This window comes from Fibrobacter sp. UWB1 (assembly GCF_002210325.1).
GTDB lineage: Bacteria > Fibrobacterota > Fibrobacteria > Fibrobacterales > Fibrobacteraceae > Fibrobacter.
In genome coordinates this window covers 57,246-114,174 of sequence record NZ_MWQL01000008.1, presented here as the reverse complement: position 1 = coordinate 114,174, position 56,929 = coordinate 57,246, and the positions used below count along the sequence as shown (strand labels likewise).

Genomic DNA, 56,929 nt, shown 5'->3' with positions numbered 1-56,929 from the left:
CTTCATGAGCACGTCGTAGTCGGGAATGTCACGGGTGGTGAGGCGCAGGTCCTTGATGCCGGTCTTTTCGGCGACGGCGATCCAGATTTCAGGGGCGAGGACACCTTCAAGGTCCAGGGTAACGACACATTGTTTCGAGAACATGATAGCTTGCTTATGGTTAATGGTTAAAAAATGTGAGGTGTGTGATGTGTGATGAGAAATGATTAATTACACATTTCACATTACACATTACACATTATTTTTTCCGTTCCTTAATAATTTCTCTTAAATCCGCAATCGTAATCTGGTACGGGGTGCGGCAGAAGTCGCAAGTCACTTCGAGGTCCTTGCCTTCTTTTTCGAGGTCCTGCAAGTCCTTGAGCGGGAGTGTTGCAAGCGTTGCCACGGTGCGTTCGCGGCTGCAGGGGCAGTAAGCCTTCGGGTCGATTTCTTTTACGATATCGATTTCGTAGGGGCCGCGCAGCTGGTCCAGGAGCTCGTCCAGGTCAAAGCCTTCGGGCGTATACATGTCCTTGAACTTCGGCAGATTCTGGATGATGACTTCGATCAGGTTAATGTCCTTGTCTTCGAGGTCGGGGAAGGCTTCGATGTAGAAACCGGCGGCGTAGTCGAGCTTGCTCGGGTCTTCTTTGTTGAAGGCAGCTTCGATGCCCACGGCCGAGCGGATCTGTTCGGACTGCAAAAGGTAGGTGGCGAGGTTCTGGCCCATCGATACGGCGGGAGCCTCGATAATGCTTTCGTGGACGCGCTTGCCCTGTTCGTTCAGCTTGATGACGCGCACGCTCTGCGGAATCAGAGCGGGTTCGTTACCGCCCACGGCCTGGAGTTCCGGCTGCGGAATCATGGCGCGCACCAGGCCCTGCGGCGTGGAGTCCGACTGCACCAGCGTGATTTCGCCCGAGAATCGGGTGGTAAAGCTCACGGTGCCCGGGAACTTGAGCGAGGCGCTCAAGAAAATGCTTGCGATGGAGTTTTCGGCCAAGAGCTTGAGGGCGAAACCCTGTGCGTTATGCTTCTTGCCGATTTCGTTCATCGTCGCGGTCAAGTCGACGACAATCAGGCGGAAGGGCGTCTTCTTGCCCGTAGCGCGGATAATGCGGTCCTTGAAATTCATGGCCCAAAGATAGAAAAATAGTAGGCAGTAGGCGGTAGACGGTAGACAGTATTAAATCTGAATAAACCGTAAAACTTTGGCTTGGAATGTGATTCTTAAAAATTTTATTTAAATTTCTTTTAAAAAAAGAGGTAAACAATGCAGATTTTATTTTTGTTGGCTGATGGTTTCGAAGAAACTGAGTTTGTGACCCCGTTTGACTATTTGCAGCGGGCGGGTTTTGAGGTCGCTCTCGCAAGCGTTTCTGGCAAGGCCGAAGTGATTGGGTTGCGCGGCCTTAGAATTCAGACGGACTTTGCTCTTTCGGGTGCCGATACAGCCGCTTTTGACGGCATTCTTTTGCCCGGTGGCGGCATTGGCGTCAAGAATCTGAAGGCTTCTGCTGAAGTGGAAAAAGTTATTCACGAATTCAACGACAAAGGCAAGTGGATTTTTGCCATTTGCGCGGCTCCGCTGGTGCTCAGCAAGGCGGGAATCCTTGCCGATAAGACTGCGACCTGTTTCCCGGGCTGCGAAAGTGAACTTGTCTGTAAAAAGTTCGTCGAAGACCGCGTGGTCGTAGATGGAAACATCGTCACGAGCCGTGGCGCAGGCTCTGCCGAAGAATTTGCTTTTGAATGTATTGCGCAGCTTGGCGGCCGCGAACTTTCAGAGAAAATTAGAAAGCAAGTTGTAGCTAGGTAGTTAATAGCTGCTTCGTTAGTAGATTGTCATTCTGAGCGGAGAACCGAATGGTTCGTAGTCGAAGAATCTCTTTTAGATCCTTCAACTTCGCTACGCTTCGTTCAGGATGACATTCAGTAACGATTACCCGACGCTGTGTTCGAGCTTGAGTGTCAGTAACTGACGGGCTTCCGTGGCGAATTCGCCCGGGAGCTCTTTAAATACGTCCTTGCAGAATCCGCCGACCATCGCCTGAATGGCGTCTTCGCGCTTGATGCCGCGGCTCTCGAAGTAGAAGAGCTGGTCTTCGCTGATGCGGCTGGTGGTCGCCTCGTGTTCGGTGGTGGAGCTCGCGTTTGCGACGGTGATGTAGGGGAAGGTGTGAGCCGCACTCTTGTCGCCCACGAGCATGCTGTCGCATTGCGTGTAGTTGCGGGCTCCCGCGGCCGACTTGCGAATGCTCACTTCGCCGCGGTAGGCGTTGCTCGAGTAGTCGGCGCTGATGCCCTTTGAAATGATAGTGCTCTTGGTGTTCTTGCCGATGTGAATCATCTTGGTGCCGGTGTCGGCCTGCATGTGCCCGTTGGTGAGGGCCACGCTGTAGAATTCTCCGACGGAGTTGTCTCCCAGCAGCACGCAGCTCGGGTACTTCCACGTGATTGCGGAACCGGTTTCGACCTGCGTCCAGCTGATGCGGCTGTTCTTGCCCGCGCATTTGCCGCGCTTCGTGACAAAGTTGTACACGCCGCCAGCGCCCGTCTCGCGGTCGCCCGCGTACCAGTTCTGCACGGTTGAATACTTGATGCTTGCGTTGTCCTTCGCTACAAGTTCTACGATGGCGCTGTGCAACTGCTTGCTGCTGTATTCCGGCGCGGTGCAGCCTTCCAGGTAGCTCACGCTCGCTCCTTCATCAGCGATAATCAAGGTGCGTTCGAACTGGCCTGCTTCCTTGTTGTTGATGCGGAAGTAGGTGGAAAGGTCCATGGGGCACTTGACTCCAGGCGGAATATAGACGAAACTTCCGTCGCCGAATACCGCGCTGTTCAAAGCCGCAAAATAGTTGTCGCCTGCGGGCACCACGCTTCCCAGGTATTCCTCGATGAGTTCGGGGTATTCCTTGATGGCGTCGCTAATGCTGCAGAACAAAATGCCCATTTCCATGAGCTTGCGCTTGTGGCTGGTGTATATGCTCACCGAGTCAAAGACCGCGTCTACGGCCACGTTGGCCAGACGCTTCTGTTCGTCCAGCGGAATGCCGAGCTTTTCGAAGGTGGCGAGCAACTCCGGGTCCACGTCTTCAATCTTTTCGTGGCTCTTCTTGGTCTTCGGGGCGGAGTAATAGACTATGTCCTGCAGATCAACCGGATTAAAGCTCAGCTCGCCCCAATTGGGTTGCTTCATGGTCTGGAGCTTTTCATAGGCTTTTAGTCGGAAATCGAGCATAAACTGCGGTTCGCCGCGGAGCTTGGAGGCTCTTCGGATGATATCTTCGTTCAAGCCCTTCTCGAAGGCCTCGTTTTCGATATCCGTGACAAATCCGTACTTGTAGTTTTCGCTCATATGATGCTCGTTTTCAAATTTCGGTGCAAATATAGAAAAATAAGCCCCTTTCGTCCATTCTAAGTCGTGTGTATGGCTTTGTATTTACATGATTTCAATTTTTCTAAAAATTGACAGTTTTTGTCATTGGTTAAAACCTAATTTTAGGAGCGTAAAAGAGAGGTAAATTATGAATCGCTTTAGCATTGCAAATAACAACATCCTGTTTTCCACGCTCCTGATGCTTGCCCCGGCCGTATTTGGAGTCATGTTCTACGGTTCGGGTAGCGTTGTCGCGTCGGTATCGGCCGCAGTCGCCTATTTGAGCTTGGTCATCGGGGAACGCCTGGATTCCGCTCAAAATTCATAAAAAAAGAAAGCTCCGCGTTTGCAGCGGAGCTTTTCTAGATTCCGGCGGTGGCCGGAATGACGATTTGTCGCATTAGCGCCTTCTTTCGGCCATCTCTTTCTTCAAGATGTCCATGACGGCGCCGAGGTCTGCCGGGGCCTTGAACACGGGGTTCGCGAACTTGGAGCAGATATTCTCGAGCTTCTTTTCGTGGTAGCCCACCTTGAATTCGGTGAACTTGAGGCCGTGTGCCGTGCTGATGACGACCACATTTTCTTCCTTGTCAATCTTGCCTGCGGCCACAAGCTTTTCGAGGGCGCCGAGGGCGACACCCGTATGCGGGCAGCAGTAGAGACCGATGCGGTCACCGCGGTGGGCGGCGTTCGCCAGTTCTTCTTCGGTAACGCTCACCACCATGCCGTTCGTCTTCTGGATGGCGCGTACTGCCTTCGGGTAGCTGACCGGGTTACCGATCTGGATGGCAGAGGCGAGCGTCTTCTTCGCCTGCATCGGAACGAGCTTGTCGAAGCTGCGTTCGTAAGCCTGGTAGAACGGGTTGGCGTTCTCGGCCTGGGCGACGATAATGCGCGGGATGCGGTCGATAAGGCCCATGGCCTTGCAGTCTTCGAAACCCTTGGCGAGAGCACTGACGTTACCGAGGTTTCCACCCGGGATAATCACGGTGTCGGGCACCTTCCAGCCCATTTCCTGGCAGATTTCCGGAGAAATCGTCTTCTGGCCTTCCACGCGGAGGCTGTTCATGGAGTTCGCGAGGTAGATGCGGTTGTCGGCGGTGACCTGCTGCACAATCTTCATGCAACCGTCAAAGTCGGTGTCGAGGGCGAGCACGATGCTGCCGTTAGAAATCGGCTGGATTAGCTGGGCAACGCTGGTCTTCCCGGCGGGGAGGAATACGATGCTCGGGATGCCGGCCTTCGCGCAGTAGGCGCTCAGGGCTGCGGAGGTGTCGCCGGTAGAGGCGCAGGCCACGGCGTCAATTTCGTGAATCTTTTTCTTGATAATGTGGTTCACCTGGCTCACGAGAACCGTCATGCCGAGGTCCTTGAAAGAACCGGTGTGGGAGTTGCCGCAGAGCTTCACCTTCAGGCTCTTGATGCCCATTTCCTTGGCCAGCGGGGCCGCATCAAAGAGCGGGCTCCAGCCTTCGCGCATCGTCACGATGTCTTCGAGGGGCATGTCGGGAAGCACCATTTCGCGCTTGCTCCAAATGCCGCTCATGTCGGCCGGTTCAAAGCTCATGCGGCGTTCGGCGAAGAGCTTCTTCCATTCTTCGGGGCTCTTCTCGGCAAGGGCTGCACGGTCGTGTTCGACTTCGAGCAGGCTTCCGTCCACCTTGCTACGGTAAATGACGTCGGTCAGCGGGTAGGTATCGTCACCGTTGATGTTCCTGAAATGCGCATTAAACTGAGACATAATATCCTCTTGTATTTTCGGGCGTAAATATAGTAAAACTTATGGCTGGCTATCGGTAACTTTTCACATCTAATTTGCTATATTCTCCACGGAATTACAGACTAGACTCGGAGTACTGAGTGAAGAAAACATTGTTTAATAATTTGAAAACGACACAATTGATTGTGGTGACGTTGCTGTGCTCTATGGCGTTGACGTCCTGCTTGTTTGATTCTGACGATAATGGCTTGGAATCTTGGCTCTCTGACCGAGGCCTTCCGAATAACTATCAAGTGCAGACTTTGAGCATTGATAACATCAAGCCGTCATCGGTCGAAGTGAATTTCGATATGCGTCCCAAGTCCGCCGATGTGAATGCTGTGCTTGGTCATGTTTCGAACCTCACGCATGACTTGGTTTTTGATTTGGCCTATTCGGATACGAGTTTCATGAAGAAAATGAGTAAGTCCGATACCGCGGGTGCGTTCCTCATTCTCTCTTGGCTTAAGCCGTTCTACAATGCAAAGCAGTATCCTAGCGATTCCCTGCCGTTTGACGATGAACTCGAAGTGACGGTAAGCTGGAAACTCGAAACGAACAACAAGGATTCTTACAAGTCGTACTTCAACAAGATTACCAAGATTGCAGATTCGACTTGGTATAAGGAACTGAAGGAATGGAAAAGCGACGGTTCGGCCGATACCGTGGTCAACATGAAGCGTGTTAAAAACGACACGACGGCCGCTGTCCGTCTGGATCTTCCCTCTGCCCTGGTGAAGGAACTCAAGAAGGTGAAGGGCTCCGCTCATTTGCAGTTGCGCCTTTCGGCTCCAAATGCACCTCGTCTCTACCGTTTCTATGGTGACGCTTCGACTTCTTATCCGCCGTCTTTGGTGCTCTATTCCGATTCTACGACCTACATGAAGCCGACTCCGACTCCGTTCCGCATGGCAAATATCGTGAAAAACGAGGAGGAATGCCCGGAATGTGCGATTCTGCATGGCGGTGGAGTTTTCGATTCCCTGGTGGTGGAAATTCCGTCCGAACCTATCCTTGAGGCCTTGTCCGAATTCTATGGCGATGAATTTCCGTTCATCAAGGGCGACAGTAACGATGTCCGCCAGACGGTAATCCATGCGCAAATTACAATGGCCCGCGATGACTCCAAGGGCAGCAACGAACTGGGCCTTCCGATCCAGATTGTGGCGGGCTCTTATGTCGATAGTGCCGACATGCGTTATTTGGATACCGCGGATCTCAGATACCGCCGTATGGAAAGGTACCGCCTCGATACCGCGGTAATCTTGAGCGAGGGCCACCAGAACCTGGTGTTCCATGAGGGCGATTCCTTGACACTTCAGCTGTCGTATGGTTTCCGCGATTTCCTCAATAAGGCTAGCGATGGTCGCAGCCTGAAGTTCAGCATGCGTATTGGCTGGCCGTTCTTGCAAGAAAAGATGACTGTTTACAGGGACACGATCATTACCAAAAAGACGAAGGTGGTGTCCGCTAAGGGTGATACGACTTACAAGACGAAGAATGATACCCTTTACAAGTATTTCGGTTACTTTGACTATGCCCGCTACGATTTCTCGACGGCAATGGAGAATCCGATGACCGTCAAACTCTGGCTTGCTTCCAAGCGGGAGGATGAAAAATGAAAAAGTTTTTGCTTGTACTAGGTGTTTTTTCGAGTTTTGCTTTTTCTTCGATGATCGGTTTGGATGCCCTTGGCGAAGAAAACGTCATGGGCGGAACCGCTTCAGCTGCTGGTCGCGGCTTTGCCGGCAATGCCAAGACGGGTGATGCCGAAGGCCTTTCGGTCGTGAACCCGGCTCGCTTGGCTTTTGATGCAAAGGTGGTCTTTAACCTGAACTTCTCGATGGAACTTGATGGCGCCCGTAACGGAGGCTCTCATTATTCCCATTCCAGTTTATCGATGCCGTCTTTCAACCTTTCGTTCCCCATGGGCTCGTTCGGCGCGATGGGGCTTTCTTTGTGGCAGCATTATGCAGCGTCTTTTGAAGACGAATACAAGAACAAGGAAACCCTTGCGAATGCAAAGCTGGAATACAGGGGCAGCGTGTATGAACTCGTTCCGACTTACGCTGTACGCTTGCCGTTCTTCCGTTCGCTTTCGTTGGGAGCTTCCGCTCACGTCGTCATGGGCAATAACTCCAGGAACTTGACTCTTGGTGCCAATAACGAAAACATCGACAAGAGCGATTCCTGGGCGACCGGTGACTACATTCTTTCGGACTATGTCGAAGGCGCTTGGGAAATCAAGGATCATCCGGCGTACTACACGGGTGCTGTCCAGTACCGTGGCAAAAACGCCTCTTATTTCTTCTCGTTTACCACGGGCTACACTTTGCTGAATACGCTGGACTATAACTTTAGATTCAGCGAATTGGATACGCTGGAATCGACCCGTTCAAAGCGAGAAATCGATGTGCCCGCCATGCTTGCGACCGGTATCAACTACCGTTTGGCCAAACGCCACAATGTCATGGTCGACTTGACTTGGCGCGTGTGGGACGATGATATTGAAAACATTGCGGGCGGTTGGAATATGCCCGAGGTGACAGAGACCCAGACGGACTTTATGGTTTCGCTCGGTTACCAGTTTGACGGCAGTCCGCTGTTCTATGAATCTTACTGGAACCGTATCAACTACCGTGCAGGTGCCTGGTACAGAAACTGGTACATCAAGGATGTCTTTGAAGTAGGTGGCTCGATTGGCGGCGGATTTCCGCTGGGTCGTAAGGGGACTACAATCGATGTCGCTTTCCAGGGGGGCAAGCGCTTCTCCGACGCCAAGTCGGAATGGGAAGAAATGTTCATCGGGCTGCGAATCGGTTTGACCGGTATTGCGACTTGGGGACAGGAGCGCAGGTAGGATTTTTAATGAAGGAGGCCTAATATGGCTATAAAAAAAGAGACTGAAATAAAATCCAAGGTTAAGACTGCAAAGTCCACGACCCTCAAGGCGATGAAAGACGCCGAAGAAAAGGCCGTGAAAGCTGTGGCCAAGGTAAAGAAGGCTGCTGCAACGAAGGTTTCCAAACTCTCCGACGAAGTCAAGAAGGTTGCCGCCAAGAAGACGACCGCTAAGACTTCTACCGCCAAAACAGCTGCAACTAAAACGACGGCTGCTAAATCATCTGCAGCGAAAGCAACTGCTGTTAAGGCAGCGGCAACGAAGGTCGCCGCTGTAAAAACGGCTGTAAAGACGGCCGCTAAGACTGCAGTCAAAAAGGTGGCGTCAAAGACCGCTACCAAGGCCAAGGCCTCTGAAAAGGAAGTCGCCAAACTCGCTCAGTCGTTCGATGCCGAATACCTGGTACTCATGCAGAAGGACCCGAACTGGATGCATGCTTTCTGGGAAGTATCTGAAAACAGAATTAATGAAGCAAAGCACGGTAAGGGGAAAATTGTTCTTCGCCTGTTCGACATAGCCGATGACCTCACGGTGCAGCGTAGCAAGAAACGTAAGTTCCGCGACATCGAAGTGCCCGCAAATGCCCGCAGCTGGTATGTCGAAAATACCGCAGGCAAGTCCTGTGTGGCCGTTCTCGGTGCCGTGTCCGGCAAGAACTTCATGCCCATCGTGGAATCGGCTCCGGTCATGACTTTTGACAAGTCCGCTGCCGCTCCTGCCGCAGACGATGCCTTCGCCAAGGCCTCTCTCGGTGGCAACACGCTCGGCAACTTCATGAGTTCCGGATTCTCGAGCCAGACGGCTGAATCCTGGCTCAATAGCCTGGGCGGAAACTTCGGCAGTTCTTCTGAATCCATGTTCTCCGGTGCACTTTCCAGCGCAGCACTTCAGTCTAACAACATCGAAGTCGCCAAGGATTCCGTGAACTACGGTAAGGATTTCTTCCTCTGGGTCAAGACCCGCTTGATCGTTTACGGCGGTACTCGCCCGGATGCACACCTCCAGGTGCGCGGCGAACCGTTCCCGCTGAATCCGGATGGCACCTTCAGCTTTGAAGAAGACCTGCCGGATTCTACCAAGATCATTCCGGTGTTTGCGACCGACAAGGATGGAGATTTTCCGACCACGATCGTTCCGATTGTCGTAAAGCGCACGGAGTAATCCGTTTTAATGGGAGCTCCCGGAAAAATCATTTTCCTGATGCACGCACATTTACCTTTTGTGCGGCATCCGGAATATAAACGCTTTTTCGAAGAGAACTGGCTTTTCGAAGCTATTGCCGAAACATACCTGCCTTTGGTGCAGGCCATGCGCCGTCTCCTGGAAAAGGGTGTTCCCGGGACTCTTAACTTGAGCGTTTCGCCCCCGCTTATCGAAATGCTTTCAGACGAAAGCTTGCTCGATAAGTTTTCGGACCATTTGAAACACCAGCTCAAGCTGATTGAAAAAGAAGTGGCTCGCAATGCGGGTACGGACTTAGAAACTCTTTCACATTTTTACCTGTCTCGCCAGCATACGCTGATTGATTTGTGGGAAAACCGTATTCATCGCAATCTGCTGGCGGAATTCCTGGAGCTTGAAAAAGCCGGAAAGCTGAACTTGCTCACTTGCGTGGGCACGCACCCGTTTTTGCCGGCGTACCAGAGCGATCCGGCATCTATTCGCATGCAGCTGGATGTGACTGTGCGGGCGTTCGAGCGTGCTTTCGGCCGTAAGCCCATGGGCGTGTGGCTCCCGGAATGCGGCTACTTTCCGGGACTCGACAAGTACCTCGCCGAATTCGGCCTGCATTACTTCTTCCTGGAAACCCATGGTGTATTGCTTGCTTCGCCCACGCCCAAGTACGGCGTGTTCACGCCGCTGCGTACCACGCAGGGGCTTTATTGCATGGGCCGCGAACAGAAAAGTTCCATGGAAGTCTGGAGCCGTCGTACAGGTTATCCGGGTCACCCCGAGTACCGCGAATTCTTTACCGACATTTCGAAAAACCGCCCGCGCGATTATTTGGGCGAATACTTCTTTGCCGGCGATACGCCCATTGATTCCGGTTTCAAGTACAACCGCATTACCGGTGGCGAACATAAGGAAATTTACCGCCCGTGGAACGCGATGAAACTCGCCGAAGACCATGCGCGACTTTTCGTGGTGAACCGTGAAGCGACCATTTCGGAATTACTGGTGAACATGGAAGGCCATAAAGCCGCCATGCTTTGCCCTTATGACGCCGAACTCTTTGGACATTGGTGGTTTGAGGGGCCAATCTTCCTCGAAGAAATGCTGATGCGCGCCGCGTCATCGTCGGTGATTGAATTTGCAGGCGCAGACCAGGTGATGACCTGTTCTGCAGACCCCGATGCCCATGAACCGGCCTTCTCTAGCTGGGGCGAAGGCGGTTTCGGCTCTGTTTGGATTAACGGCGAAACGGATAAGTATTACCCGCAATCTTACCGCATGCGCGCCATGATTGACCATTTGATGTCTATCCGCGAAAAGATGGGCGCGGGGACTCCTCGCGTGAAATTGCTCACTCGCTATATCAAGCAAATGGAGCGAGAACTCATGTTGTTCCAGGCTTCGGACTGGGCTTTCATGATCCATAACCATTCGGCAGAGGGGTATGCCCGCCGCCGTCTAGACGACCATTATAAAAATGGTCATGATTTGTTTGCGGAAGCCTGCAAGGCCATTTTGCGTAATACCGATAAGCCTGCAGCCGGTTCCATTTTGCCAAAGCTCGAAGAAACGAACAATATCTTCAGCTGGCTTTAATAAACAACGATAAAGTCTTTCAGTTTGCCGCTATTACCGATTCTAAAGCGGTAGACGCCCGGAACAAGAAGCGACTTGACTTCACGTTCGTCTATGCAATGGGTACTGGAATTGTACTTGATTTTTGTAATCAAGTTGCCGCGACGGTTACGGATTTCAATGTAATCCTTGTTGTACGGGAGCGGAGTAAAGCAAAGCGGTCCCTCTCGCCAAGGGGTGGGGTAGGCGCGCATGGAGGAATCTTTAAATACGGTGGGAACAGGCTCGTCTTCGTAAAAGCGACTGAATACCCAGAGGGTGGAATCGGGTGTGCCCTTGCCGAAAAATTCGGTTTTGGCGGAATCAATGCTGTTCGTTGTCGGCAAGAAACGAATGGCGTAAGAATCCGAATAGATGGCGACAGCGGAGGCCCTGCCCTTGAATTTAGACATATCGGGTGATCCGTTGGATTTGTAATCGTAGGCGATGTAGTCGAGCGTGGGGGCATCAAAGGATTTGGACTGCGCCTCTGCCTTGAATTCCGGCCATCTTGATTGGTCGCTTGCAATCAAGAACGAAGAGTCAACCAACTCGCTTCTCTTTCCTGTAAACGCAAGCCTTGTGGCGAAATCGTGGAACAGGGAATCTGCCGAGAGGTTCTTTTTCTTGGCGACTTGTGTCAACTGGTATTGGAAATTCTTGTTGGGTTCCTTATTGAAGTTTTCCCAAATAAGCCTGTTCACATCGTGGCCCACATGATTGTGCAGGTACATGAACAAGATTCCTGCGCCGTAAGGTTTCGAAAGAGTGGTGTAGGGCTTTCCGGTATTTTCGGCCAAAGATGAAAGGTGCTCAAAGTAATCGTCGACGTCGGGGGCGGCAATTTCTTCAACGCCCGAAGCGGATGCCTCGAACCAGAAATTCACGGAAGTGGTCAGATAGCGAAACTGGATGGCGTGATAAAGTTCGTGGACAGCCGTTACGCGGAGGGCTGCCATAAAGTTCTTGGCGTAGGAGTAATTGTAAATGGGGTGCGTGAATTCTTCGGTAGCGCGGGAGTAAGGGCAAGTCTTGCCGCCAAAGGTAACGGAATCGATAATCGCGCCTCCGCTCGGGACGTGCTTGAAATCGTTCTCGATAAGCAATTCGGTTTCTTCACCATCCATCGGAATCGTGAGGCCGAAACAGTAATAGCAGGGCTCGCTAAAAAACGAGCGGTAATGGCGCAATGTCGACAAGTCAATGACTTCGACCGGATAAAGGCCGTCGTGGGTAGGCCTTTCATAGTGATAGGTTTCGAAATAACCCTTGGGGGTGCGCATTCCCGACTTGTTTACATGAAAGTTCCAGGCGTATTCAAGGGCCTTTTCCAGGGAGTCGATGTAGGCTTTGGTTGTCTTGTGCGGACCTTCGAGCGTATAGAAAATCTCGAAGTGTTTGGTTGTGCGGGTATAGACGCTATCGTACAGATTGCTGGCGGTACACGCCGTGCCTGCGGTGAGTGCGCTTGTTTTGGGAGCAAGCAGCGGCTTGATTGCCTTGTTCCTGTTTTTAAGGTAATCTATCATCTGGGCTGTGCCGCAGACATGGCCTGAATAGGCAAATGAAACAAGACTTAAAAAAAGTGCGGTTATCCAACCCAAACGATTCATTTAAAACCCCCAAAAACTTTTTCTTCCTCTAAAACTTGATGCGCGCGTTTGCGAATTTCTTCGGGAACGATAAGCGCTTTTTGATGGTGTGGCTTGATACGGGCGTCCACCATCAACGGGGCTGCGCAACCCCAGTGTTTTTCGCGAATTTGGGAGCGGTAGCCGAAAACGTCCTTAGCCGGGTCAGAACGGGTAAACGTCGTCCACAAGAAATCGCGAATGTTGCTCATGTCAAGCGAGCCGTCAAGAATCGGCGCCGAATCGACAATCGAAATCCAGGGATAATTCTCGCGGAATTCCCAGCGGGCAAGCGATTCTTCGATTTGGGCTATAAAGGCGTCGCGCTCGCTGCTTTCATAAGCGGGACCTTGCAAAACAATCACGCCTGGCATCGGGATTTTGGCTGCGGTGATTCCCGGAATCTTGAGCGATTGCAAGTCTTCGGGAGAGTTACGCAGTTCGCGCTTCTTTAGGCCTGCGGCGGCAAGCGTCAGCTTGGATCCGTGATTCAGCTTGCTTCCCGTATAGTCGAGCGTATCGATGCTCGTACTCGTTTCAAAATGCAAGTCGCGGCTAAAGTCGATTCGCTCCAGCACGTGGCCGAAGAATCCGGCCACATCGTTGACGTCAATTTTACGGCCTGCCTCTTCGTCTTCGGCGGCGGCAATCAATAGGTATTTAGTTAGGCTCGCCTGATTGAATCCAAGAATCGCGTTTGCGGTTTTCAAAAGCTCAAGAGGTTCGCGGTCTTCGGGCTTGGCAAAGGGCCTAAAGCGTTCGTGGGCAAGCGCCAGGCAAAGCGGGTGCACTCCGGCGTCATCGACGGCATGGAGCGCCACAAGTCCCGGAATCGATGCCGGAACCATGGGCCTTGTAATCTGGTGAATAAAGCTTCCGAATAGGGTGTCTTCTTGCGGCGGGCGCCCTACGACGGTAAAGGGGTAGATGGCGTTCTTCTTGCACAAGACCTTCTTGACTTTCAGGAACGGGAACGGATGCCTGTCGGAATAGTAACCGATGTGGTCGCCGAAGGGGCCTTCGGGCTTCAAATCCGGCTGGAGCTCGCCCAGAATGCAAAAGTCCGCGTCGCTCGAAACCAGGTAACCGTCGTGTTCAAAATACCGGAATCTGCGCCCGCCCAGCATGCCTGCAAACAGGAGCTCGCTCAGGTTCTCGGGCATGGGCATGACGGCAGCGACCGTTTGCGCGGGCGTACCGCCGATAAAGATGCTCACCTTGAGGGGGCGGCCTTCTTCAATGGCCTTCTGGTGGTGTCTAGCGATGTCTCGCTTGATTTGGTAATGCAGCCCGCATTCGTCTTGGGCGTATTCATTGCCTGAAATCTGCACGCGGTACATGCCCACGTTTGTCGTCATGACCGAGGCGTTCTCGGCGGGGCGCGAGGCCACCTGCGGGAGAGTCAGGAATGCGCCTCCGTCATTAGGCCAGCAGACAATTTGCGGCAGGTCCGAAAGTTTGCATTCCTTAAAATCGCGAATGCTTCCGCTCTTTTTCGGGAGCGAATGCAGGCCGGTGCGGGCGGCCCTCAAAAGCTTGGCAGGCGAGGCGTGCTTAAAGAACTCTACCGGATTCGACTTGAAAACTACGGCGGTCTGCGTCCCTTTCAGGGTGTCGCGGAATAAAAAATCAAGCCGCTCTTGAGTGCCGAAAATATTGCAGACGGCCCTAAAGGGGCTTCCCTTGACATGCTCGAATAGAATGGCTGGGCCATTGTTTTCAAAAGCTTGGCGCGCGATTTCGGGCATTTCCAGGTACGGATCCACTTCACGCTGAATGCGTTTGAGCATGCCTGCTCGTTCAAGATCCAGCAGTGCCTGTTCCAAGTTTTTGTACATGGAAATCCCGTTTTATCCGGCGGTAGCGGACTGGTCGATGGCGTTGAACCCTTGGGTCTGTTTCTTGCTTTCGATAGCGGCGAGGGCATCGCGGGTGTCCTTGCGGCTAGCAATCGCATATACAATCGAAGCGCTGTCCATTACTTTAGCGAAGGTTTCTTCCGGAAATTCGTTGAAACCCTGGAACGAGAATTCGTCGTAGCAGGCGGTCAAGTTGCCTTCGTCAGTAAACATGTGGCTCGCGTTAAAACCGCGGAACGGCCCCTTGTCGAGGCGGACCATGATTTTCCCGTTATTGATAGCGCTGATGCGACCGGTCCAGCCGATTTTGTGGAAACCGACCATCACTGTGTAACGGACGATTTCGCCAGCTTCGATAGCCTGGGGCAGAGTGTAATGAATAACGGGAACTTTTCCGATAGTCACGTTCATGGGCGCATAGCGCATGGTCTCCAGCAAATTCGCCAGAGTATATTCCTGCCATGAAGTTTGACTGTATTGAACCATATCTAATAATTTAGCAAAAGAATTTTCAGTTGGAGTGCCGTAAAAAAATAAAATACACTTTTTGTTGCACTTCGTTAAAATTCAAAATCGACTGCGCGACGTTCGGTCACGACCTTCTTGACAAAGGAAACGATTGCCAAATGTTCCGGATGGTTCTGGTAAATGTCGAGGGCAGCCTTTGTATGGAATGTCGTGTCGAGTGCGATATCATATTCCACGTCCCCGTTACCCAGTTCGGCCTTGTTAAAGTTCAAACCCGATTCGATGCTCAAGAGTCCAGGAATCTTGCCAGCCAAGGCGTGGAATGCGTCGACCATCTTCTGGCCGTTTTCTTTTGCAGAAGCACCTTCGGCTTCGCTCTTCAATTTCCAAAAAACAATGTGACGGATCATGCGTTCCTCTTTTGGTTATAAATTTGTTTGTACAGGTCCAATTGCCGCTTGAAGCAATCGTTCCAGCTGAATTTTTCGGCGTAGGTTCGGGCGTTCGTCTTCTTCTGGCTTAAATCCGAACGGTACAGTTCTACAATGGCGCTTGCCAAGGCTTCGGGCGTGCGCTTTCTCAAGATGACGCCTGCGCCGGAGTTCTGCACATGCTCGGCGGCGGCACCGGTGCTTGCGCCAATCAGGGCGTTTCCGCAGGCCATGCTTTCCAGAATCGAAAGCCCGAAGGTTTCCCAGCCCGAAAGGGCGAGCCCCAGGTCTACGCTGGCGTAATGCCTTGCCATTTCATCGATAGACGAAATAAAGCCTGCATACTGAATATGTGTGTACTTCTGGGCGGCTTCTTCTACCTGCGGCAGGTACGGGCCTGTGCCTGCAAAGACAAGTGCCGGCTCGCAGCCCAGTTTTTCTGCAATCAGCGGGTAGGCGCCCAGCAAAAGTTCAATTCCCTTTTCTTCGCAAAAACGGTGCGGGAAAAATATGGTGAGGCGTTCAGGTCTTCCGGCCTTTAGCTGCTGAACCAGTTTCTCGTCTCGCTTTTCGGGCGAAAACATCTGGATGTCGCAACCCAGCGGAATCCAGTGGGATTTCGGCAGGTGATTCTTTTCGAGTCGCTTCAGGACTTCGTCGCAAGAAACCTGGATGCCGTCAAAATGCTTGAATTCTTGCCTCGCATACCAGAAGGCAACCTTCTTGGCCAGAATGCCTAACGTGCGGCCAAACTTGTTCGTGACAGGGCGCTGCACATAGGTAATAGGGAAGTCTGCATGCCAAAAGCTCAAGAGGATCGCTTCGGGAACCACCTGCTTAGCCACATGGCGCACCACTGTGGGCAAAATATAGGGCGAACCGACTTCGATTACTTGGGGCTTGTATTTTTCAAGTACGGGCCTAATCTGCGAAGGCCGCCACATAAAGCGGTATTCCCACTTGCCCGGGAACCGGTACGCGTCCACGTGCTCGATGATGAGCCCTTTGCTCTTTTGTTCGGTGTAGGTCTTGGAATCGGGCATCACGAAAACGGACAAGACGTCTTCCTGACTTTCGTAGAAGGCCATCTTTTGCAAATGGTAGCGACGGACACCACCGCCTGAGGGACTCCAGAAATTGTTAAAGTCGACAATCGTGAACATTATTCGAGCTCGGCTTCTTCTTGCATGCGGTTCGAAGCCGGGTCAATCGAAAGCGTCCCTTGGTACAGCTGGTTGTTGCCGAGGCGCTTGGAATCGACTGTCAGGAACATGTTGCCACCCTTGGATTCGAGCCAGTAAATAGCGTCGGAATCGCGCAGGTAGGCGCGCGGGCCCACGAGTCCCTTTTCGGAATCGATGAGTTCGCCGCCCAAGAACATCGGAATGTCCAGTGCCTTGTACAGGTCGAGAATTACCGAGGACCGTCTTTCGTGAATATCCGAAAGGTCGAAATGGTCAGCGACCTTCAAGTGGTCGATACCGTCAATGATGACGACCAGGTTCCGGTGTTCCCTGATTTCTTCTTTCAGGTTCTGGAGAAGTACGATGTTGTCAAAGCCATTTTGGTCGTCCCAAATTTCAAGGCGGTTGTTGCGCACGAACGCCATCAAGTCGCGAGTCGCTTCTAGGATCTTCTGGTTCACGGCTTCGTCTTCGCTCTGCTTGCGAACGGTCAGCACCGATTCGCCAATGAGCATGGCTACGAGCCTGTCAAAAATCTGGCGGCGGGGCGTTTCGAGGGCGATGTAGATCAGCTTGAGATTGGGGTTGCTTTGGATCAAGTCCAAGGCGAGGCTCGAAAGGAGCGTGGTCTTGAGGCCGAAAGGTTTCGAAGACACATAGAAACAGCCGGACTGGATGCCGTCAATTTCCTGGGTCAGTTTCGGGAAGGTGTTGAGCGCATAGCCGACGCTTACATCGGGAGGGCAACCCATGGCCGTATCGAAGTTCTCCTTGATGTCCTGCAACAGCATGGAACGACGGTGGGTGTGCACGGTGTCTGTTTCCGTTTTCTCGACAAGCGAAAGCAACTGGTCTGCACCGTTTTTGCGTACCACCAGGTCGACCGTTTCTTCTTTCGGGAGGACAATCGATTTGAATTTCAGGTTGAGACGGTCCGCCATCTTCAGGTATTTCTGAATGCGGTATTCCTGTTCGCGACGGTCTGCCTCGCGCCTAAGGATTACTGTAACCGATTCGGCGCCGCAGGCTTTAAGCTTGTACAAGTGACTCAGGGTGAGTTCCTGGTACATGGTCGAAACCACGCCTGGAATGCCGGCGAGGTCAGCGGTCAAGGCGTCAAAGAATCCTTCGACGACAATCGGTTTTGTTACGTCGGACTGGATATTGAACGGAATGTCGCTCGGGCCCGAGGCGTAAGAAACGTATGTGTGCGGACTGTCGTTTTCGTTAATCAGGCGTCCGTAAACAGAATGAATCAGGCCCTTGGAATTTCGGGCGGGAATTGTAATGCGGGGTTCGTGGTAGGCATCCAGGTTGTCCAGATAGAAACTGATCTGGTGGCGTTCGATGCCCGACATCATGCAAAAACTCACGAACGGTTCCGGATCGCCGCTATAATAGCCAATACCGTAAAGCTGGGCCTGTCCAATGCTCCATCCGCGTGCGGCCAGGAATTCGGCAGAAGACGGACTCTTGCAAGCGGCCCAGTGGCAGTAGCGCACAAAGTTTTCAAGAACCTTGGATTTTTCGCCACCGATTTCCTTGATCCACGGGTGTTCTTCTTGCAGGTCGTGTTCCGGCTCGAGATTTCCTAAAAAGTTAACCGCTTCCGCTCGGGCTGCAGGCTCGTCCATGCCGTTAAAACGGCTTCGCATAACAAATTCAACGAGATCGCCCTCGCTTCCGCACTGCAGGCAGCGGTAGCGCCAGTAACCCAGGGCGTCATAAAAGAACAATGACGTTTCTTCGGGAGAATGAAACGGGCAGCATGCAATCAGGTTTCGGCCCCAGCGACTTAAAGGGATTCCCAACTGTCGCGGATGGGTCTTGGCTCGCATGACAATTCCTGCATGTTCTTGGTCAATAATCATAGGAGTCCTCTTTTATACACTAGAAATCTAGTTATTTCTAGTGCGATAGGGTAGTAAATCTTTTTAATTTTTAGGGTATGATTGTCCTTGGAATAGATCCCGGCACCATTACGACCGGATATGCATTTATCGAGTCTAGCGGGCAGAAAGTAAAGATTCTGGAATACGGAACTTTGCATGCTCCGGCAAGCCATGCGCTTGAAGACCGCCTGTTGCATATCGTGTCCGGGCTCGAAGAATTGTTGGACAAGTACAAGCCAGAATCTTTCGGGATGGAAGGAATCTTTTTTGCTAAGAATGCGAAGAGCGCTCTGGTGCTTGGACACATTCGCGGGGCCGTTCTTGTAGCCTGCCGCAAGCGTGGCATGACTTATAGCGAATATAGTCCACGTGTGGTCAAGCAAGCCGTTACAGGCGATGGCGGTGCATCCAAGGAACAGGTGGCCAACATGATTTTTGCGCGTCTTGGCATTCAAGGCGGCGATCTTCCGCTCGATGCTTCTGACGCTCTTGCAATTGCCTGGACTCATGCCAACCCTTCGCCGTTAAGCGATGCTGTCTCGAGGGTTCTTGGTAAAAAGAAAGTCGTGCGCAAAAAGAAGGCCACGACCAAGCAGTGGTTAGACTTGATAGAAAAGATGGGAGGGCATGTCTGATGGACTCCAAGATTTGTTACGGCCTTCGTCCGGTTGATTCCGCCGATTTTGTAGAGGTCGACGGCTACATCGTAGACAAACAGGTTCTCGGCGATTACAACAAATTAAAAAAGACTTTCGCAAAGTCCGGCTTTGCACTCCGCATTGAATCGGCCTACCGCCCATTTGAACGTCAACTTTCGATTTGGAATCGTAAGGCAAGCGGTGAATTGAAACTTCTTTCCGCCGAAGGACTCCCCATGGAGCGCCCGGACGACGATGAAGAATTGATGTATGCAATTTTAACTTGGTCGGCGCTCCCTGGCGCAAGCCGTCACCATTTGGGGACCGATTTAGACGTGGTCGATGGCAATGCGTGCCCCGCCGGCTACGAGGTGGAACTCACGCCTGCCGAATGTGACGGCATGTTCCGCCCCTTTCATGAAAAACTCTCGGAACTGATCGGGGCGGGTGAGTCCTTCGGCTTCGAGCGCGTGTTCGTACCTGGCCGCGGTAAAATCCAGCCCGAAAAGTGGCACATCGCGCACCTGCCGACCTCGCGCAAGTACCTTGAAAATTTCTCGTTGAAAGACCTCCGCGCCCTTTACGAAAAGACCGATATTGCCTGTAAGTCCGCCTTGCTCGACAATCTCGAATCGCTTGCCGAAAACTATATCTACCCGTATTTTGTTTAGAACTTAGAACCTTCTTTTCTCTCTAAGCTCACCCCATTCAATTCCACATTTCACATTTTTTATGCGCTCAATTCTCGCTCTTCCATTTGCTACTTACGGACGCTCCGCCCTTGGCGCATCCTTGCGTTACATTCCGTGCTCCGGTAAGTGCCGCTTGCTGGTTGTTGCGGGTATCCACGGCGAAGAACCAGAAACCACGTTCTTGCTGAGTCGCGTGCTTCGGGCGTTTGAAAAGCCTTTTGAATCGGTCGCCTTTGTCCTTTGCGCCAATCCCGATGGCATGGCTTTTGGCACCCGTGGAAACGCCAATGGGGTAGACCTCAACCGCAATTTCCCGACCTCCAATTGGAGCAAGGATCCTGTAGGCACCCGTTCGATTCTGGAGGCTCCGCGCGACACGTTTCTTTCAACGGGGATCGCTCCTGGAAGCGAGCCTGAGACCGTCGCTCTTGTCACTCTTATCCAAAAGCTTTCTCCCGAGGCGATCCTTTCGATGCATGCGCCTATGGCCTGCGTCGAAGCTCCCGTATGCACGCCCATGGTTGAATCGCTGTGCGAAGCCTTCGGGGTCCCTTGGCACGCCGACATTGGATACCCTACGCCGGGTAGCCTCGGCACTTGGTGTAAACAACAAAAAAGTCCAGAGTGTATCACCCTGGAACTTCCGAGAATGTCTTTAGAGGCTTTGTTTGACCGCTACGCGCTTTCGTTTGCGCTGTGGCTTGAATCCGTTTAGCGGCGTTCCTCGATCTTGTTCTTTTCAGCGTTTTCGATAATCTTTTTACGCTGGACAAGGCCGACCGTAAATCCGATCACCAGGTAGCTGGAGCAAAGAATCAGCAGGTATTCCAGAATGAACGGGACCTTTTCCGAAATGAACAGGAATCCGCAGATATAGGTAATTACAATAAGGATAGCCTGGCCGATGTTGAACAGCTGGTTCCTGCGCGGCTGGAGCTTGGGCAAGAAGAGCGGGCTCACCATCAAAAGTCCGGTCACGAGCATCACCAGAACGGGGACGAACATCATGGGGCTTTCGGAATTTTCGAACAGGCCGTTTGCCTTCAGGTACACGATCAGGATTGCGTTGATTGCTCCTGCAAAGGTGGACGGAAGTCCCGAGAAGTGGTGGTGGTAGGTGTCGCTATCGCAGGCGTTGTACTTGGCGAGGCGCATGGCGGCACAGAGCACGTAAATCGAGAAGGTGACAATCAGGAGTGCGCCGTTGGCCTGGAACCATTCCGGGGACAGGGTCTTATAGGCAAAGAAAATCGTAAAGGCCGGAGCAAGGCCAAAAGCAATCAGGTCGGCAAGGCTGTCGAACTGGGCGCCGAACTCGGAACTTGCATTCACGAGACGGGCGGCAAAGCCATCCAGTTTGTCCAGGAGGACGCTCAAGATAATGAAATAGGCACCGGTGCGAATAGGGTCAGAAGTTGTAAAGGAACTGAATGCGCCGGTCACCCAACAGATGGCAAAAACGCCCAGAAGAAAATTCATGCTGGTAAACGCATTCGGCAAAATAAAACGAGATTTACCCATAGGGGCCTCCATTAAGAAGTATCGAATTAAAAATAGTTTTTTTGTGGGCTGAAAACAGAAAAACGCCCTGTAAACGGGCGTTTTCAAAAGCTGTAAATCCGGATTTTTTACTTCGCATTTGGTTGCGGTACAATTTTCCAGAGACCCTTCACGCCAGCGGCAACCACAAGGCTCTGTGGCGGAGCGTACGGGTTTTCTTCGGTCGGGAAATTCGTCCAGTGCTTGGTAGAGAACTGGTAGAACTGCGTGGGGCGGTACATGATCGGAAGTACCGGAATCGTTTCCATGAAGATACGGTTCAAAGCACGGTAGGCTTCGGTGAGTTCCTTTTCGTCGGTGAGAGCAGGAATCTTTTCCAGCAGCTTGTCCGCGTCTTCGTTCTTGTAGCGGCCTTGGTTGGCGAATGCTTCTTCGCCAATAGGTCTGTAAGAGACGGAGCCCATCACCTGGTCAAAACGGTTCCATGGAGATGCAGCCGAAAGTTCGGCCGTCTGGGTCTTCATGGCAAGGTCGAATGTACCGAGGCGCAGGTTCTTGTCCCACACGCTGTAGTCCACGAACTTTTCTTCGGCGGCAAGACCGATTTCATTGAGGGATTCGACGATGACCTTGATGGCATCCTCCCAGTCGGTCCAACCCTGCGGGCATTCAATGGTGAAACTACGGACGGGCTGTTTCTTCTTGTCGATCAGCCTACCGTTATCGTCCCAGCTGTAGCCGGCCTTCGTAAGGATTTCCTTGGCCTTTTCGACATCGTAGGAATATCCGTACTTGTCTGCATCTTCCTTGTTGAAATACTTGGATTCGGTTCCGAAGGGCAAGATAAACCCAGGCTGAATCACCGGCGTGTAGTTCGAAATGGCGCGAGCCTTGATCTTTTCGAAGTTGATGGCGTGCATCATGGCACGACGGAGTTCCACATCATCAAAAGGAGTGCGGGTGTGCGCAATGAAAAGTGTCGTGATGGAACCGGGCAGGTGGTACGGCTCGTTGCGGCTCCAGGCGCGAATGCTGTCTCTGGCCTTTTCCCAAATACGGGGCAGGAACACAGACGAAATGTCCAAGTTACCCTTGGTCATGGCGCTGTTGAACTGGTTGTTGCTGTTGTACAGGGAATGGATGATATACTTGGGAGAGGGCTTCTTTCCGCTGAACTTATAGTTGCCCCAGTACTTGTCGTTACGTTCCAGGACAATCTGGTCGGGGGAATAAGTCTTGAGGTTGTACGGTCCCGAAACCACCGGCATAGAATCGTTCTTGAATTCGGCAATGCGGTTCATGTCGTAGGTCTTGCCGGACTTCGCCCCCTGGATGAGCGGCTCGAATACGGCCTTCGGGAGAATCGAGGTTTCGGCAATGGCATTCAAGATAATCAAGGGGTTCTTGTTCTTGCTGAAATGGAACGAAATGTTGTTGCCACCATCGTTGGTGATTTCGCTCAGGAATTGCCAGTTGCCGTGACGCGGCGTGGGCAGCAAGGAGTCAATCTTGAATGTGTAAAGAACGTCGTCGACGGTAACGGGGGAACCGTTGCTCCAACGCGCCTTGGTGTCCAGGTGAACCGTAATCTTGTCTTCGTCACTGGTATAGCTGTCGGCAAGCATGGGCTCGAGTTCGCCGGTCAACTGGTTGTACGTCAGCAGCGACTCGTAGGTAATGCGGCTGTTGCCGTCGATGGGGAAGTTGGGGTTGTAATCCAACGGGTTGAAAGAAGAAGGCGGCGTCCAGTCAAAACCACCGATATACAGGGTCTCGCTGCGTTCGTATTCCGACTGAACCTTGTCCTGAGCAGGTTTGGTTTCTTCGTTACAACCGATAACGAAGAACGCCCCAAGAGCGGATGCCAGAGTGAAAAAGTATCGAGCACGATGTTTAACCGTGCATCCCAAAGAATTCTTTATATTCCCATAATCCATATCATAAATTTAGTGTGTTTTTAACAAAAAAACCACCAAAATTTGTTTACAAGATAAGAAAAACACCCTTTTTCAGGGCATTTTCGGGATTATAGCGTGAATCCGTATAGCAAACGCTTTGGAGAGGCGCTGAACAAAGTATGATTTAGTATAAACGGTGTGCCGGCTCCGCCCGGAGTGCTGTATTTCCGCTCCTTTTTACCCGTCTTCAAGGAAATGCCGATAACTTCGTTTCCTTGGTCAATCCAAGCGAAACCATCCTTCACGAAGGGCCTTGGGAACGCAGCGTTCTTACCGTTGAATTTCCACAGCGGGGCGCCTGCTTCAGAGTAAAGTAAAATGGACTGGTCCGAAAGGCCAACAAGGAATTTCCTTTCGCCGTGATCCGTAATCACCTGCAAAGAAGACACCGCGTTTTCCATTAGAATCTGGAGCGGGGTGGCGTCTTTCTTCTTCAGGTTGAATAGGTAAAGTTTGTTGCCGCTTGCGACCGCGATAATGGAATCCGTGCTGAGCAAGTGCGAAATCTGCCCGGGGATCTTTCGGGCAGAATTTTCTTCTATTTGTCCGGCTTCGTCATCGAGCGCGACAAATTCGCCTTCCAGGTTGCAGGCGTAAATCGTATTGTCCGATTTGGAATGCAAGAAGGGTACAGAGAAAATCTTTCTCGACCAGGCCAGTTTATTGTCGGGTTTCAGAATCTTGAGCAAAAAACCGTTCCATGTCGAAATGTAAATCGCGTTCTCGGTCACGTTCATCTTGAACGCTTTTCCCGGAAGTTGCAAATTGGCGGGGGAAACATCCCTGTTCAGGTCGTAAATCGAAATGTTGTAGCCCGAAGCAATGACCAGCGTGTTTTCGTCGTTGTCGATAACGGGGCTGTTGTCGAGTGCGCCAATGTACTTGGCAGAACGCAGTTCGCCGGTTTCGGCGTTAATAGTGAATAGCCTGTCAGCGGCGGGGTCGATCGTGTACAGGTTGCGCTTGCCGCTAAAGAATTGCGGGTAACGGGTTTTGGGCGAAATCGGAAGCAGCGTCACGAACTTTGCGCCGATGGCCTTGCTGTAGCGGTTCAGAATCAACTGGGTCGCTTGCGGATTGCTGCTCGAAAGTCTGACGGCTTCGGACCATGCTTTTTGCTTTTCGCGCTCGTTGTTGCTGTTCTGTTCAAGGTACAATGCTTTAAAGAACCAGCCCTCGGCATTACCAGGTTCCAGCTTGAACAGGGAATCCAGAACGCTTGGCAGGTCATCCCATTCTTCGTGCTCGGCGAGGTCAGCCGCCTGTTGTGCAAGAATCTCGGAAAGCAGGACTTTCTTGCCGTAGTAATGCGGCGAAAGCGAAACCAACTTGCGGTCGCCAAAGTACAAGTAGAGATTTCCGTTCGTGAAAATAGGGGCTTGTTCAATGGGCTTTGTGAAGTTGAAATGCCACAGCGGATTCAGAATGGTATCGACTGCAGTAATGGCGCCTTCGCCAGAGAATAAACCAAGTGTTCCCTTAGCTAGCGGGTGGATAGAAGAAGCGTCGCTTCGGATCGTTTTTCGAATCATGCCGGTTCTTCTGTCAATCAAGGAGATTCTTCCCGAAGCTTCGAGCAGAACAATCTCTCGTTCAAACGGGAACATGCTTTCGATGTTGCTGACCGAAATTTTCCAAAGCGGGGAAGTCCTTGCCTTGGGAATGTAGCCGTAAAGGTAATTGCCCGAAACCAGGAAGAGCATGTTCTTGTCAATCAGGACATCCTGAATCACGTCAAATTGGGCGATGGATTTCTTGGTCGATCCGTCTTCCGACGAAATAAAGTGAAGCGCATTGTCGGTGCAGTTCAAGACGAATTCGTTGGTGGGCGAAAAGAATCCTTCGGGCACGCAGCCGCTGTACTTGTCGGCGACTTGCGTTACGATGCGCTTGTTATTCAAAATAGAAAGCTGCTTTTCGCTTTGGACAATCGCCCTGTTGCCTTCGACTACAAGGTGCGTGATGTTTGTAATCGGAAAGCTCTTGCTCGGGTTGCTGGCATAGAAAGCCTTGAATACTAGGCTGTCCTGGTCAATGGGTTGGTACCAGATTCCCTGGCGGTCGATATTGAAAATTTGCTTGTTGGCTGGAGCCGTTGCGATTTTTTCGAGGCGGTCGTCCTTGATTTTGCAGATGGAACCGTCATTCAAAAGCAAGAATGTCGGATCCTTACCGAAGGTCCTCTGGATCGGGCTCTTCAATTGAATCGGGGCTTTCAACAATGCCTCGGGCTTGCTGCTGGTAGCGCTTTCGCGTTCCGAAAGCCAGTATGCTTTTGCCACTTCGTTTGTTCTTGCCAAACTCTGCTCGTAGTAGAAATTGGCTGAAGTTTTGTTGTCTGCAAGTTCCTGGATTTTGCCGAGGTAAAAATAGGCCTTTTCCTTGTCGTCTTCGTCGCCTTGCATGGCGGCTTTTTCGAGCAACTTGATCGCGTCAGCAGTTTCTCCCTTCAGTTCGAACAGGTAAAGCGCTTCTTGAATGGTCGCTTCCATCTTTTCGGCTGAGGCAAAAGATACAAGCCCGCATAACCACACGAGCGTCAACGCCGTGCGAATCATTGTGAAGGAACCTATGTTTAACCGTTTGCCTGTCATCGTTTTCTAAGTTCAGCCAGCTGAATTCTGCCTACTCCTATGCATCAAACTTGTAGCCGGCGCCTCTCACCGAGATAATAAACTTCGGGTTGTCCAAGTCGTCTTCGATTTTACGGCGAAGGTTTGCTATGTGGTTGTCGACAGTTCGGGTCGAGGGCATATTTTCGTCGGTGTAGCCCCAAATTTCCTTGAGCAAGGTTTCGCGCAAAATCACTTCGCCGCGGTGTGCCCAGAAGAATTTCATAATCAGGTATTCGCGGGTAGTCAAGTCGAGAGGCACGCCGCCCTTGGTGGCTTCGAACTTCTTGACGTTAATGTTGATGTTTGCGAATTCGAGCACTTCGGGAACCTGAACCGAGGTGCTACCGCTTTGCGGCTCAATGCGGCGACGGAATGCCTTGACGCGGGCAAGGAGTTCCAGAATCGAGAACGGCTTTGTCACGTAGTCGTCGGCGCCCATTTCAAGCCCGGCCACCTTGCTCGTTTCTTCGGTTTTTGCCGTGAGCATGATGATGTAAGTATCCGGATGCTTGTTGCGAATGTAACGGCAAACTTCAAAGCCGCTCTTTTTCGGAATCATCAAGTCCAATAGCACCAAATGGGGCTGGTAGGAATCCGCCTTGGCAATAGCTTCTTCACCATCGCAGGCCGTTTCTACGGTATAGCCTTCCATTTCAAAATTGTCCTGGAGGCCCAAGCGGATGATTTCTTCGTCTTCTACGATGAGTATTTTGAAGTTCATGTTTATTCTGCCTTTTTAAACTTGACGGTGAACGTAGAACCCTTTCCGGGCTTGCTGACCAACGAAATGGTCGCCTTGTGTGTTTCGGCAACGCGCTTGACGGTTGCAAGGCCGAGCCCGGAGCCCTTGGTGCTTCGGGTCATTTCGTCACCCACTCTATAAAAATCATTAAATATATTTTTTTGTTCAGATGCAGCGATGCCAATGCCGGTGTCTGCCACCGAGAATATGACCCATTCGCTATCGCTCTTGACATCGACCTTGATATCTCCGGGAGCTTCGGTATACTTGATGGCGTTGTCGATCAAGTTCTGGACCAAACTGTAAAGCGCCGTGTAGTCGCCCATCACGAATACGTTGGGTTCAAAATGCGTGTAGAAGGTAAGTCCCTTTTCGACGCCGATATCTTCTACGGCGTCAAACACTTTCTTGGCGCAAATAGAAAAGTCGAGGCGTTCCCACTTGAAGGCCCCGGTTCCGTGTTCCATTCGGGTGTAATTCAAAATGGCGCCAATCAGGTTTTCGAGTCTAGAGGCTTCCTTGCCAATGAGGGTGGAATATTCCTGCACCTTTTCGGCACGCTGCAAGCGTCCGCGGGCCATCATTTCGGCAAACATCTTGATCGAGGTCAGGGGAGTCTTCAATTCGTGCGAAACGCTTGACAAAAAGTTTGCCTTCATGGCCAAAAGTTTTCGTTCCTGGGTAATGAATCGGAACATGAAGAATGAACCGAAAATAACGGTGATGAGGGCAAAAAGCATAAGCCCGTACATCAGGAACATGCGGTGTCTCGTTTCTTTGTGAATGTCCTGCATGTCTTTTTCGTACAAGGTGAACTCCCATTCAAACGCGTCTGAAATATAGTGCTGCGCAATAATGGGGGCGCCTTCCGGAATTTCGCCCATAAGCAGTTTGTCACTGTTTTCGGTAATCGAGAAGGGGATATTCTTGTAGCTCTGTACGACAGTCTTGAGCTTGCTCTGGAGTCGTGCTTTGTATGCATCCTTGTTGATGACCGCAATCACCACCTGGTCGCCCGAAAGGTACGGGTACGACATTTTGAATAAAGTAACTTCTTCGGTGTTCTTGTAAAGGATGCCTTCCTTCGAAGAAACGTCGTCGTTCAAGATTTCTTGGAACAAGTCCCTGTTGTAATACAGGATGTCCATGTACCCCAGTTGGCGGTTGAAGTTCTCGCGAAGGTTCCAGAAGGCTTCGCGCTTTTCTTGCGACAGGTTCTCGAACGACAGAATTCGCGTAAAGGCCGATTCAAAGAAGTACCTGGAAGAAGAAATGTCGTCGATATTTTGCTTGTCCAGGAATTGAGCCAATACAGAAAGGCAATAGTCTTGAGCCTCTTGGTGCTTTCTCTGGAATACCAAGATTTCAAAGTGCAGTAGGTAGACCGCGTAAGTCAAGTCGGCGTGCAAATAGCCCTGCTGGTGCGGATTGCTTTCGAGGATTTCAAGCAGGTGCAAAGCTTCGTCGTATTTCTTGTTCTTGTAGTAAAAACGAATCAACCCAAGAATATTTTGGATTTGTTCTTCCTTGGATTCGAAGAAAAAGCTTGTCGGCCTTAAACTCCGTGATCGCTGTTCCAAGTAAATCTTCTGGGCAATGCTGTCTTTTAGGCCGCTCGTTTCCACTTGATAAAGTTTCTTGTCGAGGGCAGATGGAACGCTGTTCGAAAAGTTGGACGACTTGAAGAACTTCTTGGATGTCATGTCGGGGTATATCAAGTTCCCGTTGTTGAACAAGAAGATGGCGTCCAGGCCTTCTACCGACTTGAATTCGGCGGCGTGCCCAAAGTCCAGGAGTCCTTGCGGCTGCTCATAAAGGAATAGCGATGCCGCCTTGGTTTCTTGGTAAATCTTGGCCTGCTCTTTTTCTATCGCTTCTTCCACTTCGTTCTGGAAAGCGTTCAGGTTTTCGTCGAAATTCTTTTGCGACAGGTATATTTCGTTCTGGATATTTCTAAAACTCAGGAACGAAAGAATCGCCGTCGGGAGGACAATTCCTCCCGCGAATAAAAGGACGAACAGCAGATTATTACGTGAAACCTGCATTGCCAGTCCCTACAGAATTTGTGGACTTAGGGCGAGAATCTTACTTGACAATCTGTGCACGGTGAGTCACCGATACCCTGTGTCCAACTTCGATTCTTCTGCTGTTGGAATAGATTTCGCGAATGAGAACGCTCGATTCGTTGTCTGCCGCTCTGGCAATAATACCGCGGCCTATCAGGCGGGGCGGAAGCGATTCGTCGGTCTTGTCTTCTTCCCAGATGGCGACGGCATCGCCCGTGTTGTAACCTTCGCTAAGGCCTTTATCGATAAGCACATACGAGTATGCTCCGATAATCAGCATTGGGTCCATGGAATAGCGGATCATGGCCAGGTTGTCGAACTTGGCTTCCTTGACCTTGCTGTAACCGGACACGTTCAGAGTCTTGAGCGGTTCCTTGAGCCTTGCCTTGGCCTGGTGAATCTTGATTTCACGGAAGGTCGTCACGATCTTTGCGCGGGAAAGCGTGTCGCCGATGGCTGTGATTTTTGCAATGCCGGAAAGGCGGAGCAACGCGTACTTGTCAAAGCTGCTGCCCTTGGCTGCAGGAACGTTAATTGCCTTAGCATCAACGATTTCCACGAGGTCGCCGCGCTTCAGGTTGGAGTTCGTCTTCTTGCCGATACCAACGACTACTTCCGTTTCAGGCATGTGAATCAGGGGTTCTTTCTTTTCTCCCGACTTGATCGACACAAAGCGCTTGTCCTTTTTCAAGGAATCCAGCGTATAGATTTCGGGGGCGTGCATCTGGTAGTAGCCATTGAAAATCTTGGGGGCCGGACGCTGCTTGTAGTAGTATTCGTCGTTTGCCTTGGGTTTCTTGACGGCCTTCTTGTCCTTGTCGCGCAGGTTGCCGAGCATGCCTTCGAAATCGCTATTGCGTTCGTCGCCATCATCGCAACCGGCGTTAGCGACTGTCAGACCCTTGCCTTTGGGGAGCGCGGAATCCGAGATGGTTGCATTACAGGGATACTTGTTCTTCTTTTCGACCTGAAGAACATTACCTTCACGAATGGAATCGCCCAGGTAAATGGAGTCGCCCGGATAAATCCAGTGCGGGTCTTCGATGTGGCGGTTGTTTTCCCAAAGGTCTGGCCAGGCAAAGGGGTCCTTGAGGAATTCGTCACTCAAGTCCCAAAGGGTATCGCCTTCCTTGACAATGTAGGCGGAGGCCAACAAGGCGGAAAGTCCCAGACAGATGGATGCACATTTCAAAAGTCGCATAATAATCCCTTTACAGGCTGTTATATCAATAATTTAACCTTTTCTTTGCTTAAAAGTAGGGGCTTTTTGGCTAAAATGAGGAATTTCTTGCGTTTTTCGGCTAGAAACGCGTTCTTGCGGGCGTTGGATCGTCCTGGAACGCTGTTTTTGTGCCGGATTCTGTCCCAAGATTCCTACGCGGTCAGGTACGAACAGGAACAGAATTTCGAACTTTCCGGAGCCCGGTTCCAGGTACAGTGGGATATTCTTGCGCAACATGTAGCCTTCGTTTCTAAACTGCTTGATGGTGCGCGCGGCCACTTCAAGGTTCGAAGTCTGCAAGAGAATACGTTCCGGTCTCGAAAGGGCGGCTGCCTGTGCCACGCCTTGTGCAAGCGGTTCGTCGCCGGGCAGGTTGAAGTAGAATGTCCAACGGCCCTCGTTTTCGGGCTTGCTGAAGAACTTGCCAAAGAAATCCTGTTCTACGTGACTGCGGATGAATTTCATGTTGTCATCGACGGTGTTGCGTGCGTTCAAGCGCGACGACATCATGGCGTATTCGCGGCAGTCCATCGAAACGACTCTCTTGAATCGGTTTGCAAGAGTTGCGCTCACAAAGGAACTTCCGGAATAGAATTCAAAGAAACTGTCCTCGGCATTCGGGTGGATAGCGTCTTCGATACGTTTGGGGAGTCCCATCCAGGCGTCATGAATTCGGGGCGTCCAGTCCAGCACATGCATGCTGATTCCGGTTTCGCCAATGGGCATAAAGTCGCTTCCGAAAGCGCTCTTGGCTTCTACCTTCATCGGAATCGTTCCGGCCGGATCAAAAGGCTGGTCGGGCATGCACTGAATGTGGTGACAGCTGATGACTTCCGGGCAGTTTCTTTGTATAAAATCAACGAAGGTCTTGTATCCGTGAGCAGAGAATCTGCCCTTCAGGTTGACCTGAACGAGTATCGCATAACGTCCGTCACCGACGGCTCGGAACCAAATCTGGCGGAGAGCCTTTTTAAAGATATGCAGGTGTTCTTTCTTGACCTGTTCAAAAATGCGGCTGACAAGTTCGGGAACATCCATACCGCGGGCGGGAGCGTCTATCGAAAGCGATTCCTGCTGGCCGCGGTAAGTCTTGATAATGCGCCAGTCGGAATGTTCCGGATTAGCATCTGCTGTAAACCATGATTGAAACTTACCGGGAATGCGTTCGTTTTCGGCCCATGCGGCAAGCTGCTGCTTGATATCTTCAAAAGTCAGCGCTGCTTTGCGTACAGGCTTTTCGGCTTTCGGGGCTTTGTCTTGAATTTTGTCGCGACGTACGGAATTTCCGCGTGCGCGATTGTTTGTGCTTCTGAAATTGTTCTTCATTTTTAATTCTTTACTTTTACTTTATCTTTGGACCCTTCGACTTCGGGCATAGCCCTTTGCTCAGGACGACTCATTCGTGGCTAGGCAACTTCCTACTTGAGTAATTCCGAAATCCGAATTCTGAATTAAACAAGGAATCTCGGGTAAATCCAAGAGCATTCGCGGGCGAGCATCTTCGGGAATTCGCGGAAGGTTCCATTGATCTGGTAAAGGTTCAGGCTGCCTTCCACCGGTGAAAGCTTGATGAGCGAGTCCGCGCGGGCTTCGAGGTAGGGGTATTCGTCCAGGTTGCAAGACGACACGACTGCACACCCTGTGAGGGCGATTATGGTGTCGACCATCTGCATCAAAATCTGGTGCGGAGCGCCATTCAAACGAGTAGACTTCGGGTTATGCAATACGGCCGAAATCGGATCGATTACGACAACGCGGTAATCGTGGTTTTCGAGTCGCTTGGCACCTTGAATACGCTTGGCGATAAGCTGAGCCGTTTCGATCGGTGAAAGAGCCGTACCGCGCAAGTTCAGGAAGCCGAACTTCGGGGTGCTCGCATTCAGATTGCGCTTGCCGGCCAACAGGTAAAGGCGGTTCAGGAACACGGACTTGGTCAGTTCGAAGTTGATGAACAGAACATCGCTAGACGATGTTGAATTGCCGAACCAGTCTTCGCCGTAGCAAATAGACAGACCTAAATCCATGAGTGCAAGCGACTTACCGCTTTTCGGAGGTGCCGTGAACAAGAAAAATTCACCGGCACGGAGCATGTTTTCAACAATCGTCTGGTCTTTTTTGGGAGCTTCTTCGGTATCGCTTGCCAGTTCAATGAGCGGCTTTCCGTCGAGGGAATATTCCACCCATTCCTGCCATTCCTTAAAGTTTTTGGCACCCTGTTCAAGACCGATCAAGTACTGCTGCTTACCGCCGCGGAGCACGCCAGGCATACGCACCATCATGTGCGGGTTACTGTTGCTCGGGTCGACCTTGAATCCCTGGGAATCAAGCGTCTTGAAAAGGAAGTCAACGCGATCGTTATATTCTTCTTCGTCGTTGGCAAAAATTTTGACCCATGCCTGCACGGAATTCGCGCCTGTGTTCACCAAGGCGGCGCAGGGAAGGTTCAGGGCCTTGTAGTAGGCGAGCTGCTTGGCCAAGGACATCTTGGGGTTATCGACCACCACATAGCGGTAGCGGAACGATTCGTCCGAGACATTGTCGCCCCCCTTCACGGCGTTAATGCACAGGAGGGCGCCTTCGGGACTGTCGAGACTCTTCATGATTTTCTTGATCGAGTCGTCTTGTCCAATGATGTTCGATACGAGTTCTTCGGTGCTGTCCGGGGTATTCGATACCTTGAACGAAATTGTTTCTTCGGGGTCGAATGCGGCTTCCAGAAGTTTGGCGAGGTCCTTACGCCAGTCGGCGGCAGGCCAGGGAATAGAAAGCGCTTCGGGGTCAATCTTGAAGTTCTGCAATAGTTCCAGGGACTGGGTGTCAAGACCCATGGCAAGCATCTGTTCCATGGAAATCATGTTCGCCGACAGCGGCGTGATGATTGGCATGGCAACCGCCTGCGGGGCGGCCGCAGCTTGTGCCTGGGGTGCCCCTTCCGCAGCCGGGGCGGCGTTCTGCGCCGGAGACGCTTGTTCCTGAGGGCGCTCTGCCGTACGCTTTTCGGCGGAGAACGCGCGGCGAAGGGTCTGTTCGACCTCTTCTCCGTCCATGCCGTCGTCGCGGGCCTTGCCGCCGAGCTGGAAACTGGCGTCCATGAAGGTCCAGCCTTCTTCCATAGCGGCGACACCCGCCTTGTAGAGCTCGGCTTTGAGTTCGTTCGGACTATACTTGTTCTTCAGGAACAGGTTGATGGTCTTTTTTGCGTTTTCCATAAGCGCCTCGAATGCTTTATCGTATTGAATGTAGCTTTTTTATTTACAAAAGGGTGCTTAAAAGTGCAAAATGTATGCAAAAACGCCCTAGAAAAGCTCTAAAACGTTAAAATATTAATTTATACAAAATTTTGTGTTTGAATTTAATTCGGTTTAGAACCGAGTGAGACGAGGCCTCGTTCACCCGTAGCGTACAATTAGTACGTGAGGCGTGAACGTAACGAAGTATCACGACGGTTATAAACGAATTACTTCGAAGGGTTGAAACTATCCTTCAAGCCCACCGTGCGGTTGAACACCAGGTGACCCGGCTTGGAATCTTCGCTGTCGAGGCAGAAGTAGCCCTGGCGCATGAACTGAAAGCGGTCTTCCAGCTTGGCGTTGGCAAGGCTCGGTTCCACCTTGGCCTGCTTGATGACCATGGATTCCGGGTTCAGGTAGTCGTGCCAGTCTTCGCCTTCGGGAACTGCCGAGGGGTCTTCGAGCGTGAACAGGTTGTCAATCAGGCGCACTTCGGCATCCACGGCGTGAGCGGCAGAAACCCAGTGGATGGTTCCCTTGACCTTACGGCCATCGGGCGTTTCGCCACCCTTGCTCAGCGGATCGTAAACGCAGTGAATCACGGTGACCTTGCCGTTTTCATCCTTCTCGACGCTCTTGCAAGTCACGAAGTAGGCGCCCTTCAGGCGGACTTCGCCTTCCGGCTTCAAGCGGAAGTACTTCTTCGGCGGTTCTTCCATAAAGTCGTCGGCTTCGATGTAGAGTTCGCCGCTGAACGGAACCTGGCGGGTACCTGCGTTCGGATCGTTCGGGTTGTTTTCCACTTCGATCATTTCCACCTTGCCGGCTTCCCAGTTATCAATCACGAGCTTGACTGGGTCAATTACCGCCATCACGCGGTTCGCCGTCTGGTTCAGTTCTTCGCGGATGCAGAAGTACAAGAGGTTCACGTCGACCATGGAGTCGGCCTTGGAAACGCCGATACGGTCGCAGAATTCACGGATGGAACTCGGGGTGAAGCCACGGCGGCGGTAACCGCAAACCGTCGGCATACGCGGGTCGTTCCAGCCCATCACGGCCTTCGTCTGCACCAGTTCCAAAAGTTTACGCTTGCTCATCATGGTGTAGGTGAGGTTCAGGCGGGCAAATTCAATCTGCTGCGGGCGGTTGTCGAGGCCCAGTTCAATCAAGAACCAGTCGTACAGCGGGCGGTGCGCTTCGAATTCCAGCGTACAGATGGAGTGGGTAATGCCTTCGATCCAGTCGCTAAGCGGGTGCGCAAAGTCATACATCGGGTAGATGCACCACTTGTCACCGGTGCGGTGGTGGGTGCAGTGCTTGATGCGGTAGATGACCGGGTCGCGCATGTTCATGTTCGGGCTCGAAAGGTCCACCTTCGCGCGCAGGCACTTTTCGCCGTCGGCATACTTGCCGTCGCGCATCTCGCGGAACAGCTTCATGTTCTCTTCGACGCTGCGGTCGCGGTAGGGGCTCGGGCGGCTGGGCTTACCAGCGTCGTTGCCACGGTATTCCTGCATTTCGTCGCGGGTCAAGTCTTCTACGTAGGCCTTGCCCATTTCGATTAACTTTTCGGCAAAGGCGTAAATCTGGTCGTAGTAGTCGCTGGCGAAGTATTCACCGCCCTTCCATTCAAAGCCGAGCCACTTCACGTCTTCGCGGATGGAGTCCACGTATTCCACATCTTCCTTGGTGGGGTTCGTGTCATCGAAGCGGAGGTTCGTGATGCCGCCGAAGTCTTTGTACTTGTTTGCAGTACCGAAGTTCAGGCAGATGGACTTGGCATGACCGATGTGAATGTAACCGTTCGGTTCCGGCGGAAAACGGGTGTGCACGCTCTTGCGTTTGCCCGTGGCGAGGTCGTTAACGATGATGTCCTGTACAAAATTCGAAGATTCAGGGATTTCCATGGTTAATCCTTTAGTTTTTAACGCCGGAAAATATAGTAAAATGACTGTTATTTTCTCATGCTTTTGCCAAAACCTCCGCGGCTATTGCCGTTTCGGTTGCTGTTTCCGTTACTGCGGCTGTTGTTGTTGCGGCTACTGCGGGAATCGTCGTAGTTTTTCTGGCTGCTACGGGTCGTCTTGATGTTTCCAAAACCCTGATTGTTGTTTTTGCTGTTGTCTTCTTGCCAGTAATTGTCTTTGGTAGTTTTGACTGTTGCAATCGTGTTCGGGTGGGCAGCGGAATGATGAATTTCGGCCTTGCTCCTCGGAGCGGTGTTGTGGTTCATGGGAACCTTTACGGGTCTGCTCGGAGGATGCGTATAGGAGTCGTGTCTTGTGGGCGCCACGTAGTGGTTGTGCCTTGGCGGCGGAGGTGGGTTGTGATGACGTGGATGGCGAGGCGGCAGGGGTCTGTTGTGGTACCAGCGGTAGTCATGCACGTAAATTAGGTGTGTGTCCCATTCAAAACGGCTTGTGCCCCAGCCCCAGTAATCGTAGTAAGAGCCTACCCATACGCCGGTGCGGTAACGGAGTCCCGGGTAGCCGTTCGAATAAACGTAGTAGACGACGTGCGGGTTGTAAACCGGAACGTACACATATTCCTTCTGTACAGGTTCGATGATGATAGTCTTTTCCTTGATGACCTTGACCTGCTCGTTAGTTTGTAAGTGGCCGTGGTTGTAGGCGGCGCTACGCATGCGTTGAACGGCATCCATCACGGCTTCTTTTTGGGTGGCGACGGCATCGCCTAATTGGTCGGTCCACGTTTGGTATTTGGCCATGGTGGCAAGCACCGTCGGGAAAGGAATCAGGGCCTGGACGCTTTCGTCGTAGGGAAGGTCTTCGAGTTTGATTCGGTCGGCGAGTTCCTGACCTTTGAGGTGCTTGTTCTGGTTTGCCCAATCGGCAGCTCCCGGAATTTCATCGCCATGAACAGAAGCCGCCAGTACCTGCACCAGGAGCGGGTCGGGGTAGAGCGCAATGGTCGAAACTAGAGTGTCGAGTTCCGCCGCAGTGAATTGCTCGTTTGCACGAACAGATGAGGGCATACATAAAATGACAGCAAGTAAAAACCACAGCCAAGCGAGCTTGGTTGTAAATGGAGATGCTAAACTTTTTTCAGCCTTTAAACCGGTAAACATGTTTACCTCCTATAGTCTAAGGTTACTAATATTATACAAAAATTCCATGCTAATTAGATGCTGGAAAGTCGCTTTTGGTTGCGGGTGAGCTCTTTTTCGGGAAGTAAATTCCCGCATTGTGATTTGTCCATTGTGGACAATTTTATTTTTACACACTTCTTAAACGAAAAGATGATTATGGCTTTAGTGCTGAAAATGGCGAAAAATGAATGAAAATGGATGGTAAAACGGCAAAATTTCTAGAAAAAGGTCAAATAATAACGTTTTTCATGTTGTTGTTTTACACAACACATTAACTAAAATTAACATTAATTTTTACACACTTTAATCTATTTTTCTTATAGCTAGATTGGAGGCTATATGGGCTATTGGGCTAAAATTATATCTACAACGGCGCTATTTGCGTCATTTACATTTGCGCAGACATACGATTTGCCTATAGTGTTTATTGACACCAAGGGCAAGTGCCTCGATAACAAGGTCACTGAAAAGATTCCTGCAACCATGAAGGTGCTGGACGGAAAAACGAACAATGTGGCTGACAGTGCCAAGGGCACACGCTATGATATCGGTATCAAGGTTCGTGGTCAGTCTTCGGCCATGTTCCCGAAGCCTGGTTATGGCGTGGAAGTCCGCGACGAAAAAGGCGAAGGCATGGACGTGAGCCTGTTTGGGCTCCCTCCTGGTGACGACTGGGTGTTCCACGGTCCGTATGTAGACAAGAGTATGATGCGTAATGCGCTTGCCCATTGGCTCTTTAGGCAGGCCGGGCATTATAGCCCCCGTAGCAGGCATTTTGACTTGTACATCAACGGTGTTTATCGCGGTGTGTACGTGCTTCTCGAAAAGATTAAGCGCGGCAAGTATCGTGTAAACGTGAGCAAACTTAAAGAAACCGATGTCGCGGGCGACAGCGTTACCGGCGGCTACATTTGGGCATTCGACAAGACGGGTACCAATACGGGTGGTGCAGGCAGCGGTCCCATCGAAAAGGAAGGCTTCAATACTTCGGACGGCCTGAACGTCATTTTGCATTACCCGAAAAAGGAAAATATCCAGAAGGCCCAGGAAGAATACCTGAAAAAATACCTGAACGATCTTGAAGGCTTGTTCAAGAACGGCAAGAACGGTAGCGGATACGAAAACTATGTGGACATGACTTCGGCACTCGATTACGTGTTGCACGAAGAAATTACCAACAATGCGGACTCTTACTGGTGCAGTTTCTTCTTGCACAAGCCCAAGGACAGTAAGGGCGGTAAGGTGACGCTTGGCCCGGCATGGGACTTTAACCTTGCCATGAGTAACGGAAGCCAGCCTGAAAATGGCGGTGGCCAAGGCGGCCAGGGTGGTATGTGGGGCTTTGGCGGCGGTGGAAACGGCTTTGGAAGTTCCGGCGTTACCGGTTGGCAAATCGAAAATAGCCAGAAATCAGGTAATGGTGGCATGTGGGGTATGGGAAGCTCTCTGAAAGCTCCGAACTGGCTTTTGGGAATGTGGAAAGACAGCCATTACCAGAGCGAACTGAAGAAGCGCTGGGCGGAACTCCGTAGCGGTGTATGGCACACCAAGACGATGGATGCATACTTGGATTCCATGAAAATCTATTTGAAGAACGCTGCCGACAGAAACTTCAAGCGTTGGCCGAACTTGGGCAAGGCTAGTGGCCAGAACGATCCTGATCCGGAGCCGATGAAGTACTGCAATAGCCAGAGTGGCGGCTTTGGAATGGCTATGGGCGGCTATAATGCTACTACTTGGGATGGCGAATTTGAACATCTTCGCAAGAAAATGAAAGAAAGAATTGCCTGGATGGACCAGCAACTCGGATTCTCGGAACCGGCCAATCCGATTGTAACGGAACCCGTCATTCATGATCCGGACTGGCAGAATGACGAGAAAAACAAGACAGAACCTCCTCCGATGAATGTCGGTTTGGATGATTTCAGCAGACTTTCTCCGACGAACTTCTTTACTGTAAATGGCGATTATCTTGAAATTCAAACGAGCTTGGGCGGTACTTTTGCCCTTGTGGACCTGAACGGATCAGTCTTGTTCAAGACTCGTATCAATAAGGGACTCACGACTCTGAGAATTCCGTCTAAGGCCATGAACAGGCACTGGATTGCGACGCTCAACGGAAAAATGCTGAGCAAATAGTAGTACGAAAAAAGGGTGTCTGAATTCAATTCCGAAATCTGAATTCAGATATCCGGAATCGCTATAGATAATGCTTGACCTTGTTTACAGGGTCAAGATTTTCTTTTGGGGGCTTAGGAACATAAATCTTGACGGCGTACACGTAGTGGTCCGTTTCGACTAGGATGTCGCCTTCTTGCATGTCTTCGTTGATGTCGATTTCAATTTCGACTCCGTCACGGGCGATGCGGCGGATAGAATGTTCCTTGAGTTCGTGACGTTCGAACAGGACGTCGATAACCTTCTTGTAGGTGCCGTGATGGATGGTGCCTAGAATGCTATTGCAAATCATTTAAAAATCCCGTATTAAACCGCATCCATGGAGTCGACCTGGTTTACGATTTCAGTGACGGTCGCAATATAGCTATTTATGCTCTCGATGAAAGCCTTTTCGTTCCGGCTACTGATTGGTGCGCGGAGCGCAGGGTAGGCGCTAAAGATTTGCTGGTGGTTTTCGGGGTAGGTCTTGTGAAGCAAGTAATAGACCCCGTACATAATCGGGAGGAGAGTCGCATTGGCCCGAGCAAAGAATCCGAGCGGATTGCGATCTTGCTGCAGGTAAATGTAGGCTTCGCGCAGGTGAATCAAAAGTCCGCGCAATTCGCGTTCGCATTCCAGGCGTAGGCATTCCACATTCGGCTGGTAGTTGGGCAGCGGCTTTGCGCCGGCGAGTGCGACATTCCTGTTGGCGATATGCAAAAATTCCAGCGGGAAAACGTCTTCGGATGTCTGGATTTCTTTAAGCGTAAAGAAATAGCGGAACTCGATGTTTTCTTTCTTGGCTTCGCGCAACAGGTTCTGCAGGGGCTTGATGCTTGCAGTCGAGTTGTCTCGCAAGATAAAGCTTACGGTCCAGGGGCTTTCGAGTGCGTTGAATCCTTCGACCAGACAATCGCCGTGAATGAACGCCGAAATCAGGTTGTCGCCCAGAGCTTGCTGTAGCATGCCCGGCCAGTTGGATCTTTGAAGTTCTACGATGCTCAGGTTCTTTTTCATGTTAACCTCACCAGGAATTCCTGTTCCCGAATCCGCTGTTGCCAAAACCGCTTCCGAATCCACCGCCAAAGCCTCGCGGGCTGCTTCCGAATCCGCCGCCGAATCCGACTTCGGGTTCGTCCTTCTTCTTGTTCTTGATGGCGCCGCCGAACAGGAACCAGAAGATTCCGTTGCCGCGCCCGCCGCTGAACTTTGCCATCAGCAACAGGAACGAAACAAAGAGGATGAATAGAATCATGAGCGAGGAGACGCTGTTTTCTCTAAGCTTGTACGGGGTTTCGTCGATGTTAAGCTTTTTGCCTTTTGCCTTGGCGCCGATTTTAGCGAGTGCGTACGAAAGCGAAAGGATCCCTTCGCTGTAATTGTTTTCGCGGAAGGCGGGAAGGAGTGTCTTTTGTTGAACCTTGGCCAGTTTCTTTTCGCTGTAGATTTTTTCGAGACTGGGGGTGACGACGATGTTTTTCCAGCGTTGCTTTTGAGCAACGAAAATCATGATGCCTTCACCGTTTTCTTTGCCGAGATTCCATTGTTCGGCGGTGTACTTTGCGTACTTGTCCCCTTTTTCGAATTGGTTTGCGTGTCCGATGTCGTCTATCAGCACGCAGGTAAGCTCGATTCCTGTTTCTTGATGGAATTTTTGGGCGAGATCGTTAAAAAGTTGTGTCTCGGAAGCGTTCAGCAGGTGATTGTCGTCGTAAATCTGACCTTCACTGGGCTTCTGAGGAAATCTTTGGTCTTCAAAAGATGTTTCTGCCATTGCCCCGAGCGTAAGCCCCAGGCAAAGGAGTGTAATACGTATGGAAAAACGCCTTAATAGAAACATCACTTTGAAAATATAAAGTTTATTTCCAAAAGATGAGCGTGAACTTATTTTTTCATACGATTTTGACGACAAAGTTTATTTATGTCTTACGAAATGGAATATTCTTGATTGGAATATGAAAAAAGGAAGATTTTAATTTTTTTTTGTAATAAGTGTTTTATTCAAAAAAAACTCTATATATTTAGGATTGGGTTACGAACAGAACAAAAGGATTGGATTATGAATGAGAAATGGACATGGCTTCCGGATTTTGCCTCGGATATGGGGATATGGGAAGACGATCTGGTCGGCATTGCGCCTGATGCAGAACACCTTTTCGTGACATACGAAAAGATGGTGTCTGTTCTTGATGATGTTTACGGTTTGCCTGGTATTGCAGAGGCGTCTACCGTTGTTGGATGGGGTTTGGGAGCTTTCGTTCTTTTAAAGAATGCTCACAATCGCCCCAAGAACCAGAAATGGATTCTCCTTTCGCCTTATGCGGATTATTGCTCCGATCACAGTGAATGGAATAACGAAAATTTGTCTTTTATTGCGCACCAGACGAAAACCGCGGTCGATGCAACCTTGAATGCTTTTTATGAATTAATCGAAAATGAATTTGGTGAATGGCAAGATGACTGGATGAAAGCCGCCAAGGCGATTAATCCTGAAGCCTTGTATAAGGGACTCTCGTATATTGCAAAGAACCGAATTGATGCGCCTGTTCCTATTACGGCTGAAACACAGGTCCTATATGGTCGCATGGATGGTGCCGTTCCGCCGGCTATGACCTTGGAACTCAAGGAATTTATGCCTGGGGTGGAATTCAAGGAACGCCCCAAGGCAGGACATTGGCCGCCTCTACTTTTGTTCTAGCCGCGTTTGCGGTTGATAAAAGAGAGCAAAAGCGTTGCGATCAGGTAGGCTGCGAAAAAGCACAGCAAGAACATTTCAACAAAGTCGCCAATACGGCTGTATAGAGTGTCGCGGGTCTTGAGCGGCACTTTTCTTTGTACAACGCGATCGGTGAATATTTCGGTATTGCCGTCGTAGTGGCCGTACTGGTCGATGAATGCGGAAACACCGCTGTTGGCGAGGCGTGCCACCGGCATGCCGTTTTCGATGGCGCGGTAACGGATCAAGTTCAGGTGCTGGTAAGGGGCGGTGCTCCGGCCGAACCAGCCGTCGTTGGTAATGTTGACCATGAGGCGGGATCCTTCGCGGATCGCTTCGCGCACCAGGTCGCCAAAAATGGCGTCGTAGCAAATGTAGGGTGTCCACAGGAACGGCTGGTAGACGGGGGTTTCTTTACCGGCGACAAAGTCTCCTTCGCCAAGATCTACATAGTTTAAAATCGGGAAGATTTCGTCAAACGGAATTCGTTCGCTAAAAGGCACCAGGTGCTTTTTGATGTAGCGCTTCGGGAAGTGAAAATCGCCGGGAGTGAACAGGAACGAGGCATTGTAGACATCGAACTTACGGATGCTTCCGCGCGGATTGCGACTGTAGTCGAGTGCGCCTACCAAAAGTTGAGAGTTCTTGCTGTCTGCGACTTCGTGCAGGCGTTCAATGATGCCGGGCTGCCTGCGAATGTGGTCGGGGATTGCGGTTTCGGCAAGCACGATAAGGTCAGCATGTTCCTTAATGCTGTCGTTGACCATGCCGAGAGTCTTGTTGACAATGTTATCGAAACGTTCCTTGCTCCATTTGGCACCCTGTGCAATGCTTGGTTGTACAAGGGCGATAGAGGGGTTGCCTTCGGCGTCTGCATTGTAGAACGGTTGGGCTTCGGTTTTAGACAAGACGATACTGCCTTGAATGAGTAACACTACAAAAATGGAAAGGGGGACGGCTAGAACAGGGATTGCTTTTTTGATGTCTTGAACTTTGCAAAGTGTCTGGGCTACGGCTTGGTTCGAAGCGATGACCAAAATCGTGTAGCCAAAAATTCCGATATAGGGGAGCATCTGCAAAAGTTCAAGGCTGTTACCGAAAACATAGCCCAAGTGGCTCCACGGGAAGGCGAAGTCGCCATAGGTGCGGGTCATTTCAAGGCCTGCGTAAAAGATCGGGAAAAGTATCAGCAATACGATGCGAATTTTGGCTGGGGCTTCTTTTGCAAGCGTGTACACGAATCCGGCTAATGTGTTGTAGGCGCTAAAGAAGGCTATCAGCAAAAAGAGTCCGAGGAGAATCAGCCCCGAAGGAGCAGTCTCCACGTGCATGACGTTGTAAATCCAGTAGTAGTTGATGGTGTTGTAAAGCATGCCCGACCAGAAGGTGGCGAACATGGCTTGACCGCGGGTGAATCGGTTAAGGACGATGAACCATGGAACAAGCAACAGTAAAGCTGCTGGGCCCAAGGGCATGGGTGGGTGGGCGAGTGCGAACAGACCCCATGCAAAACAGGAAAGAAATAAGGCCGTGCGCGATTCGCGAGTTTTGATATGTCTGTAATTCCAACGGACAAAAAGAGTAATCCAGAAAATGCCGATGGGGCATGCCGTCAGGATAATCTGAATCAGACCGGCGTGTCCGATTTTATTCAAGTCGCCAATGTTGTAGTCAAGCGCAAGGAATGCAAAAGAAACGATTGCGAACGTGAAAAGCGTGCGTTTGAAATTTTTTCGGGTGTCTTTGAAAAACAGAAACGGAATCGTTACTGCGAGGGGGAGTACTTGCAAAGCCTGCGTGTAAAGCCCCGGTTTGTCGGGACGCAGCGAAAAAACAATCACTTCTGCAATAAAAAGAACCGCTACGTAAATCCAAAAAATCTTCGGGAGAGTTTTAATCTTATTCAACATATTTCACATTCCACATCCCACATTTCACATTCCACATTCCACATTCCACATTCCACATTCCACATTCCACATTCCACTACAGTCCGCTCTTGTCTTGGGGATTGAAAATCAGTACGAATTCGCCTTTGGGCGGGTGAGCCTTGAAGTGTGCCGTGATTTCGGATGGAGTGCCAATCAGGTGTTCTTCGAATTTCTTGGTGAGTTCACGCATCAGTGCAATCTTGATTTCGCCAAAGACTTGGCCGATTTCTTCGACGAACTTGTCGATGTTGTGCGGGCTTGCGTAGAAAATCTGGGTCGCTTCTTCGTCTTTTAGCTTTTCAAGCAGATGAATGCGCTGGGCGCTCTTTTTGGGCGAAAAGTATTGAAAGCAAAAATGGTCCGTAGGCATGCCGCTTGAAACAAGTGCGGTAATCATGGCGCAAGGGCCAGGGATGGCGCGGACATCGATTCCTTCGCGGACGCACTCGCGAACCAGGTTGAAAGCCGGGTCTGCAACGCCGGGAGTGCCAGCATCGCTTACTAGGGCGATGTCGCCTTCGTTTTTCAGGAATTCTACGTACTTGGGGGTCACCTTCTCTTTATTGAAGTCGTGGTAGGCTTCCATGGGCGTGTTGATGCCGTAATTGTCAAAGAGCACTCGCGTGTGGCGTGTGTCTTCGGCAAGCACCAGCGGAACTTCCTTTAATGTCCGCACGGCCCGGTAGGTGATGTCTTCCATGTTCCCGATGGGGGTCGCTACAATATAGAGTGTGTGCATATTATTAGTTAATAGTTCTGAGTTACGAGAAAAAGAAAGGTGAAAATGCTTTTTAAAAGTCTTGTGCCAAATTCAGATCGGTGTTACGGACAAGGCGGGTTTCGAACTTGAGGCGTTCCAAAAGCTTGCGGTGCATTTCTTGCGAGGCATCGTTTACGAGGTCTGCGCGCATACGGCCGTACCAGAACGCTTTCACATGTTCGCTTTCTTCAAATTCCACCTTGAAGGTTAGCGTACCATGGCAGAAAATCCTCGCTTCCATGCGGTAATGCCATGTTTCGCTAACAGGAAGCATAGGCCAGAAGGGAATGAAGGCTGCGCCGATGTTCCAGGAACTGCCCTCTCCATCGGGTGTGACGCTTGCATCGATGTGGGCGACACCGCGGCAGGATTCCATGGGGTAGCTTGCGGAATCTACCGCAAAAGAGTACGCTCTTTGCAAATTCGTGTCCAAATAAACCGTTTTTTCGCCGAAAGTAAGTGTAATTGGTTCAAAAAAGGGAATTGTTTTCGGGAATTCTTGCAAGTCATATTTTGTGAGACTCATAGAACAACCGACAAGTATTCCGCAACATAAGATTGCAATTTTTGAATAAAAGCGTCTCATTGTAATAAAATATAATAAACTCACGTCTCACACTTGGATGCTTCATTTCTCATCACACATTTCACATTCCTCATTTATCATAGTTTTCTATATTCTTTCTCGATGTCTTTGCCTGCATATTTTTTATCTGATGCGCACCTCGGGGTAAACCCGCCTGGCTCAGTCCCGAATCGTGAGCAGGCCCTTGTCCGTTTTATGGAATCAATCAAGGGCAAGGCTTCGCATTTGGTAATCGTGGGCGACTTGTTCGAATTCTGGTACGAATACAATGATTACGTTTGCCGTAATCATATGGATTTGTTCTTTGCCATGCGAGAACTGGTAAAATCCGGCTGCGAAGTCCATTTGTTGCAGGGAAATCACGATTTTGCCTATGGAGATTTCTTCCCGAAATCACTGGGTGTCTTGACTCATAAGGAATTGAAACTCGATATTCAGGGAAAAAAAGTCTATTTCCGCCATGGCGATGGCGTTGCAAAATCCGACTTCGGTTACCGGTTGTTCCGTCGCGTGCTTGATTTTCCGCTGAATCGATTCCTTTTCCGCCAACTCCATCCGGATTGGGGGATGGCTCTTGCCCGATTCGTGGGCAGAAACAGCCGTAAGGTGGGTGAGTCCCGCATTATCAAGATGGAAGAATACCTGCATTGGGCAAACTGTATGCTCGAAAAGACGGGATGCTCCTACTGCATTCTGGGACATCACCATATTTCGGGCATTTGGAATGTCGAAAACGGGACTGTGGCGTCTGCCGGTGACTGGATGAAAAAACTCACCTACCTCCGGATGGAAGCAGGTGAGCTTGATATTCTGAATTTTAATGATTAATCCTGGTTTCCGGCGCTGTTCGCGCGGGTTTCCGTTGATTTCATCATCTTCTTGCTGGCGTTTTCGCCCCAGATCCAGGCGACGACGTCAGTATTGGCGACCTTGTCCCACATGTCGTCTAGCCAGCACCAGTGATGGGTTTCGCCCTTTTCGTCGGTGATAGTCCATTTCTCCGGAGTAGCGGAGAAGGTCATCTTGATCGGCTGCGGCTTGGTGTAGTTGCCGTATCCATCGTTCACAGCAGCGGATTCAGGCGGGTCGATTTCGATGGTCCAGGACTTACCTTCGGTCCTTTTATAGATTCCGACATTGTAGACTATAAGGATGGCGACGACGATGATTGCTCCCTTGTAATTCTTCTTGGTCAAGAAGAAAATCAAGAGAAGGACAAACAAAATCGCCAGTGCACCCAAATTATAGTGCGTCGTATAAAACAACTTGAGAATGTCGATCATAAGAGACTCCGACTAATTATTTCTTGGACTTTTCTGCAGCTTTCTGTTCAGCGACCAGGGAGGCTACGCTGAACGTGATGGTTTTGCCTTCGACCTTGCATTCGGTACGGAAGCTCTGCTTGGGGAGCGCCAAACCGTGAGAGGAGAAGGTTCCCATGAAGGAGGCGTTGGCGTGGCTAGCAATAGTGCGCACGTTGATAAAGCCCTTGTCCTTGCTGAAGGAAAGCTTGAAGACCTTCTTGGCGCGATCGTAATCGGCAATCATGGTCTTGTTCACCTGAGTGTTCACTGCATCTCTGGTGTGACGATCGAAAATGATGGTTCCGCGGGAGTCGATCGAGAGCATGGTCTTGTTTGCGATCGAATTGCGGCAGGCAATCAGTTTCCACGGGCCTTTCTTCTTGGTAGAATTCTTGCTCGTGAAGATGTACTTGTTGCCTTCCTTTTCAAGTTCGTACGGACCGGTGACGATCTTTTCGCCGATGGCGTTCAGGGCGCCCTTGAAGTACAGGAACTTGGACTTTGTAGAATTGACACCAACAATGAAACGGAAAGACGTGGTCTTTGCTTCCTTGGTGGGCGTAATCGCTACGCGCTTACCCACAGGGTCGACCTCGATATCGGCGTATGGACCGATTTCGATGACTTCCCCTTTCTTGGAGTTTTCTTGCTTCGCCATCTTGTCAAGTTTCATCGTCTTGATGGCTTGGTCCGGAAAACGCAGAAAACCGCGAATATCCATTTTTACAATGATAGTATCCATAAACACCTCTTTTTGTTTATTTGTGGTTTTCAAGGTAAACTAATAATTTTCCCAAACAAAATCAATGCAGATAAGAAAAAAACATTAAAATCTGTTCCCAAAAAGTTTTTTTTGTGCGAAATTTCACACAACGTTTGTCAAATTTTATCAAAATAAATTGCGTTTTTGTGATAAAATCAACACTTTTTGCAAACTCTCTCCATTTCGAACAATAAACTTGGCCCCCTCCAATTTGGAATATTCTGCCTTTGTTCTTTCTTCGAACTGTTTCTTATCGAAGAGTACGGTTGTGTTATTTTGTGCTTTTTTTAGCTTGTCTATGGATACTTTGAAGTTTGTGCGAATCAAGAATTTAGGATAAAGAAATCCGTACTTTTGGTGAATGGCATCGGCAATATCGAAGATGGGATCGATTAAGATAATTTGTTTGTTGTTCGAGTGTTGGTTAATTGCCGAGATGGCTCCCATGCCGCGCCCTACAAGGGTTTGCGGGAATTTGCCGTTCACCTGTGCTGCGCATTCTGCGATTTGCCTTGCGTCTTTCTCGAACGTGTCTTCGCTGGGTGTTCCCTTGTTCTGGGCGGAGCCTCGGTAATTGAATGCGACGATATTTGTTCCCGGGAGGGAATCGACTTGTGCAAGGAATTGCGCTGCGTCTTCGTCGGCTTCGGGGAAATAGAGCATGACGGGATCGTTTTCGTTGCCTAGAGTAAAACCGTTTAGGATGGAGCCGTCTTCGAGAGTGCAGGTGAGGGGTTTTGCTTTGCCCTGGATCGCTTCGTTTGCTTCTTTATGATAGATTGCTCTTGGGAATGCGTTCCTGCGTTCGGTGAGAGCCAGGTAGAAAACCATACTTATATATATAACGACCAAGATGCCTGCGATGCGTAAAAGCCTAAAGGTGGATTCTTTAAGAAATCGGGCGATTTTTGGCATAGTGCTATTCATAGCGCCAAATTTAGAAAAATGAAATGGGTTGGTAAAGAAAAAGGACTTTCGCCTGTTTCCAGACGAAAGTCCAAAGGATGGGATTGGGTGTTCCTTGAATATATCTAAAAAAATCGGCAAGCGTATCACCTTTTTTTTCAAAAGTGTTCACGGATTGTTCTTTTTTGCAAGATTTACGGGAATTTACAAAACAATTCTGAAATAAGGTGTTCCCAAAAATTGACAAAAAAAGTATATTTAGATTGATGAACGTATACGCTTACTACAACTATCGAAAGTTCCTGCAGGACTATTACGACTACCGGAAGTCCGTGCAGCGATACTTTTCCTACAGGTCCTTTGCCAAGAAGGCGGGGTATTCCTCGTCGGGCTTTTATTTGGACTTGGTCCGCGGGCGCAAGTCGCTTACGCCTCAGATGTTGCCCAAGTTTATTGCGGCTCTAGGCCTGAATGAAAAGGAAGGCCGCTACTTCACGCTGATGGTGGACTTTACGCATGCCACCACGCCGGCGTCTAAGCAGGCAATCTTCGAGCAGATGTCCGCGCTTCTTCCGAGCGCCATCAAGTCCTTGACCAAGAGTCAGCAGGAATACTACAGTAAGTGGTATTACGTGGCGGTCCGCGAGGCGTTGTCCGTCTTGAACGTGGGCCCGAAGAATATCCAGGAACTCGCTTTGTTCCTGAATCCCCGTATCACTCTTCCGCAGGCAAAGCAGGCTATCCAGCTGCTCTTGTCGATGCAGTTGATTGAACTGGACGAAAAAGGTTTTTATCGCTCGGTTAACAAGGCTATCTTTAGCGGCTCCGAAATCTCGTCGCTTTTTGTTCATCAGTTCCAGAAACAGATGATGGACCTCGGTAAAGATGCCCTGGATCATTACAGTACCGAACGCAGAAATGTATCTTGTATGACAATGAGCGTTTCTGCTGAAGGTCTCGAACGCATTATTAGTAAGATTGACTTGTTCCGTAAGGAAGTGGTCGATATTATTCGTTCGGATGAAGGTGAAACCATGGTGTGCCAGATGAATATCCAGTTTTTCCCGCTGAGTAAGGAAAAGGTGGACCTGCCGCCAGAAACCGAGGAGGAAGAATGAACAAGAAGTTTTCGTTGTTAGCTTGCCTCGCCTCGCTTGCAGTATCCTTGATTGGTTGCAGTAATGAAAAGGTTGCAGGTACGGTGACGGATACAGGCAATACACTTGCTGTATCGGGTGTGGTTCTTCGCGTTGACGGAACTCCCGCATCGGATGCCATGGTCCGTATGGCCCGCATGGCTGTTTACGATAGTGTCTTGCATGTTCCCGAACAAATCGAAGTCTTGACCGATTCTGATGGCGTGTACTCTTTTGATTCCGCCTTGTCGGATACCTTCCAGCTGGCGGTTATCGATACGTCGGCGGTTGAAGTGTTCTACTTGCCGCGCACGACTTTGAAGGCGAAGGCCTACGGCAGCATCCAGCTTGCCAAGGCGGCTGTCGTAACGAGCGTGCTCTATTTTGAAGAAGTGGAAGATTCTGCTGTTTCCGTGGGCGGCCACTTTATGACTTGCCTTTCGGGAACTCCGTTCTGTAACGACGTGTTCGCGGCAGACAGTTTCTCGATGTTGATTCCTGAAGGCGAATGGTCCGTGGAAATCTTCCCGGGCGATTCCATGATGGTTGCCCGCATGCAGTCTCTTGGCTTTGCGGATAGCCTTATCTACCGTACCCTGGATCTCGGCAAGATCAAGGCCGGCGATTCTGTTACCTCGGGTCCGATTGTCTGGAGTACGACGACTGGTGCCGATTCCTTGATCAAGGAATCCGAAAAGGAAGCGAAGAATGTGGCCCGTCTCTCAGGTAAGGTTCTTTGCAAGAATGGCAATCCTTGCGCCGATGTCGAAGTAATGCTGATTAAGGATATTTACGGCTTCAATTTTGTCGAAGGCGATTCGATGAAGTTCGAAGTTCAGACCACGACTGACAGTCTTGGTCGCTGGTGGTTGCCGCTTCCGGATTCCTTGCCGGGCGATTCCTTCCGCTTCGAATTCCGCAAACTGCAGGATGACCTGGTGACACAGGCTGGCGTGTCCCGCTACTTGACCAAGAAAGATATTGAAAACTTGAAGGATACCTTGAAAGTGAAGGATGTAACTCTGTCTCGTCCTTCGACCTTGGTTAGCCGCGTGTCTCTGGTGGTGGATCGTGAAGATACTACTCAATCGAGCGACTGCATGGTGAACAGCGTGGTTGTTGGCATCAAGGGTACTTCGCACTTTGTTCGCGATGCGACCTGCAGTGAACTGAGACTTTCCGACTTGCCTTCGGGAGCCCAGCAGGTGGTGCTCTATTCGGGTATTCCGAAAGTGATTGCTACCTTGCGTGCTTCGGACGTTTCGACGGATTATTTCGTGACCTTTACTCCGGTATCTCTGCCTGAAGGCGGTACCCAGCAGGTTCAGGGCATGACTTACACCCCGCCTAATCAAAATATTTTCAAATAACCCCTTGCCGAAGTGAAATTCTTTTACTAACTTTGGGGGCGCATTGAGCTATGGTGTAATGGTAGCACAACAGATTCTGACTCTGTTTGTCTAGGTTCGAATCCTGGTAGCTCAACGATATAACTCTTTGCTCATACCCCTGAGCAGAGAGTTTTTTATTTTTGGCTTATGGAATTTTTCGACTACTACGAGAAACTTTTTGGCGAACGCTGGCCGGCCTTGCTTGAATCCTTGAAGGGAGAGGGCTGCGCAACAGAATTGCATTTTGGTGATAGACTTGAACCGTATTTTTTGGACGAGGCATCGGTCTTTGCGGCGCAAGCTCTTGGCGTAGAGCCGGGTGATGACGTGCTTGACATGTGTGCTGCACCGGGCGGAAAAACACTTGTGATTGCGTCGATGCTTAAAGGCGAAGGGTCTTTGCAAAGCAACGACCGTTCGCCGGATCGCCGCTTGCGCCTGCAGCATGTGATCGAAAATTCCTTGCCCGAATGCTGGCGTTCCGTGATCAAGGTGACGGGTTACGACGGCATGAAGTTTGGACTCCATAAGAAAGAATGTTTTGACAAGGTCTTGCTGGATGCGCCCTGTTCTTCGGACAGGCATGTGCTGAATTCTCCGGCGCATTTGGAAGTGTGGTCTGCAAAGCGAGTCAAGAGGCTTTCTGTAGAACAGGGGGCGCTCCTGGCCTCGGCGGTTGATGCACTCAAGCCGGGCGGAACCGTGGTTTATGGTACCTGCGCGCTTTCGCCTATGGAAAATGACGACGTGGTCAGGAAGATTCTCAAAAAAAGGCCTTCGATGCGTTTCGAGGCGATTGAAAACTTGTTGCCCGGTGCCGACCGCACTGAATTTGGCGTACATATTCTGCCGGACCGTTCTGAAGGTCGCGGCCCCATTTATTGCGCCAAGCTAGTGAAAGAAAAATAGCGGTCTAAGAGACTTTTCCGCAAATTTTTATTTATCTTTACAATATGTTTAAGCGAATTGTTTTTTCGTCTTTTTTTGCGTTGGCTAGTGTTATCGCTTTTGCCGACGATGTCGTGGCTGAACAACCTGCTGCACAGGTTGACTCCGTGTCAGGGCAGGCTGTGTCTTCTGCGGTGGTGCAGTCGTCCTCCTCGCAGGCACCGTCCTCTTCTTCGGAAGAGGCTCCGAAATGGCGTGAAGTGCCTGTGCGTTACTGGGTGAACGGAGATTCCTCGGAACTGGAAGCCATTTTTGTAAAGATCGAAAACGACACGGTCTACTTGAAAAAGCCGACTGAAGCCGAACTGCGCCATATTGAACGCCTTATCGATAAGAAGGCGATTGCCTTGCAAGAAAGCAATGGCCAGGAGGTTGAACAGGCGGAAGACGAAAACGAAGAAGTCGATTTGAATGCGAAGTCCGCCGAAATCATCATGACCGATGCGGTCAAGGATTCAATGGCGGCCCAGGCTGATACAAGTAAGGCAGAGGCTGCTCCTGTGGATGATGGTGCCGACGACGATCTTGCGACGGCAATGGCGAAAGAAGACAAACGCGTAAAGATGGAAGAAATCGCGAAGATGGAAAAGGAAATCCGTGAACGCGAAATCCAGGACAGTATTGCCGCAGCCAAGAAGAATCCTTACATCAAGATTTTCAGGTACGAGTTGAAGCGTCTCTACAATATGGAAGACGACGTGATGATCGACCTTTCGCTTTCGAACTATGTGGTTCCCATAGTGAAGGTTGTCGAAGAAACAATTGAACTGTATCCGCCGGGAAATGCCAACTTGCTGGTGGTTTCGCAGCCTGAGGCATGTTCCTTGTATGTCAACGGCATTCCGCTGAAAATTGTGGCTCCGGATACGATCAAGAATATTAAACCGGGCAAGTATACGATTTCGGTGATGAAGGTGCTGAAGGACGTAGAATGGTGGGGCTCTGCCGTTGTAAAAATTAATGCCGATAGCGTAAACAAGGTGACGATTCCTGTGCTTCGCCCCTCGACCCGCTTGACGCTCAATTCGAACCCGGAAGCAGCCGAAGTCTACGTGAACCAGGAACCTTCGCTGAACAGGATGCCTGACCACATGACCGACGTGGTGGTGGATAACGTAAAGCCGCAGGTCAGGGCTACGATTCATTTTAGAAAGGTGGGCTACCGCGATACTACGGTGACGACGGAAATCAAGCCGTACATGCCGAACCTGGTGTATGTGGACATGATGCCCGTGCTGGACGATCTTGAATTTATCGAAGAGCAGAATGCATTCAATAAGGAACGTAGCCAGAGGCGTATCGGTCGCGGGCTTTTGTGGGGTTCCATTATCCCTATTATTGCCGGTGGTGTCATGTGGTACCTGGCTGAACGCGATTGGAGCAAGGCTGCCGACAAGAAGCATGCATATGAGAATTTGTCTGCATTCGATAGCGACGACACGCGCCAGATGGTCAAAGATAACCATGAATTGAATGACAGCGGTGATACCAAGTGCGGGGTAGCCATTGGACTTGGAGCCTTGGGCGTCGGTCTCTTGGCGGCAGGCATCGTACTTGCGTTCTAATTTAAGTCAGATGGAGAAAATATGATCAAGAAAATTCTTTCGGTATCCATGCTCGCGATTGCTTTTGCTACAGCACAGGTCGCAGATGATCCTTACGCCTATACCTCTGGCGCCCAGGAACAGGATACGCCGGTGATGAATATCAACCATACCGAAAATGACGAGCCGCTGTTTGCGGTCTCGATTCACCCGATATCGATGTTCATCTTGTCACTGATTGATATTCCGTCCGTTTTCTTGACTATCGAAGGAAACTTGGCTAGCCACGTTTCCTTGATTACCAGGCCTTATTTGATTTGGGCTGATTTTTCGGATAGTGATGAAGATCTTGATGTCTTTTTGTTCGGTATTTCGGAAGGCTTGCGTTTTTACTTTAATGAGGGACATCGCGGTTTGTATCTGGCAGGACATTTCAATTACGACCGTGTGAGCTTGGAATACACTTATGACGGTAATTCTAGGGATAATATCAGTGCCCATGCGAATGGCTTTGGCTTTGGCTTTTATCTCGGGCATAAGTTCCGTTCCGGTCATTTTACGACGTCGTTTGACATCGGCTATGTTTATTCTCACTATTCAGCCTCGGGTAAGGCCGAAGATGATATCGATAAAGTTGCTACCGTGGGCTCGGGCTATGACTTGAACTATACGTTCGGCTTCGCGTTCTAACTCATTTTTCTATTTTTTAGAAAAAAAATTGGAGATTTGTATGCCAGCAATTCATTTGACTGCTGAAAACTTTGATTCGGTGATATCCTCGGGCCAGCTGGTCTTTGTGGACTTCTGGGCAACTTGGTGCCGTCCGTGCATGATGATGGGCCCCATCATCGATGAACTTGCCGATGAATACGACGGTCGAGCAATTATTGCAAAGATTAATGTGGATGACAATGGTGTGGGTGATATCTGTGCCCGCTTTGGAATTACGAACATTCCTAACATGAAACTCTTCAAGAATGGAGTGGAAGTGGGCAATGTGGTTGGTGCCGTACCGAAGGCAACCGTTAAAGGCGTTATCGACCGCAATCTGTAATTCTCATGCTGACGAAACGATTGATTGTATGTCTTGATGTCCGCAACCGTAAGGTGACGAAGGGTGTCAAGTTTAAGGGTAATATCGATATCGGTGACCCGGTTGAAATGGGGGCGCAGTATAGCGCTGACGGTGTCGATGAATTAGTGTTTTACGATATTACAGCAAGTGCTGAAAACCGCCCTTGCGATATGGAAATGATTCGCCAGATTGCGCACCGTGTTTTTATTCCGTTTGCGGTGGGTGGCGGTATCCGTAACTTGGATGATATGCATGAAGCCCTTTTGGCCGGTGCCGAAAAGGTGAGCGTGAACAGCCTTGCCGTGTTGCACCCCGAAATCATTGCCGAAGGCGCTAAGGCCTTTGGTCGTCAATGCGTGGTCTTGGGCATGGATGCGAAGTTCGTTGGCGTTTCTGACAAATTCAAAAGTGGCTACGAAGTGTATATTCGCGGTGGCCGACAGGCGATGGGCATCGATGCCGTGGAATGGGCCAAGAAGGCCGAGGACTTGGGTGTCGGTGAAATTTGCTTGAATGCAATCGATACCGATGGCGTTCGCAACGGCTATGAATTGAATATTACCGACCAGGTGGCACGTGCGGTGCAGGTGCCGGTGATTGCTAGCGGCGGTGCCGGAACTCCGGCCCACATTGTGGACTTGTTCCGCAAGACTTCTGCCGATGCGGCCCTGGTGGCTTCGATGGTTCACTTTGGTGATTACACTGTTCCCGGAATCAAGAAAGAAATGCTTGCTGCAGGAATCCCTGTGCGCAAGAAAATGAACGGCGAGGTGTAAGTTGAACACTTCTGTTGCGGTCAAGATTTTTGAAGCAGGCAAGAGTGCCGGTGCAGACTTTGTCGAAATTTACGAAGAAGAAACCCGCAGTTCGATGCTCGGGCTCAAATCGAGCCAGATTGAGTCTGCGACTGCAGGCACTGAATATGGTATCGGAATTCGTTTGATTTACGGAACCGAGGTGCTTTATGGCTTTACGAGCGATGATTCCGAAGACGCGCTTGTGAAACTCGTGAAGACGCTTGCCTTTGGCCGTATTGACAAGATGGGCTATACTCCGGTGGAATTTGCTCCCGAAAAGCGCGTGGCCGACTACAATGTGGCTGCCTTTAAGGATCCGCGGGTGCTTGGCCAGGCTGTCAAGCAAGACTTTTTGTTCCGTGCGGACCAGACGGCCCGCAAGATTTCGGATAAAGTAGTGCAAGTGGGCGCCTCGGTGACAGATTCTTGCTCTACGATTACGCTCATGAACAGCGAAGGCTTGAATTTGTCGATGAACCGTGCCCGCTTGCGCGTGAATGTGACTGTAACGGTGTCCGACGGAACCGAAAGATTGACAACGCACGAGGCTCCTGGCGCCTTGGGCGGTTATGAACTTTTAGCGAATTATTCGCCCGAGGCTTTGGCAACCGATGCGACGGAACGCTTGTTGCGCATGCTTTCGGCGGGTTACATTAAGGGCGGCCAGATGCCTGTGGTGATGGGCAATGGCTTTGGCGGCGTGATTTTCCACGAAGCCTGCGGACATCCGCTCGAAACGGAATCGGTCCGTCGCGGCGCAAGCCCGTTCTGCGGTAAACTTGGCGAAGCGATTGGCCAACCCTGCTTGACCGCTATTGATGACGGCACCATGGAAGGCGTGTGGGGGAGCCTGAAGTTTGATGACGAAGGTACTCCGACCCAGCGTACGACTTTGATTGAAAACGGTATTTTGAAGACTTACATGAGCGACCGCGTGGGAGCCCAGGAAGTCGGAATTGCCCGCACGGGTTCGGCCCGTCGTGAAAGCTACAAGTACGCGCCCGTGAGCCGCATGCGCAATACCTTTATTGCTCCTGGCAAAGATACGCTCGATTCGATGATTGCAAGCGTTGACAACGGTCTTTATGCTGCACGCATGGCGGGCGGTTCGGTGAATCCGGCAACAGGCGAATTCAATTTTGCCGTTGACGAAGGCTATGTGATTCGCAGCGGCAAGATTTGCGAACCGGTGCGCGGTGCAACCTTGATCGGCAAGGGGCACGAAATCATGCCACGCATTAGCATGGTGGGTACAGACTGGGAAGTAGCCGCAGGTGTCTGCGGTGCTAGTTCTGGACATGTGCCTGTGACTGTGGGACAGCCTTCCATTAAGGTCGACCAGATTTTGGTCGGCGGCCGCTAGAATTTACTCCAACGTCTTTTGGGATTCGGGCAATGGTCTTCGTGACCATCGGGCCAGATCCATGTCTCGTCTGTAAAAGGACATTTGGTGCATGAACCGCTCATGGGGCAGTCTTCGGTCGGATCTTCCAGGAACAGGGAACCTTCGTACTTGATTTTGTCCGAATGGAGTGTGCCTTCGAGAAGTTCGTGGCGGAGTGATTCAAGTTCTTGCTTGCTGAGTTTGAATCGCCTTTCGAGAATTGCCGATGTATCTGGAATGAATACAGCCGGATTCCATTTGATTCGCTGGACGCCGGCCGTTTCGGCCCAGGCGATAAGGTCCTTGTAATCGTTGAGATTTTCGCGGTGCAAAGTCACTTGCAGAGAAATCGTGGCGCTGGAATCGAGTCTGCGCTTGCGGCATTCAATAAGCTTCTCTACATTTTCACGCCAAAGATTGCGGAGGAATCCGCCCATTTCGTAGGCAAGCGTGCTGATCTTGATGTCGCTGCAGGCCTGAACCAGTTCGAACATGACCGACGGAGTGCCCCACTTGCCCGGGAATGTCCCGTTAGTAGTGAGATTCATCTTGACGCCTGTCATTTCGCAAAGGTGTAGCAGATTCTCGAATTTTGAATAAAGTAGAGGTTCCCCCATGGTGGAGGGTATGACTTCTTTTAGCAACAGATTGCCGGCTTCGTCGCGTTCGGCGGCGTACTTTTCGATAGCGGCCTTGGCGGTTTCAAAAGGCATTTCGCCGGAATAAGAGACTATGCCGCGCTGTCTTAAAAAGCACAGCGCGCAACGTAAATTGCATTTGTCGGGGTTAGTAAGTAGAGTGATACGACGCATGATCTAATTTAGAACTGAACGAATCTAAATTCGATCTAGGCCCTATGCTCCCTTAAATACTTGATTGCGGCGAGCCCTGCCTTGGCGCCTTCGCCTACGGCAACGGCTACTTGCAGAGTTCCTCCGGTGCAGTCGCCTGCAGCGAAGAGTCCAGGGAGAGTCGTCTGGAAATCCTTGTCGAGAACCAATGTTGGGCCGTCAAAGCCTGCGCCGGCCTTCTTGGCGAGGTCGGTAGCGTTTGCGCTTCCGAGGGCTACAAAGAGTCCGTCGAATTCTTCTTCAATGCCGTCTTCGTAGCGGACGCCCTTGAACTGGCCTTCGCCCACCAAAGATTGCAGGTGGCGAGATTCAATGCGTACGTTGGGCGGGAATGATGCTGTCAAGGGAGCGCCATTGGTAAGAAGCGTGATGCTTGCGACGACTTGCGCAAGTTCCTGGACTTCGTGGAGGGCGTACTCGCCGCTACCAAGGACGGCCACCTTTTTCTGGCGGTAGAAGAATGCGTCGCAAACGGCGCAATAGCTTACGCCGTGGCCTTCCAGTTCTGTCATGCCCGCTACGGGGTGCTTGTTGCGGGCGGCACCTGTAGCCATAATACAAACTTTTCCGTGGTATTCGCCGGCAAGACCCTTTGCCGAGAAACCTTGACCGTCAAACATGAGGTCGGTGATTT

At 50.7% G+C, this 56,929-nt stretch carries 51 protein-coding genes and 1 tRNA gene (2 of these 52 only partly in view); 21 read left to right on the top strand and 31 right to left on the bottom strand.

The genetic code is table 11. The annotated features are described in order from the left end of the window. On the bottom strand, positions 1-144 hold the 5' end (the start) of the coding sequence (thrH, locus tag B7988_RS08145; protein ID WP_088657520.1) for a bifunctional phosphoserine phosphatase/homoserine phosphotransferase ThrH. It extends 474 nt beyond the left edge of the window; only the first 144 of its 618 coding nucleotides appear in the window; the start codon lies at positions 142-144; its stop codon lies beyond the left edge, outside the window. 94 nt (positions 145-238) lie between these two features. Next, entirely contained in the window at positions 239-1,117 is an 879-nt protein-coding gene (locus B7988_RS08140) for an Hsp33 family molecular chaperone HslO (protein WP_088657519.1), read from the bottom strand. 138 nt (positions 1,118-1,255) lie between these two features. Here B7988_RS08140 and B7988_RS08135 point away from each other — a divergent pair, with 138 nt between their 5' ends. Then, positions 1,256-1,801: a DJ-1 family glyoxalase III gene (locus B7988_RS08135; protein WP_088657518.1), complete on the top strand. Its 546-nt coding sequence runs from the start codon at positions 1,256-1,258 to the stop codon at positions 1,799-1,801. Positions 1,802-1,924: 123 nt separating this feature from the next. Here the strand turns inward: B7988_RS08135 and sufB are convergent, their stop codons facing one another. After that, positions 1,925-3,340 (bottom strand): Fe-S cluster assembly protein SufB, encoded by a 1,416-nt coding sequence (gene sufB / locus B7988_RS08130; RefSeq protein WP_088657517.1) that lies wholly within the window; start codon positions 3,338-3,340, stop codon positions 1,925-1,927. A gap of 169 nt (positions 3,341-3,509) precedes the next feature. On the opposite strand from sufB, the gene B7988_RS08125 reads away from it, so the two are divergent. Then, positions 3,510-3,689 carry a hypothetical protein gene (locus B7988_RS08125; RefSeq protein WP_088657516.1) on the top strand — a complete coding sequence of 60 codons (180 nt, stop codon included), beginning with the start codon at positions 3,510-3,512 and terminating at the stop codon, positions 3,687-3,689. A gap of 72 nt (positions 3,690-3,761) precedes the next feature. On the opposite strand, the gene thrC is transcribed toward B7988_RS08125, so the two are convergent. Next, the gene (thrC, locus tag B7988_RS08120; RefSeq protein WP_088657515.1) at positions 3,762-5,102 is read right to left on the bottom strand and encodes a threonine synthase; all 1,341 of its coding nucleotides are present in this window, start codon (positions 5,100-5,102) and stop codon (positions 3,762-3,764) included. A gap of 119 nt (positions 5,103-5,221) precedes the next feature. Between thrC and B7988_RS08115 the strand changes: the two genes are divergently transcribed. From B7988_RS08115 to B7988_RS08100, 4 genes are read left to right on the top strand one after another with little or no spacing between them, the layout of a single operon-like run. Then, entirely contained in the window at positions 5,222-6,742 is a 1,521-nt protein-coding gene (locus tag B7988_RS08115; protein ID WP_139261042.1) for a hypothetical protein, read from the top strand. Continuing rightward, positions 6,739-7,980 carry a hypothetical protein gene (locus tag B7988_RS08110; protein WP_088657514.1) on the top strand — a complete coding sequence of 414 codons (1,242 nt, stop codon included), beginning with the start codon at positions 6,739-6,741 and terminating at the stop codon, positions 7,978-7,980. The genes B7988_RS08115 and B7988_RS08110 overlap by 4 nt, the downstream gene beginning before the upstream one ends. A gap of 24 nt (positions 7,981-8,004) precedes the next feature. Further along, positions 8,005-9,183 (top strand): DUF4912 domain-containing protein, encoded by a 1,179-nt coding sequence (locus tag B7988_RS08105; RefSeq protein ID WP_141225603.1) that lies wholly within the window; start codon positions 8,005-8,007, stop codon positions 9,181-9,183. 9 nt (positions 9,184-9,192) lie between these two features. Continuing rightward, the gene (locus B7988_RS08100; RefSeq protein ID WP_088657513.1) at positions 9,193-10,791 is read left to right on the top strand and encodes a 1,4-alpha-glucan branching protein domain-containing protein; all 1,599 of its coding nucleotides are present in this window, start codon (positions 9,193-9,195) and stop codon (positions 10,789-10,791) included. On the opposite strand, the gene B7988_RS08095 is transcribed toward B7988_RS08100, so the two are convergent. The 6 genes from B7988_RS08095 to B7988_RS08070 form a co-directional block, all read right to left on the bottom strand. Then, positions 10,788-12,422: a hypothetical protein gene (locus B7988_RS08095; RefSeq protein WP_088657512.1), complete on the bottom strand. Its 1,635-nt coding sequence runs from the start codon at positions 12,420-12,422 to the stop codon at positions 10,788-10,790. The genes B7988_RS08100 and B7988_RS08095 overlap by 4 nt on opposite strands. Then, positions 12,419-14,278, bottom strand: coding sequence for a UbiD family decarboxylase (locus B7988_RS08090; protein ID WP_088657511.1), 1,860 nt, complete (start codon positions 14,276-14,278; stop codon positions 12,419-12,421). Before B7988_RS08090 ends, B7988_RS08095 begins: the two co-directional genes overlap by 4 nt. 12 nt (positions 14,279-14,290) lie before the next feature. Then, positions 14,291-14,785, bottom strand: coding sequence for a hypothetical protein (locus tag B7988_RS08085; protein ID WP_141225602.1), 495 nt, complete (start codon positions 14,783-14,785; stop codon positions 14,291-14,293). A 74-nt stretch (positions 14,786-14,859) separates the two neighbouring features. Continuing rightward, positions 14,860-15,177 carry a Dabb family protein gene (locus tag B7988_RS08080; RefSeq protein ID WP_073053698.1) on the bottom strand — a complete coding sequence of 106 codons (318 nt, stop codon included), beginning with the start codon at positions 15,175-15,177 and terminating at the stop codon, positions 14,860-14,862. Beyond that, a complete protein-coding gene (locus tag B7988_RS08075) occupies positions 15,174-16,361 on the bottom strand; it encodes a glycosyltransferase (RefSeq protein WP_073320143.1) in 1,188 nt (395 codons plus the stop codon). The genes B7988_RS08080 and B7988_RS08075 overlap by 4 nt, the downstream gene beginning before the upstream one ends. Further along, positions 16,361-18,253 carry a CHC2 zinc finger domain-containing protein gene (locus B7988_RS08070; protein WP_073320146.1) on the bottom strand — a complete coding sequence of 631 codons (1,893 nt, stop codon included), beginning with the start codon at positions 18,251-18,253 and terminating at the stop codon, positions 16,361-16,363. Before B7988_RS08070 ends, B7988_RS08075 begins: the two co-directional genes overlap by 1 nt. Positions 18,254-18,330: 77 nt before the next feature. On the opposite strand from B7988_RS08070, the gene ruvC reads away from it, so the two are divergent. From ruvC to mpaA, 3 genes are all read left to right on the top strand, one after another. Continuing rightward, positions 18,331-18,909: a crossover junction endodeoxyribonuclease RuvC gene (ruvC, locus tag B7988_RS08065; protein WP_088657509.1), complete on the top strand. Its 579-nt coding sequence runs from the start codon at positions 18,331-18,333 to the stop codon at positions 18,907-18,909. Next, positions 18,909-19,583, top strand: a complete 675-nt coding sequence (locus B7988_RS08060; RefSeq protein WP_088657508.1) for a M15 family metallopeptidase — start codon at positions 18,909-18,911, stop codon at positions 19,581-19,583. The genes ruvC and B7988_RS08060 overlap by 1 nt, the downstream gene beginning before the upstream one ends. A 61-nt stretch (positions 19,584-19,644) precedes the next feature. Continuing rightward, the gene (mpaA, locus tag B7988_RS08055; protein WP_088657507.1) at positions 19,645-20,319 is read left to right on the top strand and encodes a murein tripeptide amidase MpaA; all 675 of its coding nucleotides are present in this window, start codon (positions 19,645-19,647) and stop codon (positions 20,317-20,319) included. Here mpaA and B7988_RS08050 read toward each other — a convergent pair. From B7988_RS08050 to B7988_RS08005, 10 genes are all read right to left on the bottom strand, one after another. Beyond that, positions 20,316-21,125 (bottom strand): CDP-alcohol phosphatidyltransferase family protein, encoded by an 810-nt coding sequence (locus B7988_RS08050; RefSeq protein WP_073320640.1) that lies wholly within the window; start codon positions 21,123-21,125, stop codon positions 20,316-20,318. The genes mpaA and B7988_RS08050 overlap by 4 nt on opposite strands. A 107-nt stretch (positions 21,126-21,232) precedes the next feature. After that, positions 21,233-23,014 carry an ABC transporter substrate-binding protein gene (locus B7988_RS08045; RefSeq protein ID WP_249268915.1) on the bottom strand — a complete coding sequence of 594 codons (1,782 nt, stop codon included), beginning with the start codon at positions 23,012-23,014 and terminating at the stop codon, positions 21,233-21,235. 116 nt (positions 23,015-23,130) lie between these two features. After that, positions 23,131-25,620 carry a PQQ-like beta-propeller repeat protein gene (locus B7988_RS08040; RefSeq protein ID WP_073320161.1) on the bottom strand — a complete coding sequence of 830 codons (2,490 nt, stop codon included), beginning with the start codon at positions 25,618-25,620 and terminating at the stop codon, positions 23,131-23,133. A gap of 73 nt (positions 25,621-25,693) precedes the next feature. Further along, complete coding sequence (locus B7988_RS08035; protein ID WP_073320164.1) at positions 25,694-26,398, bottom strand: response regulator transcription factor; 705 nt, start codon at positions 26,396-26,398, stop codon at positions 25,694-25,696. A 2-nt stretch (positions 26,399-26,400) separates the two neighbouring features. After that, the gene (locus B7988_RS08030; RefSeq protein ID WP_088657506.1) at positions 26,401-28,464 is read right to left on the bottom strand and encodes a HAMP domain-containing sensor histidine kinase; all 2,064 of its coding nucleotides are present in this window, start codon (positions 28,462-28,464) and stop codon (positions 26,401-26,403) included. A gap of 40 nt (positions 28,465-28,504) precedes the next feature. After that, positions 28,505-29,686, bottom strand: coding sequence for a LysM peptidoglycan-binding domain-containing protein (locus tag B7988_RS08025; RefSeq protein WP_088657505.1), 1,182 nt, complete (start codon positions 29,684-29,686; stop codon positions 28,505-28,507). 33 nt (positions 29,687-29,719) lie between these two features. After that, positions 29,720-31,033 carry a hypothetical protein gene (locus B7988_RS08020; protein ID WP_088657504.1) on the bottom strand — a complete coding sequence of 438 codons (1,314 nt, stop codon included), beginning with the start codon at positions 31,031-31,033 and terminating at the stop codon, positions 29,720-29,722. Positions 31,034-31,158: 125 nt separating this feature from the next. Further along, entirely contained in the window at positions 31,159-32,916 is a 1,758-nt protein-coding gene (locus B7988_RS08015) for an AAA family ATPase (RefSeq protein WP_088657503.1), read from the bottom strand. Between the two features lie 248 nt (positions 32,917-33,164). Further along, positions 33,165-34,844 (bottom strand): glutamine--tRNA ligase/YqeY domain fusion protein, encoded by a 1,680-nt coding sequence (locus tag B7988_RS08010; protein ID WP_088657502.1) that lies wholly within the window; start codon positions 34,842-34,844, stop codon positions 33,165-33,167. A gap of 47 nt (positions 34,845-34,891) precedes the next feature. Then, positions 34,892-35,932, bottom strand: coding sequence for a DUF3300 domain-containing protein (locus tag B7988_RS08005; protein WP_170930584.1), 1,041 nt, complete (start codon positions 35,930-35,932; stop codon positions 34,892-34,894). Between the two features lie 453 nt (positions 35,933-36,385). On the opposite strand from B7988_RS08005, the gene B7988_RS08000 reads away from it, so the two are divergent. Beyond that, positions 36,386-38,185, top strand: a complete 1,800-nt coding sequence (locus B7988_RS08000) for a CotH kinase family protein (protein WP_073320184.1) — start codon at positions 36,386-36,388, stop codon at positions 38,183-38,185. Positions 38,186-38,246: 61 nt separating this feature from the next. Here the strand turns inward: B7988_RS08000 and B7988_RS07995 are convergent, their stop codons facing one another. Genes B7988_RS07995 through B7988_RS07985 form a run of 3 tightly spaced genes read right to left on the bottom strand, consistent with a single transcriptional unit; the run spans position 38,247 to position 39,977 of the window. Beyond that, a complete protein-coding gene (locus B7988_RS07995; RefSeq protein WP_088657500.1) occupies positions 38,247-38,516 on the bottom strand; it encodes a hypothetical protein in 270 nt (89 codons plus the stop codon). A 14-nt stretch (positions 38,517-38,530) separates the two neighbouring features. Next, positions 38,531-39,220 (bottom strand): hypothetical protein, encoded by a 690-nt coding sequence (locus B7988_RS07990; RefSeq protein WP_073320190.1) that lies wholly within the window; start codon positions 39,218-39,220, stop codon positions 38,531-38,533. Between the two features lie 7 nt (positions 39,221-39,227). Beyond that, positions 39,228-39,977, bottom strand: coding sequence for a TPM domain-containing protein (locus B7988_RS07985; RefSeq protein ID WP_163414407.1), 750 nt, complete (start codon positions 39,975-39,977; stop codon positions 39,228-39,230). A 285-nt stretch (positions 39,978-40,262) separates the two neighbouring features. Here B7988_RS07985 and B7988_RS07980 point away from each other — a divergent pair, with 285 nt between their 5' ends. Further along, on the top strand, positions 40,263-40,901 hold the full coding sequence (locus B7988_RS07980) for an alpha/beta hydrolase (protein WP_073320196.1): 639 nt from the start codon (positions 40,263-40,265) through the stop codon (positions 40,899-40,901). On the opposite strand, the gene lnt is transcribed toward B7988_RS07980, so the two are convergent. From lnt to B7988_RS07965, 3 genes are all read right to left on the bottom strand, one after another. Then, entirely contained in the window at positions 40,898-42,829 is a 1,932-nt protein-coding gene (gene lnt / locus B7988_RS07975) for an apolipoprotein N-acyltransferase (protein ID WP_249268914.1), read from the bottom strand. The genes B7988_RS07980 and lnt overlap by 4 nt on opposite strands. Before the next feature lie 76 nt (positions 42,830-42,905). Then, the gene (gene rsmI, locus B7988_RS07970; protein ID WP_073320199.1) at positions 42,906-43,589 is read right to left on the bottom strand and encodes a 16S rRNA (cytidine(1402)-2'-O)-methyltransferase; all 684 of its coding nucleotides are present in this window, start codon (positions 43,587-43,589) and stop codon (positions 42,906-42,908) included. A gap of 52 nt (positions 43,590-43,641) precedes the next feature. Then, positions 43,642-44,136 carry a hypothetical protein gene (locus B7988_RS07965; RefSeq protein WP_088657498.1) on the bottom strand — a complete coding sequence of 165 codons (495 nt, stop codon included), beginning with the start codon at positions 44,134-44,136 and terminating at the stop codon, positions 43,642-43,644. Between the two features lie 162 nt (positions 44,137-44,298). Here B7988_RS07965 and B7988_RS07960 point away from each other — a divergent pair, with 162 nt between their 5' ends. After that, complete coding sequence (locus tag B7988_RS07960) at positions 44,299-45,024, top strand: UDP-2,3-diacylglucosamine diphosphatase (RefSeq protein WP_088657497.1); 726 nt, start codon at positions 44,299-44,301, stop codon at positions 45,022-45,024. On the opposite strand, the gene B7988_RS07955 is transcribed toward B7988_RS07960, so the two are convergent. From B7988_RS07955 to B7988_RS07945, 3 genes are all read right to left on the bottom strand, one after another. Beyond that, entirely contained in the window at positions 45,021-45,479 is a 459-nt protein-coding gene (locus B7988_RS07955; RefSeq protein WP_073320208.1) for a hypothetical protein, read from the bottom strand. The genes B7988_RS07960 and B7988_RS07955 overlap by 4 nt on opposite strands. A 16-nt stretch (positions 45,480-45,495) precedes the next feature. Beyond that, complete coding sequence (locus B7988_RS07950; RefSeq protein WP_073320211.1) at positions 45,496-46,242, bottom strand: hypothetical protein; 747 nt, start codon at positions 46,240-46,242, stop codon at positions 45,496-45,498. A gap of 147 nt (positions 46,243-46,389) precedes the next feature. Then, positions 46,390-47,190, bottom strand: coding sequence for an alpha/beta hydrolase (locus tag B7988_RS07945; protein ID WP_141225600.1), 801 nt, complete (start codon positions 47,188-47,190; stop codon positions 46,390-46,392). Between the two features lie 245 nt (positions 47,191-47,435). On the opposite strand from B7988_RS07945, the gene B7988_RS07940 reads away from it, so the two are divergent. From B7988_RS07940 to B7988_RS07900, 9 genes are all read left to right on the top strand, one after another. Continuing rightward, positions 47,436-48,287 (top strand): TIGR02147 family protein, encoded by an 852-nt coding sequence (locus B7988_RS07940; protein ID WP_073320217.1) that lies wholly within the window; start codon positions 47,436-47,438, stop codon positions 48,285-48,287. Then, positions 48,284-49,675 (top strand): hypothetical protein, encoded by a 1,392-nt coding sequence (locus tag B7988_RS07935; protein ID WP_073320220.1) that lies wholly within the window; start codon positions 48,284-48,286, stop codon positions 49,673-49,675. The genes B7988_RS07940 and B7988_RS07935 overlap by 4 nt, the downstream gene beginning before the upstream one ends. A gap of 44 nt (positions 49,676-49,719) precedes the next feature. Next, a tRNA-Gln gene (locus B7988_RS07930) sits at positions 49,720-49,790 on the top strand. A gap of 53 nt (positions 49,791-49,843) precedes the next feature. Continuing rightward, positions 49,844-50,605: an RsmB/NOP family class I SAM-dependent RNA methyltransferase gene (locus tag B7988_RS07925; protein WP_088657496.1), complete on the top strand. Its 762-nt coding sequence runs from the start codon at positions 49,844-49,846 to the stop codon at positions 50,603-50,605. An 80-nt stretch (positions 50,606-50,685) separates the two neighbouring features. Continuing rightward, the gene (locus tag B7988_RS07920) at positions 50,686-52,209 is read left to right on the top strand and encodes a hypothetical protein (protein WP_170930582.1); all 1,524 of its coding nucleotides are present in this window, start codon (positions 50,686-50,688) and stop codon (positions 52,207-52,209) included. A 21-nt stretch (positions 52,210-52,230) separates the two neighbouring features. Beyond that, entirely contained in the window at positions 52,231-52,878 is a 648-nt protein-coding gene (locus B7988_RS07915) for a DUF3575 domain-containing protein (protein ID WP_088657494.1), read from the top strand. A gap of 40 nt (positions 52,879-52,918) precedes the next feature. Then, positions 52,919-53,242, top strand: coding sequence for a thioredoxin (trxA, locus tag B7988_RS07910; protein ID WP_088657493.1), 324 nt, complete (start codon positions 52,919-52,921; stop codon positions 53,240-53,242). A gap of 5 nt (positions 53,243-53,247) precedes the next feature. Beyond that, a complete protein-coding gene (hisF, locus tag B7988_RS07905) occupies positions 53,248-54,039 on the top strand; it encodes an imidazole glycerol phosphate synthase subunit HisF (RefSeq protein WP_073320237.1) in 792 nt (263 codons plus the stop codon). Position 54,040: 1 nt separating this feature from the next. Next, the gene (locus B7988_RS07900) at positions 54,041-55,423 is read left to right on the top strand and encodes a TldD/PmbA family protein (protein WP_088657492.1); all 1,383 of its coding nucleotides are present in this window, start codon (positions 54,041-54,043) and stop codon (positions 55,421-55,423) included. Here the strand turns inward: B7988_RS07900 and B7988_RS07895 are convergent. Next, positions 55,420-56,157, bottom strand: a complete 738-nt coding sequence (locus B7988_RS07895; protein ID WP_088657491.1) for a hypothetical protein — start codon at positions 56,155-56,157, stop codon at positions 55,420-55,422. The genes B7988_RS07900 and B7988_RS07895 overlap by 4 nt on opposite strands. A gap of 134 nt (positions 56,158-56,291) precedes the next feature. Next, positions 56,292-56,929: the 3' portion of an NAD(P)/FAD-dependent oxidoreductase gene (locus B7988_RS07890; protein ID WP_088657490.1), read on the bottom strand. It continues 229 nt past the right edge of the window; the window shows 638 of its 867 coding nt (coding positions 230-867); its start codon lies beyond the right edge, outside the window; the stop codon is at positions 56,292-56,294.

What these genes read in the sequence shown, in the direction of transcription:
- B7988_RS08140 (WP_088657519.1), bottom strand. Translation starts at nt 1,117, where the DNA reads ATGAATTTCAAGGACCGCATTATCCGCGCTACGGGCAAGAAGACGCCC.
- B7988_RS08135 (WP_088657518.1), top strand. Translation starts at nt 1,256, where the DNA reads ATGCAGATTTTATTTTTGTTGGCTGATGGTTTCGAAGAAACTGAGTTT.
- sufB (WP_088657517.1), bottom strand. Translation starts at nt 3,340, where the DNA reads ATGAGCGAAAACTACAAGTACGGATTTGTCACGGATATCGAAAACGAG.
- B7988_RS08125 (WP_088657516.1), top strand. Translation starts at nt 3,510, where the DNA reads ATGAATCGCTTTAGCATTGCAAATAACAACATCCTGTTTTCCACGCTC.
- thrC (WP_088657515.1), bottom strand. Translation starts at nt 5,102, where the DNA reads ATGTCTCAGTTTAATGCGCATTTCAGGAACATCAACGGTGACGATACC.
- B7988_RS08110 (WP_088657514.1), top strand. Translation starts at nt 6,739, where the DNA reads ATGAAAAAGTTTTTGCTTGTACTAGGTGTTTTTTCGAGTTTTGCTTTT.
- B7988_RS08105 (WP_141225603.1), top strand. Translation starts at nt 8,005, where the DNA reads ATGGCTATAAAAAAAGAGACTGAAATAAAATCCAAGGTTAAGACTGCA.
- B7988_RS08100 (WP_088657513.1), top strand. Translation starts at nt 9,193, where the DNA reads ATGGGAGCTCCCGGAAAAATCATTTTCCTGATGCACGCACATTTACCT.
- B7988_RS08095 (WP_088657512.1), bottom strand. Translation starts at nt 12,422, where the DNA reads ATGAATCGTTTGGGTTGGATAACCGCACTTTTTTTAAGTCTTGTTTCA.
- B7988_RS08090 (WP_088657511.1), bottom strand. Translation starts at nt 14,278, where the DNA reads ATGTACAAAAACTTGGAACAGGCACTGCTGGATCTTGAACGAGCAGGC.
- B7988_RS08085 (WP_141225602.1), bottom strand. Translation starts at nt 14,785, where the DNA reads ATGGTTCAATACAGTCAAACTTCATGGCAGGAATATACTCTGGCGAAT.
- B7988_RS08080 (WP_073053698.1), bottom strand. Translation starts at nt 15,177, where the DNA reads ATGATCCGTCACATTGTTTTTTGGAAATTGAAGAGCGAAGCCGAAGGT.
- B7988_RS08075 (WP_073320143.1), bottom strand. Translation starts at nt 16,361, where the DNA reads ATGTTCACGATTGTCGACTTTAACAATTTCTGGAGTCCCTCAGGCGGT.
- B7988_RS08070 (WP_073320146.1), bottom strand. Translation starts at nt 18,253, where the DNA reads ATGATTATTGACCAAGAACATGCAGGAATTGTCATGCGAGCCAAGACC.
- ruvC (WP_088657509.1), top strand. Translation starts at nt 18,331, where the DNA reads ATGATTGTCCTTGGAATAGATCCCGGCACCATTACGACCGGATATGCA.
- B7988_RS08060 (WP_088657508.1), top strand. Translation starts at nt 18,909, where the DNA reads ATGGACTCCAAGATTTGTTACGGCCTTCGTCCGGTTGATTCCGCCGAT.
- mpaA (WP_088657507.1), top strand. Translation starts at nt 19,645, where the DNA reads ATGCGCTCAATTCTCGCTCTTCCATTTGCTACTTACGGACGCTCCGCC.
- B7988_RS08050 (WP_073320640.1), bottom strand. Translation starts at nt 21,125, where the DNA reads ATGGGTAAATCTCGTTTTATTTTGCCGAATGCGTTTACCAGCATGAAT.
- B7988_RS08040 (WP_073320161.1), bottom strand. Translation starts at nt 25,620, where the DNA reads ATGATTCGCACGGCGTTGACGCTCGTGTGGTTATGCGGGCTTGTATCT.
- B7988_RS08035 (WP_073320164.1), bottom strand. Translation starts at nt 26,398, where the DNA reads ATGAACTTCAAAATACTCATCGTAGAAGACGAAGAAATCATCCGCTTG.
- B7988_RS08030 (WP_088657506.1), bottom strand. Translation starts at nt 28,464, where the DNA reads ATGCAGGTTTCACGTAATAATCTGCTGTTCGTCCTTTTATTCGCGGGA.
- B7988_RS08025 (WP_088657505.1), bottom strand. Translation starts at nt 29,686, where the DNA reads ATGCGACTTTTGAAATGTGCATCCATCTGTCTGGGACTTTCCGCCTTG.
- B7988_RS08020 (WP_088657504.1), bottom strand. Translation starts at nt 31,033, where the DNA reads ATGAAGAACAATTTCAGAAGCACAAACAATCGCGCACGCGGAAATTCC.
- B7988_RS08015 (WP_088657503.1), bottom strand. Translation starts at nt 32,916, where the DNA reads ATGGAAAACGCAAAAAAGACCATCAACCTGTTCCTGAAGAACAAGTAT.
- B7988_RS08010 (WP_088657502.1), bottom strand. Translation starts at nt 34,844, where the DNA reads ATGGAAATCCCTGAATCTTCGAATTTTGTACAGGACATCATCGTTAAC.
- B7988_RS08005 (WP_170930584.1), bottom strand. Translation starts at nt 35,932, where the DNA reads ATGCCCTCATCTGTTCGTGCAAACGAGCAATTCACTGCGGCGGAACTC.
- B7988_RS08000 (WP_073320184.1), top strand. Translation starts at nt 36,386, where the DNA reads ATGGGCTATTGGGCTAAAATTATATCTACAACGGCGCTATTTGCGTCA.
- B7988_RS07995 (WP_088657500.1), bottom strand. Translation starts at nt 38,516, where the DNA reads ATGATTTGCAATAGCATTCTAGGCACCATCCATCACGGCACCTACAAG.
- B7988_RS07990 (WP_073320190.1), bottom strand. Translation starts at nt 39,220, where the DNA reads ATGAAAAAGAACCTGAGCATCGTAGAACTTCAAAGATCCAACTGGCCG.
- B7988_RS07985 (WP_163414407.1), bottom strand. Translation starts at nt 39,977, where the DNA reads ATGGCAGAAACATCTTTTGAAGACCAAAGATTTCCTCAGAAGCCCAGT.
- B7988_RS07980 (WP_073320196.1), top strand. Translation starts at nt 40,263, where the DNA reads ATGAATGAGAAATGGACATGGCTTCCGGATTTTGCCTCGGATATGGGG.
- lnt (WP_249268914.1), bottom strand. Translation starts at nt 42,829, where the DNA reads ATGTTGAATAAGATTAAAACTCTCCCGAAGATTTTTTGGATTTACGTA.
- rsmI (WP_073320199.1), bottom strand. Translation starts at nt 43,589, where the DNA reads ATGCACACACTCTATATTGTAGCGACCCCCATCGGGAACATGGAAGAC.
- B7988_RS07965 (WP_088657498.1), bottom strand. Translation starts at nt 44,136, where the DNA reads ATGAGTCTCACAAAATATGACTTGCAAGAATTCCCGAAAACAATTCCC.
- B7988_RS07960 (WP_088657497.1), top strand. Translation starts at nt 44,299, where the DNA reads ATGTCTTTGCCTGCATATTTTTTATCTGATGCGCACCTCGGGGTAAAC.
- B7988_RS07955 (WP_073320208.1), bottom strand. Translation starts at nt 45,479, where the DNA reads ATGATCGACATTCTCAAGTTGTTTTATACGACGCACTATAATTTGGGT.
- B7988_RS07950 (WP_073320211.1), bottom strand. Translation starts at nt 46,242, where the DNA reads ATGGATACTATCATTGTAAAAATGGATATTCGCGGTTTTCTGCGTTTT.
- B7988_RS07945 (WP_141225600.1), bottom strand. Translation starts at nt 47,190, where the DNA reads ATGAATAGCACTATGCCAAAAATCGCCCGATTTCTTAAAGAATCCACC.
- B7988_RS07940 (WP_073320217.1), top strand. Translation starts at nt 47,436, where the DNA reads ATGAACGTATACGCTTACTACAACTATCGAAAGTTCCTGCAGGACTAT.
- B7988_RS07935 (WP_073320220.1), top strand. Translation starts at nt 48,284, where the DNA reads ATGAACAAGAAGTTTTCGTTGTTAGCTTGCCTCGCCTCGCTTGCAGTA.
- B7988_RS07925 (WP_088657496.1), top strand. Translation starts at nt 49,844, where the DNA reads ATGGAATTTTTCGACTACTACGAGAAACTTTTTGGCGAACGCTGGCCG.
- B7988_RS07915 (WP_088657494.1), top strand. Translation starts at nt 52,231, where the DNA reads ATGATCAAGAAAATTCTTTCGGTATCCATGCTCGCGATTGCTTTTGCT.
- trxA (WP_088657493.1), top strand. Translation starts at nt 52,919, where the DNA reads ATGCCAGCAATTCATTTGACTGCTGAAAACTTTGATTCGGTGATATCC.
- hisF (WP_073320237.1), top strand. Translation starts at nt 53,248, where the DNA reads ATGCTGACGAAACGATTGATTGTATGTCTTGATGTCCGCAACCGTAAG.
- B7988_RS07895 (WP_088657491.1), bottom strand. Translation starts at nt 56,157, where the DNA reads ATGCCTTTTGAAACCGCCAAGGCCGCTATCGAAAAGTACGCCGCCGAA.